We start from the raw sequence: 57,671 nt of genomic DNA on the forward strand, positions 1-57,671 counted from the left end.
CTTCCACGGTGCAGCTTGCCTGTAATCAAGCTGAAATATTTGTCGTTTATGCTCCGGCCTCGTATTCCAGCAGGTCTGTCCCACGATATTTATTTATAACGGAAGAAACAAAAAATGTCGAATTACGCCCCTGAATCCTCACGCCGCCGCCTGTTGCAACTGTTTGCCGGTGCCCCCATGCTGCCTTTGGCCGGCTTGACCGGCGTCAGCGCTTTTCTGTCCGGTTGTGGCGGCAGTTCGGATAACGACGTGCCACCGGTGACGCCGCCAGTCACGCCCACCGCGACGTTTACCACGGCGGAATTCACCGGCATGGCCGCGCCATTGGCGAGTTCGCCTGCCGCGCTGGCCACGACCACCGTCGGCTCCACGCTCAAGGTCAATTTCAGCGATGGCAGCAGCAACAGCTATAACCTGGCATACCAGCCTTTCTTCCTGACGGGCGACCGGGTGCCGGACGGCAAGGGCGGTACCGTGATCGCGGGCGGCTACTTCGACATCAAGAACCAGCCCATCATCGACAGTTCGGTGCCGGGCAAGGAACGTCAGTTCTTTTCGGATTCGCCGGACGGCAGCTCGATGCTGACGGTGGCCAACGCCAGCGTGAGCGGCGTCAAGGGCAAGCCGGTGTTTGCCGTGGTGCAATTTGAATACAATTCGCTGAACCAGGCCGGCGCTTCCACCTACGGCACGCTGCCGTCGCCGATCGCCGTGCTGAGCCTGGACCAGGACCAGACCACCGGCAAGCTGTCGCTGGTGAAATACCACAACGTCGATACCTCGCTGGTGAAGGGCCTGTGGATTACCTGCGGCGCCAGCCTGTCGCCGTGGAATACCCATCTGTCGAGCGAAGAGTACGAACCCGACGCCTTTGACCAGGGCCTGGGCGGCCAGACCTTGGCCGTGCTCAAGGAATTCAGCAAGAACGTCTTCGGCGATACGACGACCGCCAATCCGTACGACTACGGCCACCTGCCGGAAGTGTCGGTCAACCCGGACGGCACCGGCAGCATCAAGAAGCACTATTGCCTGGGCCGCTACTCGCGCGAACTGGTGCAGGTGATGCCGGACCAGCGCACCATCCTGGGCGGCGACGACTATACGAATGGCGGGCTGTTCATGTTCGTGGCCGACAAGGTCGCCGACCTGGCCGCAGGCGGCACCCTGTACGTTGCCAAGTACACGACCCAGCTGACCGAGACCACTACCGGCAAGCTGCAATGGGTCAAGCTGGGCCATGCGACGCACGCCGAGATCAAGGCGCTGGTCGACGGCGGCATCAAGGCCACCGACATCATGGATTCGACCCTGGCCGATCCGTCCGACGCCAGCTACACGAAGATCGTGCTGAACAAGAAAACCGCCTGGGTCAGGGTCAAGGCCGGCCAGGAAAAAGCCGCCGCCTTCCTGGAAACCCACCGCTACGCGGCCCTGAAGGGCGGCAGCATGGCGTTTACCAAGAACGAGGGCACGACGGTCAACGCCAAGGACAAGATCGCCTACTCGGCATATGCCAACATCCAGGATTCGATGGTTGAAGGCGGTTCGGGCTACGTGGCCGGCCACAACGTCAAGTTCAAGAAACTGGTGGCGGGCGCCGTCGTGTCGCACAAGCTGACGGGCGGACAGAAGGATGACACGGGCGCGGCCATCGACAGCGAATGGGTGCCAAGCGAGTCGACCCTGCTGATCGCAGGCGAAGATATCGCGGCCGATGGCCTGGGCAACACGGCCAACCCGGCCAAGATCGCCAGCCCCGACAACCTGAAGTTCTCGGAAAAACTGCGCACCCTGTTCATCGGCGAGGACAGCGGCAACCACCTGAACAACTTCCTGTGGGCGTATAACGTCGATACCAAGAAGCTGGAGCGCTTGCTGTCGTGCCCGGCCGGCGCGGAATCGACGGGCCTGCATGCGGTCGATGAAATCAATGGCTGGACCTATGTGATGAGCAACTTCCAGCATCCGGGCGACGAGTGGAGCCGCTTCCCCGCCTTGCCGTCCGCGCTGAAGGACCAGATCAACATCATCATCAACACCAACTACAACAGCAAGGCCAGCGGTGCTGTCGGCTACCTGACGGCGGAACTGGCGCAGGTGAAACTGTCGAAGTGATGCGCGTCAGCTGACGCCGCAGCGGGCACGCAGGGCAGGCAGGCGCAGGCCTTCCCTGCCGGTGCGTGCCCCTCGCCACCCGCTCCGTCCCTCGACCCGGGTGACGGGGCGTTTGGCGTGGCGGCGCCAGACGGACGGCTAACTTGCTGGCAGAAAACAGCAAAACGGGGGAAAATGGCGTTTCCCTCCCTTTAGCGTCCCCCATCATGTCCGATATTGCAGCTTCGCCGCCAGGCCTGCGCGCCGCCATCAATCCGAAACCGCTGGGCGTCGCCCTGTTGCTCATCCTGATCGGTGCGTGGTACCTGGCGCACACCGTCGGCATCAACCAGGCCGCGCTGTACGTGGTGGGCGCCTTGCTCGGCATCACCCTGTATCACGCGGCTTTCGGCTTCACGTCCGCCTGGCGCGTCTTCATCGCCGATGGCCGCGGCGACGGCTTGCGCGCGCAAATGCTGATGCTGGCCGTGGGCGTGGCGCTGTTTTTCCCCGCGCTGTCGGCCGGCACCCTGTTCGGCACGCCCGTCGCGGGCCTCGTTTCGCCCGCCGGCACGTCCGTCATCTTCGGCGCCTTCATCTTCGGCATCGGCATGCAGCTGGGCGGCGGTTGCGCGTCCGGCACCTTGTATACAGTCGGTGGGGGCAGCACGCGCATGCTCATCACCCTGGCCGCCTTCATCGTCGGCTCCGTGATCGGCACGGCGCACATGCCGTTCTGGACGGCGCTGCCGCAGCTCAAGCCGATTTCCCTCGTCACGACCCTGGGCCTGGCGCCCGCGCTGGCGTTGAACTGGATCGTTTTTGCCTTGATCGCCGCCATCACGGTCTTCGTTGAAAAGCGCCGCTATGGCAAGCTCGTCGCCACGCCCCTGCGCCCGGCGCAGGCGTCGCCCTGGCTGCATGGCCCGTGGCCGCTGGTGGCGGGCGCCGTTGCGCTCGTCGTGCTGAACTTCGCCACCCTGGCGCTGTCGGGCAAGCCGTGGGGCGTGACGTCCGCGTTTGCCCTGTGGGGTGCGAAAGCGGCGTCCGTGGTCGGCATCGACACGGCCAGCTGGGCTTACTGGTCCACCAAGGCGAATGCCGCCGCCCTGGCCGCGCCATTGACGCAAGATAAGACTTCCGTGATGGATATTGGCATCGTGCTGGGCGCCATGCTGGCGGCCGCGCTGGCCGGCCGCTACGCGCCCGTGTGGCGCATCCCGCGCCGCTCGCTGATCGCCGCCATCGTCGGCGGCTTGCTGCTCGGTTACGGCGCGCGCCTGGCCTACGGCTGCAATATCGGCGCGTATTTCAGCGGCATCGTCTCGGGCAGCTTGCACGGCTGGCTGTGGCTGGTGTGCGCCTTCCTGGGCAACGTCATCGGCACGCGCTTGCGTCCGTGGTTCGGCCTGGAAGTGGAAAAAGTCAAACCGACCGGCTGCTGACGTCTGCGTCAACAGGGGCTTTGCTGTATATTTCTGCCCCTGTTCACCTTTGCCGCCAGGGCAACATCCATGTCCCCAGTCATCCTGTTTGCCGTCGTCCTCGCGTATTTCCTGATCTTGCTGGGCGTGGCGTGGCGCACCTCGCGCCATGCCACCAACGACAGTTTTTTCATCGGTAACAAGGACAGCAACTGGATGCTGGTGGCCTTCGGCATGGTGGGCACGACCTTGACGGGCGTGACCTTCATCAGCGTGCCTGGCGCCGTGGGCAGCAACGGCTTCGGCTATATCCAGCTGATGCTCGGCTATGTGCTCGGTTACCTGGCCATCACCTTCATCTTGCTGCCGCTGTACTACCGGCTGCAGCTCACATCGATTTACCGCTACCTGGAATTGCGCCTGGGGCGGCGCTCCTACCAGAGCGGGGCGGCGTTCTTCATCGTCTCGCGCCTGCTGGGCGCCACGGCGCGGCTGTATTTGGTGGTCAATATCCTACAGGCAACTATTCTCGACAGTTTCGGCGTGCCGTTCTGGCTGACGTCGTGCGTCGTGCTGCTGCTGATCCTGCTCTATACGTATGAAGGGGGCGTCAAGACCATCGTCTGGACCGATACCCTGCAAACGGCGTGCATGCTGGCCGGTCTCGTCATCTGCAGCGTGTTTTTGCTGCGCGAGATGGATTTGTCGCTCGTCGACAGCATCGAGCGCATGCGCGCGCAAGGCCTCACGCGCATCTTCACCACCGACCCGGACAGCCCCGCCTACGTGTGGAAGCATATTCTTGCCGGCATGTTCATTACGATTGCCATGACGGGCATGGACCAGGAAATGATGCAAAAGAATATCTCCGTGCGCACCCTGCGCGACTCGCAAAAGAATATGCTCAGCCTGACCGTGGTGCTGACCGGCGTGCTGCTGCTGTTCCTCTTCCTCGGCGGCTTGCTGCACCTGTACGCGCCGCTGGCCGGCGTGACGGCCACGGGCGATAAATTGTTCCCCGCCGTGGTGCTCGGGCATTTCCCCGCCGTGGTGCAGCTGATTTTCTTCATCGCCCTCATTTCCGCCCTGTTTCCCAGCGTGGACGGGGCGCTCACGGCCTTGACGTCCACCTTCTGCATCGACATCCTGGGCTTGCAGCGGCGGCCGGATTTGAGCCCGGCCGTGCAGATGCGCTGGCGCCGCAAGGTGCACCTGGGCTTTGCGGCCCTGTTCTTGATCCTGATCATGGCCTTCAAGTGGCTCGATGATCCCAGCATGATAGGCGTGATCCTGAAGCTGGCCAGCTATACCTACGGTCCGCTGCTGGGCCTGTTCGCCTTCGGCCTGCTGAGCCGGCGCGGCGTGCGCGACCGCTGGGTGCCTTTGGTGGCCGTGGCCGGGCCGCTGCTGTGCGCGCTGATCGAGCAGGAGCAGGCGCTGCTGTTTGCGCATTACCGCCTGGGCCTGGAATTGCTGATACTGAACGGTTCCCTCGTGCTGGGCGGCCTGTTCCTCATTTCCACGCCGCCAGGGCAGGGCGCCCAGGGCGCGCAATACTTGTCAAAATAAGACGAATCCCAAGGCGATCGCGGCCATTTTCAGCTATATTGATTTCCTTTAGGTACATAACCTCACGGAGCATCAATGTCACTCAACCCCTTCCCGCCGCTGCGCCGCGGTTTTGGCGCATTCTGGCGCGCGCTGGACGCCACCCGCCGCGCGGTCATCAATCTGATTTTCCTGCTGATCGTCATCGCCATCCTGATCGCCATCTTTGGCGGCGGCGCCAAGCCCCTGGCGGAAAAGACCACGCTGGTGCTGGACTTGCAAGGCCCGCTGGTCGAGGAAACCCCGGGCGGCGTGCGCGAAGCGGTGCTGGCCAATGTCAGCGGCGAAGTCAAGAAGAACGTGCAGCTGCGCGACGTGCTGGCCGTGCTCGACACGGCGGCCAAGGACAAGAACATCGGTTCCATGGTCATCCTGCTCGACGAATTGCAGGGCGGCGGCCTCGCTTCGCTGCGCGAAGTGGCGGCCGGCGTGGAACGCTTCCGCGCCACGGGCAAGAAAGTGACGGCCTGGGGTTCCAGCTACAACCAGCGCCAGTACCTGGTGGCGGTCAAGGCCGACGAGGTCTTCCTGCACCCGATGGGCGGCGTCATGCTGGAAGGCTTTGGCCGCTACCGCAATTACTACCGCGACGCGCTCGACAAGGTCGGCGTGACGGTCAACCTGCTGAAAGTGGGCACGTACAAGAGTGCGGCCGAGCCTTTCATCGCCAACGGCCCGTCCGAAGCGGCGGCCGAAGCGGACCGCTACCTGAACAACGGCCTGTGGACCACCTACACGACGGACGTGGAAAAGGCGCGCAAGCTGCCGGCCGGCGCCATCATGCAATCGATCGATGCGCTGCCGGCGCTGATGACGGCGGCCGGCGGCGACCTGGGCAAGCTGTCGCTGGACGCCAAGCTGGTCGACGGCCTGAAAACGCGCGACGAACTGCGCCAGTTCATGATGGCGCGCGGCGCGAAGAACACGGAAGGCACGAATTTCCGCCAGGTGAACTACACCGACTACCTGGCGCGCCTGCGCCCCGTGCACATCGGCGACGCCGTCGGCGTGGTTATCGCCTCCGGTGAAATCGGCGACGGCATCGCGCCACCGGGCGCCATCGGCGGCCTGTCCACCTCGCGTCTGATCCGCCAGGCGCGCGAAGACAAGTCGATCAAGGCCGTCGTGCTGCGCGTCGATTCGCCGGGCGGCAGCGCCTTCAGCTCGGAATTGATCCGCCGCGAACTGGAACTGACGCGCGCCGCCGGCAAGCCGGTGGTCGTCTCGATGGGCAACGTGGCCGCTTCGGGCGGCTACTGGATCAGCACCTCGTCCGACGAAGTCATCGCTGACGCGGCCACCATCACCGGTTCCATCGGCGTGTTCGCGATTCTGCCGACAGCCGACAAGGTGGTGGAAAAGCTGGGCATCCACACGGCCGGCTCGCCGACCACCTGGCTGGCCGACGCGGGCAACCCTTTGCGTCCGCTCGACCCCCGCTTTGCGCAAGTGATCCAGGGTTCGATCAACCACGTGTATGGCGACTTCCTGAACCTGGCCGCCAAGGCGCGCAAGACGACGCCGGAAAAGATCAATGAAGTGGCGCAGGGCCGCGTCTGGACGGGCTTGCAGGCGAAAGAGCGCAACCTGGTCGACCGCATCGGCAGCTACGGCGATGCGCTGGCGTCGGCCGCCAAGCGCGCCAACCTGGGCGCCGACTACCGCGTCACGTACCTGGAGCAGGAAACGTCGAACGTGGACCGCCTGATCGGCATGTTCGGCTCCAAGGCCATGGCCTCGCTGGGGCTGGGCGAGCACGTGAAACTGGGCCTGGCCGGCACGGGCTTGCCGGCCGACGCGGCGCTGGGCATGGCGCAGGACCTGAGCTGGCTGTCGGGCATCACGCGCGAGCACAAACCGTTCATGGCCCTCACGCACTGCCTGTGCGAAGTGCCACTCGGCAGCAAGTAACACCTGACCAAATCTACTGCGCTCGATGATTTGCGGCCTGCGATGCTCACTGTGCTCAAGCACAGCTCCGCTTCTCGGTCACAACTCATCTTCGCTCGCTACGATTCTGTCAGGCGTTACACGGCAATATAGATGACATACCCAAGCCGGCTTCGCCCGGCTTGTTTCACATCAGGAGCAAGGCATGGCAAGCGACATGAACGAAAAAACCGGCACGGCCATCACCATCCGCCCCTGCGCCAAGGGCGACGAGCTGGCGCTGGCGCTGGTGGGGCAAGCGACTTTCCTGGAAGCGTTCGCCGGCATCCTCGATGGCGCCGACGTCATCGCCCATTGCCAGCGCCAGCACGACGCGCAGCTGTACCGCGATTGGCTGGCGCTGCCGGCCATGCGCCTGTGGCTGGCCGAGGCTACGCCTGGCGGCGCGCCCGTCGGCTACCTGGTCCTCAGTCCGGCCGGCCTGCCGGTGGCCGACCCGCGGCCGGACGACCTGGAAATCAAGCGCATCTACCTGCTGCACCGTTTCCAGGGGCAGCGCGTGGGCCAGCGCCTGATGCAGGCGGCCGTGGAACAGGCGCGCGCCGGCGGGGCGGGAAGGGTGCTGCTGGGCGTGTACGCGGAAAACCACGATGCGCTGGCGTTTTATGCGCGCTGCGGCTTTGCGCAGGTGGGCCGGCGCACCTTCCGCGTGGGCCGCACCGACTATCAGGATGTCATCCTCGGCATGACGCTGTAAGCGCCAACGGCCTGCGCGGCGCCAGGTCAAGCCGGCTGGCGGGAGATTTGTAGCGAGTTTGTATCTGCATGCGAGTCGCCCGCACGCCGCCGGCGCCGGGGCGCAACGCCCCGCAAGCCTGATTCTTCCACCGTTCCCCCACAGGGGCGGCGTGCCTGCCGGCCCGCCTGATCCTTCCATGCCTGCCAGGCTGTGTGTAATTGTTTCAAGTAGAAATGAAACAGTTACATGACTATGCTAGAGTCGTTTCACGCTAGGGAGCGATGTTTTTTCAGCTGACTTTCAGCTCTTGACTCCCCCGGCTTTGTACCGAAACAACCCCGAAAAACGGTCGTCCGGCCTGAGTGTGTTCCACCTCGGCCGGCGCCACAGACTCGCCGTGCCAGCGGCCTAGACAAGGATAAGCGATGGATTCGCAGACTACACCCAACACCCCGCGGCGCAGCCGCCGTTCGAAAATCGTCGGCACGGTCATCGCGCTGGCCGTGATGGCTGCGCTGGGGGGCGGTGCCTGGTACCTTACCCATTCGGGCGTCAGCGCGCAGCCCGGCGCCGGTGGCCCCGGAGGGCCGGGAGGCCCGGGCGGGCGCCGCGGCGGCCCCTCGACCACCGTGGGCGTGGCCACGGCCGTGAAATCCGACTTGCCCGTGGTGCTCGATGCGCTGGGCACGGTGACGGCCGCGTCCACCGTGACGGTGCGCCCGCAGGTGTCGGGCATTTTGAAGGAGCTGAAATTCAAGGAAGGCGGCATGGTCAAGGCGGGCCAGGTGGTGGCGCAGATCGACCCGGCCCAGTTCGAGATGGCGCTGATGCAGGCCACGGGCCAGCGCCAGCGCGATGAAGCGCAGCTGGAAAACGCGCGCCTGACCCTGAAACGCTATCAAACCCTGCTGGGCCAGGATTCCATCGCGCGCCAGGACGTCGACACGCAGGCCGCCCTGGTCAAACAATTGGAAGGTACCGTGATGACGGACCGCGCCGCCGAAGGCACGGCCAGGCTGAACCTGGGCTACACCAAGGTGGTGTCGCCGATCAGCGGCCGTGCGGGCCTGAAGGTAGTCGATATCGGCAACCTGGTGAGCACCAGCGACACGGGCGGCGTGGTGGTGGTGACGCAGCTGTCGCCCATCGACGTGGAATTTTCCGTGCCGCAGGATAAGGTGCAGACCATCCAGGAACGCCTGAATGGCGGCACGGCCCTGGCGGCGCTGGCGCTGGACCGCACGCGCACGCATACCCTGGACAAGGGCAGCCTGACGGCGCTGGACAACCAGGTCGACGTGCAGACGGGCACCGTGCGCGCCAAGGCCCGCTACACGAATGACAAGATGGCCCTGTTCCCCAGCCAGTTCGTCAACGTGCGCCTGGAACTGGGCAACATCACGGGCGCCGTGCTGGTGCCCGTCACGGCCTTGCGCCACAGCAATAACGGCGACTTCGTGTATGTGCTGAAAGCGGACAAGACCGTCACCGTGCGCATGGTCACGCGGGGCCAGGCGACCACCGACATGGTGGAAATCCGCGCCGGCCTGGAAGCGGGCGAGCAAGTCATCACGGAAGGCGCCGACCGCCTGAAGGAAGGCGCGAAAGTGACCCTGGCGGGCGACAAGCCTGCCATGGGCGGCGCCGGTGCGGCCGGGGCGAACGGCGAACGCCGCCACCGCCGCCAGCACGCTGACGGCGCGGCCAGCGCCTCGGCGTCCGCATCGGCATCCGCGCCAGCTGCAGTGCCAGCCACGGCGCCGGCGAAGGGCGCAGCGCAATGAGTCCATCGACTCCCTTCATCAAGCGCCCCGTCGCCACGGCGCTGCTGATGCTGGCCATCGTGCTGGCGGGGCTGGTCGGCTTCAAGTTCCTGCCGCTGGCCGCCTTGCCGCAGGTGGACTTCCCCACCATCCAGGTGCAGACCCTGTATCCGGGCGCCAGTCCCGAAGTCATGGGGCAGACCGTGACGGCGCCGCTGGAGCGCCAGTTCGGGCAGATGTCCGGCTTGCAGCGCATGAGTTCCACCAGCGCGGCCGGCGTCTCCATCATCACCCTGCAATTCACGCTGGGCCAGACGCTGGACGTGGCCGAGCAGGAAGTGCAGGCGGCCATCAACGCGGGCGGCTCGCTGCTGCCGACCGACTTGCCGGCGCCGCCCGTGTACGCGAAGATCAACCCGGCCGACGCGCCCGTGCTGACCCTGGCGATTACCTCCGACACGATGCCGCTGACGCAGGTGCAGAACATCGTCAACACGCGCCTGGCGCTGAAGATCAGCCAGGTCAACGGCGTGGGCCTCGTGTCGCTGTCGGGCGGCCAGCGTCCCGCCGTGCGCATCCAGGGCGACACCAAATTGCTGGCCTCGTACGGCCTGGGCCTCGACAGCCTGCGCACGGCCATCGCGGCGGCCAACGTCAACAGCGCCAAGGGCAGTTTCGACGGCCCCACGCGCTCGTTCACCATCAACGCGAACGATCAACTCGTCACGGCGGAAGACTACAAGCGCCTGATCATCACCTATAAGAACGGCGCGCCCGTGCGCCTGTCAAACGTGGCGAATGTCGTCGACAGCGCGGAAAACACGCGCCTGGGCGCCTGGTCCGGCAAACAGCCGGCCATCATCCTGAACGTGCAGCGCCAGCCGGGCGCCAACGTCATCAAGACGGTCGACGCCATCAAGGCCCTGCTGCCCGACCTGCAGGCCAGCCTGCCGGCGGCCATGAAGCTCGACGTGCTGAGCGACCGCACGACGGGTATCCGCGCCTCGGTCGAACACGTGGAAATGGAACTGCTGCTGTCCGTGCTGCTGGTGGTGCTGGTGATCTTCGCCTTCCTGCACAGCATGCGCGCCACCGTGATCGCCAGCCTGTCCGTGCCGATTTCGCTGATCGGCGCCTGCGGCGTCATGTATCTGCTCGGCTACAGTCTGAACAACCTGTCCCTGATGGCGCTGACGATTGCCACGGGCTTTGTCGTCGATGACGCCATCGTCATGATCGAAAACATCGCCCGCTACATCGAGGAGGGCGAAACGCCGATGGCCGCCGCCCTGAAGGGCGCGTCGCAGATCGGCTTTACCATCATCTCGCTGACTGTCTCCCTGATCGCCGTGCTCATTCCCCTGCTGTTCATGGGCGACGTGGTGGGCCGGCTGTTCCGCGAATTCGCCATGACCCTGGCCATCACCATCCTGATTTCCGCCGTGGTCTCGCTGACCCTGGTGCCGATGATGTCGGCGCGCTGGCTGAAGAGCCACGCCGATGAAAAAATCAGCGCCACAGGCCAGCGCATCCAGGCGTTCATCGACAAGGTGATCGTGCAGTACGACCATGCGCTCGTGTGGGTCTTGAAACGCCAGGGATTGACCTTGCTCGTCGCCCTGGCCACCTTGCTGCTGACCGTCATCCTGTACATCACGATTCCGAAAGGCCTGTTCCCCACGCAGGACACGGGCCAGCTGCAGGCGCGCATCGAAACCTCGCAAGCCGTCTCGTACGAGCGCATGGCCACCTTGCAGCAGGCTGCCGCCAGCGCGCTGCTGGAAGACCCCGCTGTCGATACCCTCAGTTCCCTGGTCGGCGTCGATGCGGCCAACAATACCATGCTGCATACGGGTAGCATGCTGATCAATCTCAAGCGTCCGCGCAGCGGCAGCCAGGACGAGATCATGGAGCGCCTGCGCGACCGCGTGGCCAAGGTGGCCGGCGTGACCCTGTATCTGCAGCCGACGCAGGATCTGACCATCGATGCGGAATCGGGGCCGACGCAGTACCGCGTCTCGCTCGAAGGGGCCGACACGGCCACCGTCACCGAGTGGGCCGGCAAGCTGGCGGCGCGCATGCGCGAAAAAACGCAGCTGCGCAACGTCGTCACGGATGCGGGCGCCACGGGCGCCGCCGTGACCGTCGCCATCGACCGCGACAGCGCCGCGCGCATGTCCGTCACCACGGCTACCGTCGACGACGCGCTGTACAACGCCTTCGGCCAGCGCATCATTTCGACGATTTTCACGGAAACCAACCAGTACCGCGTGATCCTCGAAGCGCAGCCGGGCATCGTCACGACGCCATCCGACCTGTCGGACCTGCAGGTGCGCACGGGTTCCGGCAAGTCGACGCCGCTGTCCGCGTTTGCCAGCGTCAGCGAAAAACAGGCGCCGCTGCAAATCACGCACGTGGCGCAATACCCGGCCACGACGCTGGGCTTTGATACGACGCAAGGCGTGGCCCTGGGCAGCGCCGTCGACGCCATCCGCCAGGCGGCGAAAGACATCGCCTTGCCGCCATCGGTGACCTTGACCTTCCTCGGCGCGGCCGGCGCGTATGAAAACTCGCTGTCGAACCAGCTGTGGCTCATTTTGGCCGCCGTCGTCTGCGTGTACATCGTGCTGGGCGTGCTGTACGAAAGCTATATCCACCCGCTGACGATTTTGTCGACCCTGCCGTCGGCCGGCGTGGGCGCCTTGCTGGCGCTGATGATTTCCGGGCAAGACCTGGGCGTGATCGGCATCATCGGCATCATCCTCCTGATCGGCATCGTCAAGAAGAACGCCATCATGATGATCGACTTCGCCATCGAGGCCGAGCGCGACGAAGGGAAAAGCCCGCAGGAAGCCATCCACCAGGCGGCGCTGCTGCGCTTCCGCCCCATCCTGATGACGACCCTGGCGGCCCTGTTCGCGGCCGTGCCGCTGATGCTGGGCTGGGGCGAGGGCGCCGAGTTGCGCCGTCCGCTGGGCCTGGCCATCTTCGGCGGCTTGATCGTCAGCCAGGTGCTGACCCTGTTTACCACGCCCGTCATCTACCTGGGCTTCGACCGCCTGGGCCAGCGCTTTGCGCGCAAGACGCCCGCGGTGAACCTGGACAAGCCGGCCGATAACGCGGGGAGCGCCGCGTGAACCTGTCCGAACCGTTCGTCAAGCGCCCCATCGCCACCGTGCTGCTGACCATCGGCATCGCGCTGGCGGGCATCGGCGCCTTCTTCGTGCTGCCCGTCTCGCCGCTGCCGCAGGTCGATTATCCGACCATTTCCGTCAGCGCCAGCCTGCCCGGCGCCAGCCCCGCGACCATGGCCACGTCGGTGGCCACGCCGCTGGAACGGCGCCTGGGCGTGATCTCGGGCGTCAACGAGATGACGTCGTCGTCGGGCACGGGCTCGGCGCGCATCAATCTGCAGTTCGACTTGAACCGCAAGATCGATTCGGCCGCGCGCGAAGTGCAGGCGGCCATTGCCGCCTCGCGCGTGGACTTGCCGGCCACCCTGCGCAGCAACCCGACCTACCGCAAGGCCAATCCGTCCGACGCGCCCGTGATCATCCTGGCGCTGACGTCGAAGACGCGCACGCCGGGCCAGATCTACGACGCCGTGTCGAACCTGGTGCAGCAAAAGGTGGCGCAAGTCAAAGGCGTGGGCGACGTGGAACTGGGCGGCGGCTCGCTGCCGGCCGTGCGCGTGGAATTGCTGCCGTACCAGCTCAATCACTATGCCGTGTCGATGGAAGACGTGCGCGCGGCCATCCAGGCCAGCAACGCCAACCGCCCGAAAGGGGCGATTTCCGGCGACGAGCGCAGTCTGCAGATCTATTCGGGCGCGGCGACGGCGTCGGGCGGGCGCAGCGCCGCCGATTACCGCAGCCTGGTGGTGGCCTGGCGCGACGGCGCCGCCATCCGCCTCGACGACGTGGCCGAAGTGGTCGACGGCGTGGAAAACAACAATACCCTGGGCCTGTTCAATGGCGACCCGGCCGTCATCGTGCTGATCACGCGCCAGCCCGGCGCCAACGTCATCGCCACGGTGGACGGCGTGCGCGCGCTGCTGCCGCAACTGCAGGCGCAGCTGCCCGGCGACATCAAGCTGCAGGTGGCGTCCGACAGCACCAATTCCATCCGCTCGTCCCTGCACGAGATCGAGTTCACGCTGATCCTGTCCATCGTGCTCGTCGTGCTGGTGGTCAGCGCCTTTTTGCGCAGCGTGCGCGCCACCATCATCCCCGCCGTGGCCACCATCGTCTCGCTGCTGGGCACTTTCGGCGTGATGTACATGCTGGGCTTTTCGCTAAATAACCTTTCCTTGATGGCGCTCACGGTGGCCACGGGCTTTGTCGTCGATGATGCCATTGTGGTGCTGGAAAACACGCAGCGCCACATCGAGGCGGGCATGGACCGCTTCAAGGCGGCCCTGCTGGGCGCGCGCGAAGTGGGCTTTACGGTACTGTCGATCAGCCTGTCGCTGGTGGCCGTCTTCATCCCGCTGCTGTTCATGGGCGGCCAGGTGGGGCGGCTGTTCCGCGAATTCGCCGTGACCCTGTCGGCCGCCGTGATGATTTCGCTCGTCATCTCGCTCACCACGACGCCGATGATGTGCGCCTGGCTGCTGAAAAGCGGCGAGCACCACAAGCCGCCAGGCGTCGTCGCGCGCTGGTTCGAACGGGGTTTCGAGCGCATGCTGAACGTGTATGAACACTGCCTGGACTGGGCATTGTCCAGCGCCGCTCTCGTGATGACGATCCTCGTGTTCGTCGTCGGCCTGAACGTGTACCTGTTCGCGGCCGCGCCCAAGGGCTTTTTCCCGCAGCAGGATACGGGCCAGATCAATGGCGGCATGCGCGCCGACCAGAGCATCTCGTTCCAGGCCATGCAGGCCAAATTGCGCCAGCTGGTCGACATCATCAAGGACGATCCGGCCGTCGCCACCGTCGTCGGGTTCACGGGCGGCGGCAGGGCGGGGGGCGGCTTCATGTTCATCGATTTGAAGCCGGCCTCGCAGCGCACGGACAAGGGGCAAGCCGTGATCGCCCGCCTGCGCCCGCAGCTGGCCAAGGTGACGGGCATTTCGCTGTTCCTCAACCCCGTGCAGGATTTGCGCATGGGCGGGCGTTCCAGCAATTCCACGTACCAGTACACCCTGATCAGCGACAACCAGGCGGACTTGAAGAAATGGGCGGCCAAGCTGGCCGACCAGATGAAGCTGCAGCCAGCCCTGATCGACGTGGACACGGACCAGGCGGAAAACGGCGTGGAAACCTTTGTTTCCATCGACAAGGACCGCGCCACGCAGCTGGGCGTGCAGGTGAAGGATATCGACAATGCGCTGTACAACAGCTTCGGCCAGCGCCAGGTGGCGACCATCTACGATGAGCTGAACCAGTATCACGTGATCATGGAAGTGGCGCCCCGCTACGCGCAAAGCCCGGAAGCGCTGCGCTCCGTGTACGTGCCCGCGTCGAATGCGGCCGCCGTCGCCGCCACCACCGGCACGACGGCCGCCAGCGCCGCTGCGGCCAGCACCAGCGTGGCGGCGACGACGTCCAATACGACGGCGGCGCGCGACCCGTCCAGCGGCTCGGCCTTGAGCACCACCCTGGCGAAGATGGTGCCGCTGTCGTCGTTCAGCAGCTTCGCGGAAAGCTCGACGGCCACGTCGATCAACCACCAGGGCGGGGAGCTGGCCACCACCGTGTCGTTCAACCTGGCCGACGGCTATCCGCTCAGCGACGGCCAGACTGCCGTGGCCCAGGCGGAGTCGGAAATCGGCATGCCGGTGAACGTGCGCGGCAGCTTCCAGGGTTCGGCGAAGAGCGCGCAAGACAGCAACAAGGAGCAGCCGCTGCTGATCCTGGCGGCCATCGTGGTGATCTACATCGTGCTGGGCATCCTGTACGAAAGCCTGATCCACCCCGTCACCGTGCTGTCGACCTTGCCGTCGGCGGGGGTGGGCGCCGTGCTGGCACTGCTGCTGTTCCGCATGGAGTTTTCCATCATCGCCCTGATCGGCGTGTTCCTGTTGATCGGTATCGTCAAGAAAAATGCTATATTGATCATCGACTTCGCGCTGGAGGCCGAGCGTTCGCGCGGGCTGACAGCTGTGGACGCGGTGCGCGAGGCTTGTTTGCTGCGTTTCCGCCCCATTCTGATGACCACCCTGGCGGCGGCGCTTGGCGCCTTGCCGCTGGCGATCGGTTTCGGCGAGGGGTCAGAGCTACGCCAGCCCTTGGGGGTCGCCATCATCGGCGGCCTGATTGCCAGCCAGTTACTCACATTGCTGACCACCCCGGTGGTCTACATCCTGCTCGACAAGCTGCGCACGCGCAGCGCCGACGAGCAGCAATTGAGCCGCATTCCTGGGCCAGATAACCCGAGCACACAATCATGAAGCAAGTAAAACCTATCGTATCGACCGTCCCTGCACGCCACCTGCTGGCACTGGGCGCGGCCACCGCCGTCCTCCTGCTGTCCGGCTGCGCCGTCAGCCCCGCGTATGAAACGCCGACGGCCGTCGCGCCGCAAACGTTCAAGGAGGCGGCCGGCTGGCAGCCTGCCGTGCCGGCCGACACCCTGGAGCGGGGACCGTGGTGGACCCTGTTCGGCGACGCCCAATTGAACCAGCTGGCCGAAGGCATCGACATCTCGAACCAGAACGTGGCCGCCGCCATCGCTTCCTACGAGCAGGCGCGCGCGCTGGTGCGCGAACAGCGCGCCTCGCTGTTCCCCAGCGTGAACCTGACGGGCAGCGGCGCCCGCTCGGGCGGCGGGGGCGAGCAGCAGACCAACAACAACTTCAAGGCCGCCATCGGCGCGTCGTGGGAACCGGACGTGTGGGGCAAGCTGCGCGCCGGCGTGACGGGGGCGGACGCCAGCGCCAGCGCCAGCGCGGCCGACCTGGCCGCCGCGCGCCTGTCGGCGCAGGGCGAACTGGCCACCAATTACTTTTCGCTGCGCCAGAGCGATGCGCAGATCGCGCTGCTGAATGCCACCATCGATGGCTACAAGCGCGTGCTCGACATCACCAGCAACCGCTTCAATTCGGGCATCGCCGCCAAGTCCGACCTGCTGCAGGCGCAGACGCAGCTGGCCAATGCGCAGATCGACCTGTCCAGCCAGACGCGTTCACGCGCGCAGCTGGAACATGCGATCGCGATACTTTTGGGCCGCGCGCCGTCCGACTTCAGCCTGGCCGTGGCGCCGTGGACCCTGACCGTGCCCGAGGTGCCGCTGGGTGTGCCGTCGACCCTGCTGCAGCGCCGTCCCGACATCGCCGCCGCCGAGCGCCGGGTGGCCGTGGCCAACGAGCAGATCGGCATCGCCCGTTCCGCGTATTACCCGAGCCTGAACCTGACGGGTTCCTACGGTTCCGGCGCCAGCAAGGTGGGCGACCTGTTCAATGCCTCATCGAGCCTGTGGTCGCTGGGTGTGTCGGCCGCGCAAACCCTGTTCAACGCGGGCGCCACCACGGCCAGCGTGGATGCGGCCAAGGCGGGACACGAGGCGGCCGTGGCGCGCTACCGCCAGACGGTATTGAGTGCCTTTGGCGCCGTGGAAGACCAGTTGTCGGCCACGCGCGCGCTGGCCGAACAGCTGGCCTTGCGCCAGCAGGCGTCGTCCGCTGCCGACCAGGTCGAGCAGCAGATGCTGAACCGCTACAACGCGGGCCAGGTCGGCTATACGGACGTGGTGACGGCGCAAGTGACGGCCCTGTCGGCGCGCCGTTCGCTGGTGCAGGCGCAGGCGGACCGCCAGACGACGGCCGTGGCCCTGATCCAGTCGCTGGGCGGCGGCTGGCACGTGCCGCAGGCGCAGTAAAGGGGACGGCTAGGGGGCAGCCTGGCGCAGGGAAAAGCCCTGCGCCAAATTCGTGTTTTGCCGCGCATCTTGAGTGCTAGAATGCAAGATTATCAATTCCCAGCCTGACGCTTTGGCCGTGGCTGCACTCTTGCAGAAGATGACACGCAGTAAACACAGCAATGCTTCCGTCCCTGAAGTGGCCACCATCGTTTTCCCCGTGGTGGCCATCGGCGCATCCGCCGGCGGACTCGATCCCATCGTTGCCTTCCTGGCGAACGTGCCGCAGGAGAGCGGGATTGCCTATGTGGTGATCCAGCATCTTGATCCCACGCAAAAGGCCATGCTGCCGGAACTGCTGCAGCGCGCCACCAGCATCCCCGTCACGGAAATCACGCACCAGGCGGAGTTGCGGCCCAACCATATCTATGTGATACCGTCGAATGCCGACCTGGGCTTGTCCAAGGGACGTTTCGTCCTCAGCGAACCGGTGCAGCTGCGCGGGCACCGCTTGCCCATCAATATCTTTTTCGAGAGCCTCGCAAGCGAGCTGGGCGAACTGGCCGTGGGCGTGATTTTTTCCGGCATGGGCAGCGACGGCACGCGCGGCTTGCAGGCGATCAAGCAGGCAGGGGGGCTGACCCTGGCCCAGCATCCGGACACGGCCAAGTTCGACATGATGCCGCAAAGCGCGATTGCCGCGGAAGTGGTGGACCTGGTCGACTTTCCCGACAAGATGCCGGACAAGATCATCACCTATCTGTTCCGCAGCAGTTTCCTCAGCCTGCCGGGCCATGAGCCGAACGGGCGCAATTCCTTGCAGGAAATTGTCGCCTTGCTGTCCGAACACACAGGCAACAGTTTTACGGATTACAAGATCAACACGGTGCTGCGGCGCATCGAGCGGCGCATGAGCTTGTATCAAATGACGTCGATGGAAGAATACGTGCCGTACTTGCGCGCCAATCCGGGCGAAATCGACTTGCTGTTCAAGGAATTGCTGATCGGCGTGACGAGTTTCTTCCGCGACCCGAAAGTGTGGGAATACCTGAAGATGGTCGCCTTGCCGCAATTGCTGGCGGCCCATCCGGACGGGCGCGCGTTCAAGGCCTGGGTGCCCGCCTGTTCCACGGGCGAGGAAGCGTATTCGCTGGCCATGGTATTCCATGAAGTGGTGGCCAGCATCAATCCGCCGTCGAAGTACAGCCTGCAGATCTTTGCCACCGACCTGTCGGCCGACGCCATCGACCGCGCGCGCCAGGGACGCTTTCCGCACAGCATCAGCAGCGACGTGTCGGCCGAACGCCTCGGGCGTTTCTTCTTGCGCGACAAGAATGATTATCACGTGAAAAAAGAGATACGCAACACGATCATCTTTGCCCAGCAAAACATCATTTCCGACCCGCCGTTCACCAAGCTCGACATCCTGTGCTGCCGCAATTTGTTGATTTATCTCAATGCCAAGCTGCAGCAGCGTTTGATACCCCTGTTTCATTACGCCTTGAACCGCGACGGGATTTTGCTGCTGGGCAGCGCCGACACGCCCGGCCATTTTTCCGACCTGTTTTCACCGCTGACCACGTCGACCCGGCTGTACCGCCGCCTCGACAACCTGGCGCGTCAGCGCCTGCCCACGTATTTTCCTACCAAGGTATCGTTGGCATCCCCCCCTACACCTAGCGACACGAGAGAAGTCAGCATGACTGGAAAGATTCAATCCCATGTCGAGCAATTATTGCTCCAGAAATATTCGCCGGCTGCCGCGCTGCTGAATCAGGATGGCGACATCCTGTACATCAACGGGCGCACGGGCGCCTTCCTCGAACCGGCAGCCGGCAAGGCCAACTGGAATATCCATGCGATGGCGCGCGAAGGCTTGCGCTACGAGCTGGCTGGCCTCATCAAGGAAGCCTTGCAGAGCGAGAGGGTGGTGCGCCTGAAGGGGCTGGTGGTCAAGGATCACCTGGGACAATCGCTGGGCGTCGACCTGAGCGCGGAAGCGCTGAGCCAGCCTGAATCCCTGCGCGGCATGGTGTTCGTCACGTTTGCCAGCGCGCCGCTGGTGGCCGAGGCGCGCCGCGGCCGCTCGCCGAACCCCAAGGTGTTGGAACTGGAACAGCAACTGGCGCAGGCGCGCAATGAAATCCAGGCCGTGCGCGACGAGATGCAGACGTCGCGCGAGGAACTCAAATCAGCCAACGAGGAACTGCAGTCGACCAATGAAGAGCTGCAATCGACGAACGAAGAGCTGACCACGTCGAAGGAAGAGATGCAGTCGCTCAACGAAGAGTTGTACACGGTCAATGCCGAGCTGCAATCGAAGGTCGATGATTTGTCGCTGGTCAATAGCGACATGAAGAATCTGCTCAATAGTACCGATATCGCCACCATTTTCCTCGACAGCGACCTGCGCATCCGCCGCTTCACGGCGCCGGCCACGCAAATCTACAAGCTGATCCAGACGGACTTGCGCCGTCCGCTCAGCGACATCGTCAACGACCTCGATTATCCGGGCCTGGAAGACGATGCGCTGGAAGTGATCCGCAGCCTGGTGTTTTGCGAGCGGCAAGTGGAAACCAAGACGGGGCGCTGGTACAACGTGCGCATCATGCCGTACCGCACGATCGAAAATGTGATCGATGGCGTGGTGGTGACCTTCATCAACATTACAGAGTCGAAACTGCTGGAAGCCCAGCTGCGCCAGATCCAGTCCGGCGCCGTGGCCGGTGGCAGTAGCGGCGAGCACGTGTCATGAGCGAACCATTCGACGGCAGCGCGCCGGCCCGCCTGAGAGAGCAGGCGGAACAATTGGCCGCAGAGCAGCGCCAGCCCGCGCCGCAGTCGAATGAAGACGTGATGCGTCAGTTGCATGAGTTGCAGGTCAGCCAGATCGAGCTGGAAATGCAGAGCGCGGCCCTGGCCGAGCTGGAACAGCTGAAAAATGAATTTGAAAGCAGCCGCGACCGTTATGCGCAGCTGTATGAACAGGCGCCCGTCAGTTACTTTTCGCTGGCGCGCGAAGGAGTGATCACGCGTGTCAACGTGGCAGCCTGCGGCTTGTTGCAACGTGACAAGAACCGGCTGCTGGGACGGCGTTTCGAGCAATTCGTCGCACCCCAGGCGCAGGGCGGTTTCCGGCGCTTCCTCGACGCCGTTTTCACCGGCGGCGCGCGCCAGGTGCTCGAAGCGCCGCTGTTCGAAGGCGAAGCGGGCGGCATGTGCGGCATGGTGCGCATCGAAGCCAATTACGATGCGGACAGCGCCACGGCGCGCATGCTGGTGACGGACCTGGGCGACGAGCACGCGCGCGAATCGGCCTTGCGGCGCGCCTTCGTGATACTCGACAGCATACGCGAAGGCGTGCTGGTGACGGACAGCGCCAACCGCATCATTTCCGTCAACCCCGCGTTCACCACCATCACCGGCTACCAGGCGGAGGAAGCCATCGGCCGCGATCCGTCCTTCCTCGGCGGCGGCACGCATCTGCCGCATTTTTATGAAGCCATGTGGCGCAGCCTGCACCAGGATGGCAGCTGGTATGGCGAACTGGTGAACCGGCGCAAGAATGGCGAGCGCTTCGTCGAATCGCTGTCGATCACGCCGATGCGCAGCCCGGATGGCGCGATCAGCCATTTTGTCGGCGTGTTTTCCGATATCACCGAGCGCAAGCTGGCCGAGGCGGACTTGCGCGAACTGCACCGCGAGCTGGACCAGCGGGTGGTCGACCGCACGGCCGAATTGCTGCGGGCCAACCAGCACCTGCAGCTGGAAGTACACCAGCGCGAGCGGGCGCAGGAAGCCTTGCGCGATGCCGAGCGCTTCTTTCACGCCACCATCGATTCCCTGACGGACCGGGTGCTGGTGCTGGACCGGGCAGGCCGCGTCGTACATGCCAACCAGGCTTGCCTGGCCTTCGTCGGGCAAACGCCGCAGCCGCTGCACTACCTGGAATTTTGCGACACGGACCCGCGCTGGCAGCGCAGCGCCGGGCGCGAGCTGGCCGCCGGCATCCGCTCCGTCATCGCCGGCAACGCGGACACGTTTGCGCTCGAGTATGAGTTTGCCACGCGCTCGGGTCCCCGCTGGTCGCAGGCCAGGATCAGCCGCTTCCTCGGCGAAGGGCCGCTGCGCGTGGTGGTGGCGCACACGGACATCACCGAACGCAAGCTGATGGATGGCGCCCTGCGCCAGTCGCATGCGCAGCTGCGCCAGCTGGCGCTGCACCTGGAAACGGCCAAGGAAGACGAGCGCAAGCGCATTTCGCGCGATATCCACGATGAACTGGGGCAAAACCTGCTGGCGCTGCGCATCGATATTTCCATGCTCAGCGCGCGCACGGAAGGCTCCCATCCGCGCCTGCACCGCCGGGTCGGCGCCGTGCTCAGCAACGTCGACACCACCATCAAGAGCGTGCGCGGCATCATGAACGAGCTGCGCCCGATGGCGCTGGACCTGGGCTTGCAAGCCGCCATCGAGTGGCAGGTGGGCGACTTCCGCAAGCGCAGCGGCGTCGCTTGCCAGCTGCTGATACGCGACGAGGCATTGTTTTCCGCCATCGGCAGCCAGGTCGAGATCGTGCTGTTCCGCATCGTGCAGGAAGCGCTCAGCAACGTCATGCGGCATGCCCAGGCCAGCCAGGTCGAGATCGAACTCAGTTCGGATGCCTGCGCCGTGTACGTGGCCATCAGCGACAACGGCATCGGCATCACGCCGCAGCAGCAGCGCAAGAAGCAGTGCTTTGGCCTGATCGGCATCGCCGAGCGCGTGACGGCGCTGGGCGGGCAGTTCGAGGTGGGTGTGCCGGCCTCGGGCGCCGGTTGCCGGCTGGCCCTGCAGATCCCCTTGCAGGGGACGGGACGGCCGGCCGCCTGATACAGAAATTGCAATGGGATAATTTTTGCCGACTCAGGCCGCCTGGACAGGCTATACTTTCGCCTGCTTTTTATGGAGGAGCAAATCTTGTTCAAGACAATCGTATTACCAGTCGCCTTGCTGGGCGCGTTCGCCGGCGCACACGCTGACGAAGGGCAGTGGCAACCACACCAATTGCCGCAGCTGAAAGCCGAACTGAAACGGGTCGGCATCGACATTCCTGCAGAAAAACTGGCCGACCTGAGCAAGCACCCGATGAGCGCCATCGTGTCGCTGGGCGGCTGCTCGGCCGCCTTCGTTTCCGACGCCGGCCTGGTGGTGACGAACCACCACTGCGCGTATGGCGCCGTGCAGCGCAATTCCACGCCGGAACACAATTACATCACCGACGGCTTCCTGGCCAAGACGCGCGCCGCAGAGCTGCCGGGCGGTCCGAACAGCCTCGTGTATGTGACGGACAAGGTGGAAAACGTCAGCGACCGCGTGCTGAAAGGCTTGACGGCCGACATGAGCGGCCGCGCGCGCCACGAAGCCGTGGAAAAGCGCATCAAGGACTTGATCGCCGAATGCGAAACGGACAAGATGTACCGCTGCTCCGTGCCCGCCTTCCACCGCGGCCTCGAGTACTACCGCATCCGCCAGATGATGATACGCGACGTGCGCCTCGTGTACGCGCCATCGGACAAGATCGGCAACTTCGGCGGCGATACCGACAACTACGAGTGGCCGCGCCACACGGGCGATTACTCGTTCCTGCGCGCCTACGTGGGCAAGGATGGCCGTCCGGCCGACCCGTCGCCCGACAACGTGCCGTACCAATCGAAGGATTTCCTGGTGGTGTCGGCCGAAGGCTTGAAAGCCGGTGACGGCATCTTGCTGGCGGGCTACCCCGGCCGCACCAGCCGCTACAAGCTGCCGGCGGAAATCCGTTTCGCGCGCGATACGGCCTTCCCCCTGAAAGTATCCGAACTGCAAGCGGACCTGGCCGTGATGGCCGACTCGACGAAGGGCGACGCTGCCGCTGCCGTGCGCTATGCGAGCGTGGTGAAAAGCATCAACAACGTGCTGAAGAAAACCCAGGGCTTGCTCGACGGTTTCGCCCGCAAGGACATCGCCGCCATCAAGGACGTGCAGGATGCCGAGTTCCGCGCCTGGTACGCGAAACAGCCGAACGTGTCGCCGACCCTGCTGGCCGAACTGGACGCGGCGATCGCCAGCGACATGGCCTTGAGCGAAGAAGAGTTCGCCTGGAGCGTGGCCACCAACAGCGACTTGCTGAAAAGCGCGCGCACCATCTACCGCCTGTCGCTGGAGCGCCAGAAAGCGGACGCCGAGCGCGAATCGGGCTTCCAGCAGCGCGACCTGGCCTTCATCAAGGCCCGCCTGGCCCGCCTGGAACAGTCGTATGTCAACAAGGTCGACCAGGCGCGTTTTGAAGCCGGTCTGAAGCGTTACGCGCAACTGGCGGCGAAGAGCCATCCGCAAGGCCTGGACGCGCTGCTGCCGGCGCCAGGCGCCGTGGCGGCCCTGTACCAGCAGACGCAACTGGCTGACACGGCCAAGCGCCTGGCCTGGCTGGAAAAGGACCAGGCCGCTGTTGCCCAGTCCGACGACGCCTTCATGGCGCTGGCCATCAAGCTGCAGCCCGTCGAAGCGGCGCTGGAAGAGCGCCGCAAGGAAATCGACGGCAACCTGGAACGCGTGATTCCGCAATACATGCAAGCCGTGATTGCCTGGAAGAAATCGCAAGGCAAGCCGGTCTATCCTGACGCCAACTCGACCCTGCGCGTCACGTATGGCACGGTATCGCCGTATTCGCCGCGCGACGGCATCACCAAGGGGCCGTTCACGACCGTGGAAGGCATCGTCGAGAAAGTCACGGGCAAGGCCCCGTTCGAAGCGCCGCAAGGCTTGATTGACGCCGTCAAGCAAAAACGCTACGGCCAGTTCCGCGACCCGGCACTGGGCACGGTGCCCGTCAACTTCCTCACCAGCGCGGACACCACGGGCGGCAATTCCGGTTCGGCCGTGATGAACAAGCGCGGCGAATTGATCGGCCTGAACTTCGATTCGACGTATGAATCGATCACCAAGGACTGGTACTTCGACACGGCCATCACGCGCGCCATCCACCTCGACATCCGCTACATGCTGTGGGTGATGAAGGAAGTGGACCACGCGGATAACTTGCTGCAGGAAATGACGATCAAGTATCCGAAGGCAGTGAAAGCTGCAAAGAAATAAGCTTCAGCTTGCGCTAGCGCAAAGCCGCATCCGCCGCAGGGCCGATGCGGCTTTTTTGCGGCCGCACCGTACGCGCGGCCGGCGCCTGCCGCATCGGCTGCGCCACGTATAATTCCGATCACTTTCCACTCTTATTTTTTCGACAGGCCCGCCATGCCCCCGACTCCCGCTTTACCACTTGATTGGCAGACATTTGAAACTGCCTACGACGTCGAAGAAACCTGCTTCAAGCTGGCCAGCGCGTCGCTGGCCTTGCTGGGCGCGTCCCCATTCAAGGACCAGGCATTTTCAGCCTTTGCCTTCAACGCCGTATCGTTCCCCTCCCTTTCGCTGAGCCTTGACACCGATCCCGCCAACCGGGAGCGCGATTACTATCCTCCGGACTGGTCGAACGAGTGCATCGAAGTCGACGTGCCGGAAATCGGCCAGCTGTGGGAGGAGGGCTATGCAAGGATCGAAGGCGCGCTGCTCGAGCTGATCGACGCTGCCGATGACGAACTGCTCGATGCCATCGAGGAAGGCTATCTGCACAGCCTGAGGAAAACCATGGTGCGGCTTGAAACGAGCCATGCGTTCGAGCAGATCAAGACCTGCCCGCGATTCTGGACCGTCGTCACGCAAATCGACGCCGATACGGAGGAAGAGGAGCGGCAGCTTGACCAGGTGCGCCAGGGCTTGCCGGCGTGAGCCTCCGCCGCCATTGCAGGCCGCGCGCTATAGCAGGGCTTGCCAGCGCCTGACTTCCGCGTCCGTCAGCATCGGCCCCCAGCCGCCACGGAGCGCCGCATCGTGCTGCACATAGTGCGCAAGCGGCGGCGCCGCCACGCCATGCCTGGCACAGATATCAAGCACGGCTTCCAGCTGGCGCCGGCTTGCCGCAAGGTCATCGCCATGCCAGGTACAGGCGCTCGTTTCCAGCACATGCCCGACAAGTTGCTCCAGCGCGCCGAGCAGGTGCCCGGGCAGCGCCATGCGCAGGTCGTCCGGCCAGGGATCGCCCATGCCCGTCATTGCCAGGCAGGCAAAGCCGCGCTCCCAGGCGGCAAAATCCCCGGGCGCGAGCTGCGCCACCTTCCACGCGTGGCCGGCGAACGCGGACAGCGCCGGGTGGTGCAGGGCATGCTGCCGGCAAAAGCGTTGCAGGCACGTGAGCGCAAGGCATTGCCTGGCAATCACGGAGAGCGTGTCTATCGATATGTCATGCATACATGAAGGGTGTTTCAAAATAATGGCCAGCCTCGGCTGAATGCGGCCGTGTCAACGTCCTGGCGCACGCTGGTTCAGCTTGAATCATTTCTCAAAGACAAGCCAGGACCAGCTCACCCCCGCTTGGCGATTCTGCGGCTGCACGGATGGCGCCTGCGTATGCAACATCACCTTGAGCTGATGTTGCATCGCGAGGTCTGCCGTTTCACTGGCGGGGACATCAAAGATGCGCCGCCCTTCAGGGGCCGGGCCATGTCGCAGGGACATGACGAGCATTGCGCCGGGCTTGAGCAAGGTGCTGATATTGCCCATTGCCGCCATCCTTTCTTCCGCTGCCAGATGCATCCAGACGGCCGCGACGACAATCAGGTCATACCTGCTCTGGCGCGCGCCGATCGCCGACAGCGCGGGCAGGCTATCGTCCACCCATTCAAGGTTGGCCACGGCCTGCGCCTTCATGCCCGCTTCGCGGAAGGCGGCAACGGGCTCAACGGCTGTCACCGTGTGCCCCAGGCTTGCCAGCCACGCCGCGTCGCCGCCAGTCCCGGCGCCGATATCGAGCACAGCGCCTGATCGCGTCGGCAAGAGATGACTGACGGGCCGATATTTATCCGGGAAATTGACGCTTGCGTAGCGGGCAATGAGCTGCCCGGCATTTTCCGCATAGCCCTCGGTGCCAGGGATGGTAGATGGATGCATGGGAGCGTGCATTTTCAGGCGGGACGACAGCCGTGGCGCAAAGTCGCACGTGGATGGGCGATTGACGACGCCATGTTCATTGAATGAAATTGCCTATTGTTTATTTATTAATAATGGGTGAATATTGCGTATATTATTGCGTATATAAGTTCAATTAAAGTATCCATGGAGAGTCATCTCATGACACAGTCCAGCAAGGTTTTTTCAGCCGTTGCGTTGAGATCATTGATACCCTCGTTCGCCTATCGCAGTAAATCCATACAGCAGGATACTGGCCTATTCCATGAGCCGAATGATTTTGTCATCCAGGTCGACGATGATGGACGATTCTGGGACAAGGAGGGGGCCGAGCGCGCACTTGACGTTATTCGGTATTCAGCGAAGAGCAAGAATACCATTGTAGTAGTTTTCGTCCATGGCTGGCATCACAATGCCGATCCCGATGATACCAATGCATTTGATTTTTCTCGTTCGCTTGCCAAGACCAGGGCTGTCCTGAATGATGCACCGCTTGGCGTCGCTGGACCCTATACGCGTTCGCGGATGAATCTGACCAGCAGCGGGGACGTGAATGTCATCGGCGTGTATGTCGGCTGGCGCGGTCGCTCGCTACCGATGCCGCTCAGTTTCTGCACTTTCTGGGGCCGTAAACGGGCGGCAGAACGGGTGGGGCAAGGCGACTTGCATCACTTTTTGCTCGCGCTCAATGGCCTTTATCGCGACCGCGGCGAAGCCCGGCGCGAGTCGGAAAATACGCCTTTCATGGGGTTGCTTGCGTTTGGGCACAGCTTTGGTGGGCAGGTCGTCTTCAAAGCTGTTGCTGAAACAATCGAAAAAGAACTGGCGGCTGACAAGGCCGGGCCATTGCAAGGTTTTGGCGATTTGACCGTGCTGGTCAATCCGGCACTTGAAGCGGCACAGTATGAAAATATCCACCAGATGGCATCGCGCCGCAGCTATGACAAAGCGCAGGCGCCAGTCATGTTGGTTATTTCATCCCAGGGCGATTGGGCTCGCAAGTGGGCGTTTCCTATCGGCCGCGCACTCGGCTCGACCATCAATGGCAAGCCTGACGATGACAGGTGGCCGTTGTGGGGCAAGGCGCTTGGCGAATATGGCCCGCAGCGAACCCACGTAATGAGCGTGAAGTTGGACGAGCCAGTTGTCGAGCAAAATTTCGATCCGGCCGAATATGAGCATAGTCCATGCAAGGTCGCGCAGCGCGACCTGTCTGCCGAAAAGAAATATGGAAATGTTGATTTCCGGCCGATAGAACCACACCGTCCCTACAATCCCTTCATTGTTGCCTACACGGATAACAATCTGGTGATTGGACATAGCGGTATTTTTGAAAATTCGCTGCGTAGCTTCATCAATGACTTTGTTGCCCTGACTCAAGGTAAGAGGATGATTGTAGGAGGGAAAACGCTGCAGTGTTAGCGTCGGCCTTTTGCCTGCGGCGTCGATGACAGCGACGCAGCTTGAAGAGGCGGGCCTTGAAATATTATTCTTGTCCGATTTTATTCTTTGCCTGCATGAATGCCTCCACGGGCAACTGAAAAAAGCGCGGCACCATGGCCGGCGACAGCTCGTCGCCGCCGTCCGCCATGGCCAGGCGGCCACTCAGCAGCAGCATCACGTAGCCGTGGCCCAGCGACCAGCCGGCGCTGGCGGCGGCCTTGTCCCAGCGCGCATCGAGGCCCGCTTCGCGCACGGCCGCGCCGGCCGTCTGCAGCACGTACTGGAAGCACGCCTGCGCCGCGTCCTGCAGGGCGGGGAACTGGCGCACGTCCTGGTGTTCGAACATCAGTCGGTAGTGGGCCGGCGCGGCCAGGGCGAATTCGATGTATTGCTGGCCCAGCAACTGAAAACGCTGTTCGGAAGGCAGGCTGCCCTGCGGCGGCAGTTCGGCTTCCCATTTGGCGATCAGGCTGGCGAAGCCGGCCGCCGCCACGTCGGCCAGCAAGGCTTCCTTGCTGGGGAAGTGGCGGTACACGGCGGCGATCGACACGCCCACCGTGCGCGCCAGTTCGCGCAGGGAAAGGGCGGCGTCGTGCTGTTGCGCCAGTTGCGCGATGGTGGCGGCGACCAGGGTGTCGCGCAGGTTGCCATGGTGATAATTGCTGTTCGTGCTCATGTTATGTTATCGCTGTTCACATTGTCGTGTATGATGGCCATGTTATCACTGAACACATGGAGAGCACATGCAAGAGATAAGCAACGTGGTACGCGCCGTGGCCTTGCCGCCAGGCGCCAGCATCGCCCCCTTGTATCCGGGCAGCAACCTGGCCGACGCGTATGCCGTCGAGTTGCCGACTGCGCAGGCGCGCCAGATGGACATGGAAAGCCTGGCGCGCGTGCTGCTGGGCAGTCAGCCGGGCTGGGCGCGCAAGCTGATGGTGGTGCGCGACGCCATCGTGGCGCGCTTCGGCATCCGGACGGCCAGGCAGATGGAAGCCAGGCCTGGCAAGCGCATCGGCATCTTCCGCATCTTTGCCGTCAGCGACGATGAAATCATCGTGGGCGAGGATGACAGCCACCTGGACTTCCGTTTGTCGGTGCTGCGCAACCGCGACGCGGGGCGGCATGGCAGCGTGACCATGTCCAGCGTCGTGCATTGCCATAATCGGGTGGGGCGCGCCTACATCCTGGTGATCCGGCCTTTCCACAAGCTGATCGTGCAGCGTTCGCTGGCGCGCGCCGTCAAGGGCGGCTTTGCCTGAGCGGGGAAGGCGGCTGGCGGTGCGGGCAATCTTGCTTATTCATGGCTGGTATTGCATACTGCACCACCAGCCTCATCACGATTCCCATGAACGATACGCTTCTCCTGCTGGGTTTTGCCACCACGCCGCTTGAACTGATTTCCTTTGTCCTGGCATTGACAACCGTTGCGCTGAACATCCGCCAGAATCACTGGGCGTGGCTGTTCGCCATCATTTCCTCGGCCGCCTACGGTTTCGTGTTTTTCGAATCGCGCCTGTATGGCGACATGGCCTTGCAACTGCTGTTCATCAGCGTCTCGTTCTGGGGCTGGTACCAGTGGCTGCATCCGGCCAGCGGCGGCAAGACCCTGCCCGTGACGCGCCTCGACGGCCGCGGCTGGCTGGCATGCGCCGTCGGCTGGCTGGTGGGCTTCCTGCTCATCGCCTGGCTGCTGACGACGACGGACACGGACGTGCCCCATGCGGACGGTTTCCTCACGGCAGGCAGCCTGGTGGGACAATTCCTGCTGTCGCGCAAGAAACTGGAAAACTGGATCGCCTGGATCATCGTCGACGTGCTGTACGTGTGGCTGTATGTGCACAAGGGCCTGACCCTGACGGCCGTGCTGTACGCGTTCTTCGTCGTGATGGCCGTCATCGGCTTGCTGGCGTGGAGGAAGTCGGCCCCGGCCGCGCCGAGCGCGATGGTCCTCAAGTGATGGAGCGTTGCGTGCGCGTGGCCATCCTGGGCGCGGAATCGTCGGGCAAGTCGACTCTGGCGGCGGCCCTGGCCGAGCGCCATGGCACGGTGTGGGTGCCCGAGTATTTACGCGAGTTTGTGGAAACGCAAGGCAGGGTGCCCGTCGCGGCGGATCAGTATGGTATTGCGCGTACGCAAGTCGAACGCGAAGCGGCCGCTGCCGCCCAAGCCCGCCACTTCCTGTTCTGCGACACGACGCCCTTGATGACGGTGGTGTACAGCCGCCATTATTTTCACGGTGCAGATGCGCAACTGGCGGCGCTGGCCGATGCCACGCAGTACGATCTGACCCTGGTCACGGCGCCCGACAGCCCCTGGGTGGCCGATGGCTTGCAGCGCGAGTCCGAAGCCGTGCGCCAATTGATCTACCGCTACCTGCTCGATGAGCTCGACGCGCGCGGCATCGTCTACCACGTGCTGCGCGACAGCCTGGAAGCGCGCCTGGAACAGGCGGCGCCTTTGCTGCAGCAGGCGCTCGCTGCGGCGCCTGCCATTTCCCTCAATTAAAAGTCAAACTGCGCCGAGACCTTGAAGGTGCGGCTGGCGCCCGGATACAGATAGCCATCCGATTCCGGCGTCACGTCGCGCCAGTAGAACTTGTCGGCCACGTTGTTGACGGCGGCGCGCAGCACGGCGCGCGTGCCGGCGATGCGCGTGGCGTACGCGGCGCCCAGGTTGAACACGTTGTACGACGGCACGAAGGTCGTGTTGCTGTACTCAAACGCTTTCTTGCCCGCATATTCCCAGCTGCCATTCACGCTCAAGCCCGCCACCTGTTGCACGGCGTAATCCGCATGCACGGCCGCCTTGAAGGCCGGCACGTTGGGCACGCGCTTGCCGTCGAGGTCGGCATTGCCCGTGCCTGACTGCTGGCTGTTCAGGGCCGTCACGGACGCGCCCAGGCTCAGGCTGGACGATGCCTTGCCCTGGGCCGACAATTCCAGCCCCCGGTGCTGGGCCTGGCCTTCGCGCACGAAGTTGTAGGCGCTCTTGCTGCTGTCGACGTACTGGTTGAATTCCAGGCCCTTGCGGATCTGGAACAGGCTGGCCGTCAGCATGAAGTCCGGCGTCACATCCATCTTCACACCCAGTTCGATCTGCTTCGAGCGGCTGGGCGACAATTCCACGTTCGCATTGAGCGCCTTGCGGTCGGCCGTGCCGCCATGTTCCATGCCCTGCGAATAGGCCGCATACACGGAGAGATTGTCGAGCGGGGTGTAGACGAGCGAGACGTTGGGCAGCAGGAAATCGTGCTTGGCGCGGATTTCCGTATCGGCCTTGAGTACATACTGGTAGCCGTCGACATTGATATGGCGCAAGCCGCCATGCAGTTTCCAGTCCGGCGCCAGGCTGACGATGTCCTGCACGAAGACGGAGTTTTCCGTGTCCTTGCGCACCAGGCGCACGGGGCCCGTGACGCCGGGCGAGGTGCCGACAATCTGCGGCTGGTAGATGTTGCTCACGCCCACCCAGTCGTACACGTACAGACCGGCGCGGTCCTTGCGGCGGAAGGTCGAGACGCCGGCCGTGAATTCATGGCGCAGGGAACCGGTGGTGAACTTGCCCTGGATCATGGCTTGCGCGCTCAGCGGTTTTTTCGTCTCGCCCAGGCTACGGTAGTCATACACGTCGAAGTCGCCATTGCCGCAGAAGCCGGGGTACAGGTCTTGCGCGCTGCAGCCGTACGGGAAGGCCGTGTAGTCGTCGCGCTTGAACGAGTGCTGGTTGGCCGACAGGGTGGCATGCCAGTCGTCATTGAACGCGTACTGGAAGCGCAGGCCGAGATTGCTGGTGACGGTTTCCACGGGACGCGTCCACGGCTGCAGGTTGAGCATGGCGTCGGCGCTGATGCCGGTTGGCAAGGTTTTATTGTTCAGCAGCTGGAAGCCGGGCGCCGTCGCCTGCGCCTTGTCCTGGTAGTCGGCATCGATTTGCAGCAGCGCTTGCGGGGAAATCTGCCAGTCGAAGGCGCCGGAAATGAACTTGCGGTTGCCGTCCGCGCCCTTGATGTAGGAGCGCAGGCGCTCGGCCGCCACGTTGACGCGGTAACCGAAGCGCGTGTCTTCCAGGCGGCCGCCCAGGTCGATGGCGCCGTACACGGTGCCGCGCTCGCGCGTTTCCACGGTGACCGTGCGCAGCGGGGCGGCGGTGGGACGCTTGACGATGAAGTCGATCACGCCGCCCGGCGCGGCCACGCCTGCCTGCAAGCCGGCCAGGCCCTTCAGCACTTCGATGCGTTCCTTGTTTTCCAGCGGGATTTGCGTGTCGCCAGGAATGGCCACGCCATCCTTGCGGTAGCTGGAATTGTTGTCGAGCTTGAAGCCGCGGATGGAAAACTGTTCCGCATAGCCGACGGCGTTGTAGGCGTCGTTGATGCTGGTGTCGAGCTTGACTGCATCGCTGAGATTGCGGATCTGCAAGTCCTGCATGTCTTTTTGCGAAATGACGGTGACGGATGCCGGCGTCTGCAGCAGCGGCGCGTCACTGAAGCCGCCCACGGAGGCGCGCTTGGCGGCCGGCGCCTTGCTGGCCGTGACGACGACTTCGGCCATGCTTTGCGCCTGCGGGTCGGCTGCGTCGGAAGCCAGGGCGGGCGCGGCAAACGCGTGCAGGATGGCCAGGGTCAGAACAGAAACGGATAAATTCGGTGTGGACATAGATTGCTCGTGGTTCAAGCCGTCTCTGGGAAAGAGCACGGCAGGCTGCTTGTTCGGCTGGCGCCAACGCAGGAGCTATCAAAGGAGGGAGGTACTTTGCGCTTTCCTTCGCTGGCATTATCCAGATCAGGTACGAAGGGTATCTCTCACCCGGATGACTGCTCCAGGACCCCTAGCGAAATGACAGCTTAGCATGAACCACGGCCAGCTGTCCCACCCGGCTGACCGTTTTACAACAGTGTGGTGCGAATCTACAGACTGAGTTCCAGCACCTTGCGGCTGACGGCGGGCGTCACTTCGCGCTGTTCGCCCAGGGCCGTCATGCCGTGCGCTTCCAGGGCGGACACGACGGCGTCCACGCTGGCGTGATTCAGGCCGTAGTCGGCCAGGCGCGTCTTGACGCCCATGTGGCGGAAGAAGAATTCCGTGCGCGCGATGGCGGCCTCGATGCGGCCGTCCTCGTCGCCGCCGTCCAGGCCCCACACGCGGGCCGCGTATTGCAGCAGCTTGGCGCGCTTGGCTTGCTTGCGCACGCGCAACATGCTGGGCAGGATGATGGCCAGGGTTTGCGCATGGTCGAGTTCGTACAAGGCCGTCAATTCGTGGCCGATGGCGTGCGTGGACCAGTCCTGCGGCACGCCCACTCCGATCAGGCCGTTCAAGGCCAGGGTGGCGCTCCACATCACGTTGGCGCGCACGTCGTAGTCGTCCGGGTGCGACAGGGCTTTTGGGCCTTCTTCGATCAGCGTCAATAAAATGCCTTCGGCGAAGCGGTCTTGCACGGACGCGTTCACAGGGTAGGTCAAATACTGTTCCATCACATGCGCAAACGCATCGACGACGCCATTGCCCACCTGGCGCAGCGGCAAGGTGAACGTCTTCGACGGGTCCAGCACGGAGAATTTAGGATAGACCTTGCGGCTCATGAACGAGCGCTTTTCCTGCGTGGCCTTGCGCGTGATCACGGCCGAGCCATTCATTTCGGAACCCGTGGCCGGCAAGGTCAACACGGTGCCGAAGGGCAGGGCGGCTTCGACGATCTTGCCGCCTTTGGCCAGGATGTCCCAGGCCACGCCTTCGTGCAGGGCGGCCGCGGCGATGAACTTGGTGCCATCGACCACGGAACCGCCGCCGACGGCCAGCAGGAAATCGATGCGCTCGCTTTTCACCATGGCCACGGCCTGCATCAGGGTTTCATAGCTGGGATTGGGTTCGATGCCGGCAAATTCCAGCACCGTATGGCCGGCCAGCGCCGCCTTGACTTCATCGTAGACGCCGTTTTGCTTGATGCTGCCGCCGCCATACGTCATGAGCACTCTGGCCTGGGGCGGGATCAGCGCCGTGATGGCGGCGATCTGGCCCTGGCCGAAAAGGATTTGCGTCGGATTGTAAAAGTCGAAATTGAACATGGGGCTCCTGCCGCTGAGGTTTAGGCTGTTGCTGAGCCATGATTATGGCCGAATGGGTGGAAACGTGCCGTGGACGCTTGAGCTTTTCGTCCGCGCGGTGGAGAATGCAGCCGATGTCACCACCACGCGAAAAGGAATGCGCATGACCACCGTCCCACTGGAAGAATCCGGCCTGCCGGCCACCGCGCTCGACATGCACCGCGCCATCGGCGCCACCATCGCCGCACTGCAGGCGCTGGACTTGAACAGCCAGCGCTTCGAGGCGTGCACGGACCCGGAACTGCGCCGCGTGCTCGCGCATGCGGGCGACACCAGCCGCAAGGAAGCGGCCATGCTGCTCGAATGGATGCGCCGCCGCGACGCGCGCCTGGACACGGCCATGAAGGAAGCGCTGTTCAAGGCGGGGCCGATTGTTGCCCAGTATCACTATGACGAGAAAATATTGTAACTATTGGTTTGTTGCTGTGGCGTACCATGCGCCACTTTCGCATCGCTTCGCGTAGACTGTGCCCCTAATTAAATTTAACGTCGGATAGCAGCGGCTGTCCGGTGTATTTCAGGGGGCTTCAAGAAATGAGATCATTACCATACCGAGAAGGCAGCTGGTTTGCCGTGCCCTTGCCGGGCGGCGGCTATGCCGTCGGCGTGGTGGCGCGCAGGGCGCCTGCCGGGCGCATCATGCTGGCGTATATGTTCGGGCCGAAGCGCGACAGCTTGCCCACGCTGGAAGAGCTGGAAGGCTTGCGCCCGGAACAGGCCGTGCGCCGCCTGCGCACGGGCGACATGGCCCTGCTCAACGAGCGCTGGCCCCTGCTGGGCGACAGCCGCCACTGGGAGCGCGATGCCTGGCCCATGCCGGCCTTTATCCGCCGCAATGAATCCTTGCAGCGCGCCTGGCGCGCCAGCTATGCGGATGCCGACCCTGCCAAGCTGAACCGCGAGGAATCGATTCCCTTCGATACGCCGGGCATGGAAAGCGATTCCCTGTACGGCTATGGGGCGACGGAATTGTTGATGAATAAATTGCTGGCGCAGGAACAGGCGTCCGCCTGAGCGGCAGGGAACGGCACAACTGTACCGTTCCCGTCCGTTTACGCCGCTGGCAAGCTGATCTGAAACGCGAGGCCGCCGCCTTCGCGGTTGCGCACTTGCAATTCGGCGCCATGGCGCAGCAGCACGCGGTCGACGATGGCCAGACCTAAGCCTGCGCCATTGGCCTGACCACGCGCCGTGTCGAGGCGGGTGAACGGCTTCATCAGCTGCTCGATCTTTTCCGCCGGCACGCCCGTGCCGTGGTCCTGCACCTCAATGATCACTTTTTTCGCGCCGTGGCTGGTGCGCACCTGGCAGGCGATGTCGATTTCCGTCACGTCGCTGTCCGGCGTCTTGCCATAGCGGCGCGCATTTTCGATCAGGTTGTTCAGCACGCGGCGCAGGTCCGTGGGGTTCCCCATCGCATGCGCGCCGTCGGCGATGCTGGCGTTGATCTTCACGTCCGGCAGGCGCATCGCTTCGCGCGTCATGTCGTTGAGCAAACCACTGAGGTCGACGTCGGTAAAGCTCGACGCCTCCGTCGGCCTGGCATAGTCGAGGAACTGGCCGATGATGGCGTCCATTTGCCCGATATCGGACTGGATGCCTTCGCGCGCCTCGTCCGACAGGTTCGCCATTTCCACTTCCAGCTGCATGCGCGCCAGCGGCGTGCGCAAGTCGTGCGAAATGCCGGCCAGGATCACGGCGCGGTCCGATTCCACCTGTTTCAGGTCGTCGACCATCTGGTTGAAGCTGCGGTTCGCCTCGATGATTTCGATCGGCCCCTTTTCCGGCAGCGGCGCCGGCTGCTTGCCCTTGGCGATGTCGCGCGCGGCCGCCGTCAAGCGCGACAGCGGCAGATTGATCAGGCTGGAAATGATGGCCGCGCCCAGCAGGGACAGCAGGGACACGAGGCTGGCCCAGCCCAGCCACTGGAAGCCCGTCAGGCCGCGCAGGCGCTCGCGGTCCAGCATCAGCCAGTATTCGTCGTCGTCGATCTTGAAGCTGACCCAGAAGCCGGCCACGCCGTTGACGCGCGCGGAAAAGCGCGTGTCCTTGCCCAGCTTGGCCTTCACCAGCGCCTCGATGTCGGGCATCAGGTAATTGTCGGGCGGCGGCTCGATGCGGTCGTCCTCTTCCAGCGAGAAGATGCGGATGCCTTCATTGCTGACGAGGTCGAACAGCAGCTCGCGCCGCAACTCGGGCGCCGAGTGCGTCAAGGCCGCATGCGTGATGGTGACGACGGAAATGATCTGGGCGGAAATCTGCTGCGCCTGCGGCTCGCGCTGGATGAAGGAAATCATGCTGAACCACGCGATCATGCTGACCGTGGTCAAGGTGCCGAGCAGCAAAAAGGTGCGCCAGAACAAGCCGCTTTTCAGCCGCGCCAGGCTGATATCGGGAAAAAGCTTCATCATGCCTCGCCAGCGATCAGCGCGGCTGTCCGTCCGGGATGAAGACGTAGCCGAGGCCCCATACGGTCTGGATGAACAGCGGGCTCGACGGATCTGGCTCGATCAGCTTGCGCAGGCGCGAGATTTGCACGTCCAGGCTGCGGTCGAACACTTCGTATTCGCGGCCGCGGGCCAGTTCCATCAGTTTTTCGCGCGACAGGGGCTGGCGCGCATGGCGGGCAAACACTTTCAGCACGGAAAACTCGCCCGTGGTCAGGGGCACCGTTTCGCCATTCTTTTTCAGGGTACGCGTGCCCAGGTCCAGCACGAAGTCGCCGAATTCGAAGGTTTGCGGCGTTTCCGACGGCGCGCCCGGGATTTCATCGGGACCCTTGCGGCGCAGCACGGCGCCGATGCGGGCCACCAGCTCGCGCGGATTGAACGGTTTCGGCAGGTAATCGTCGGCACCCATTTCCAGGCCCACGATGCGGTCCACGTCTTCGCCCTTGGCCGTCAGCATGATGATCGGCGTCTGGTCGCCCGCGCCGCGCAGGCGGCGGCAGATCGACAGGCCGTCTTCGCCCGGCAGCATCAGGTCGAGCACCAGCAGGTCGTAGCGTTCGCGCAGCCACAGCTTGTTCATGGCCGTCGCGCTCTCTGCCGTGAAGACATTGAAACCCTGTTCGGTCAGGTAGCGGCGCAGCAGGTCGCGCAGGCGCACATCGTCATCGACCACCATGATTTTTGCCTGGTGGCCGTGGATCGATTGCGTTGGTGTGTTGCTGCCGGAAGTGGAGGTTGTGGTCATTTAGGGTGTCGTGTTATCTTATATTAGTTGCTATAGTAACGCCTCGCGCGGCGTCGGCAAGGGGCTGTGGCGACCCATTACAAAGTGTTACAAACTTTACCCAATTACTCTTACTGCACCGTGTAAAGCATCATACACTGGGGCCACAGTGGAAATCAGCTTTAAGTTTATACGGCATCGCGGAAGAGGAACTCAATGAATATCTTTACTAAAAAAATTCACGCCGCTCCCAGCGCAGCTATTGCCGCACGTACAACTGTGCTGTCCGCATTTGCCGTTTGCTCCGTGTTTGCCGCCAGCCTGGCGTCAGCGCAAAACCAGCCGCCGCCACGCCGTGACGACCAGCAGCAAATGCAGGCCCAGCGGTATGAACAGGTACAGCGCACCAGCAGCAATGATACGCGAGTGCGCGAACAGCGTGACGCACGCAGTTTCGACACGCGCGCCGAAGAGCAGCGCCGCGCCAACGAAGGCGCCGACGCTTCGCGCCGCACGGGCCGCATGACGCCCGACGAGCGGCGCGACCTGCGCCGCCAGATCAACGAAGTGGGCCAGGATATCTATTCCAACCCGCCGCGCCGCTAGGCAGCCATCCCCCCTCCGACAGGGCCATCTCGCAAGACATGGCCCTGTTTGCATCTGGCCGCATGCATTGTTGCTGAGTCAGGCACACGGCCCCGCCCCGTGATATTGTTCTAGTGCACGGAGGCAATTCTTTGAAATGGCTGCTGGGGGAGGCAAGGCGTGAGCGACGACGACACACCCGTTCCGGATGCGGTCCCCGCAGGCGGCTTGCCGCACGGCCTGGTCCAGCGCGACGAGGGCGTGTTCCTGGACCTGTCGCTGGCGCCGGCGCAGCTGCGCGCCGCCGTCGACCAGCTGTTCCAGTCGGGGCAGTTGCTGGCGGGCCTAGATTACGGTTTGTTCCTGCTGACCCTGTTCCATGCGCCCGCACCCCGCGCCGCGCCCAAGGGTGACGCCTTGCTGCGCATCGCCGTGCGCGTGGCGCCATTCCCGCCCCAGCGCCGCGCGCTGTATAAACAGATCAAGATCCGTGGCGACAACGCCGAGTTTTACTTTGAAACCTTGCCTGCCGACGCGGATGGCCAGGCGCCGGCGCGCCGCGAGTTTGACGAGCTGGTGGCTGACTTGTGGTGCAAGGGCGTGCACTACGGCATCGATAGCGTGGCCGTGCGCGCCATGCTCGCCAGCGGCAAGGCCGAGCGCATCACGGTGGCGCGGGTGCTGCCGCCGCAGCCGGGGCGCGACGCCCAGCTGGTCGAAGTGTCGCAAGGCATCCACCGCGACGACGCGCCGCGCGAACGCTCCGATGGCCGCCTGGATTTGCTCAGCTTCAAGAACCGCTTCCCGCAAGTGAAAAAGCACGCGCGCCTGCTGCGCCTGCTGCCGGGCACGCCCGGCTTGCCTGGCTATGACCTGGCCGGCAAGGCGCTGCCGCCGTCCGCGCCGCTGGAACTGGACCTGGCTGCGGTGGCGGGGCCAGGCACGTCGGTCGAGTATTTCAGCGATGGCGCTTTCGTCGTCGCCACCATGGATGGCTATGTGAATGTCGATGAGCACGGCAAGATGTCGATCGAAAACAAGATCGTCAGCCGCGAAGGCGTCAGCAGCCGCACCACTGGCAATCTGAAGCTGCGCGCCGCCTACGAGGAGTACGGCGAAGTGCAGGAGCAGCGCCAGCTCGACGGCAGCGACATCACCATCCATGGCGACGTGTATGGCCATCTGCACTCGCATGGCGGGTTGATATGGCTCAAGCGCAACCTGGTGGGCGGCACGGCCTTCAACGAGCACGGCGACGTGCGCGTCGAGGGCGTCGCTTCCGGTTCCGTGCTGCAGGCGCTGAGCGGCGAAGTGCACGTGAAGCGGGCCGAAAGCTGCGTCATCGCCGGCACGCGCGTGGTGATCGACAGCGCCAGCAATTGCGAGATCATCGCCGACGAGGTCGTCATCGAACTGGCCGAAGGCTGCGCCGTGGCGGCGCGCACCATCCGCATCGGCAGCGCCGGTCCCCGCAGGCAGGTGGAAATGCTGCTGTTCCCCCTCGTGCCCGACTTGAGCGCGCTGGAGCAAAAGATCGGGGAAAGCCTGGCGAAGGCGGCGCAATTCCTGCAGGTGCAGCACAAGCGCCAGCAGGAAATAGATGCCATCGCGCAATTGCCCGAGGTGCGCAACTACCTGACCCTGGCGGGCCAGCTGCGGCGCGGCGAATTGCAGCTGCAGCCAATGCAACAGGTGCAGTACGACAAGCTGGCCGCGCGCATCGCTCCCGTGCTGAAAGAGGTGGCGCGGCTGCGCGTGGAAGTGAAACAGTCGGAAATCCTGCACGCGCAGATGCTGGCGCTGGTGGAACAATTGCGCCAGGAGCGGCAGGCGATGGCGGGCCAGTCGCGCTGCTCCCTGGGCCTCGTCGATGGCGAGACGACGGTGCGCGCCCTCGTCGTGCCGCCCGGACCGGCCAAGGTCTACGACCGGCCGCCGAAGGAAATCAAGGCCTTGCTGCGCAGCGCCACGCCGGCCACGCAGCCCGTGTTTGCGGACAGCACGGGCAGCCTGGACTGGACCTACCAGCCGCCACTCTGATCAGTCGATAACCTTGCCGCGAGATTGTTTGAGGACGCTGTGCGTGCTCTTGCTGTCGAGACGGCGCCGCTGCGAGCTGCGCGTGGGCTTGGTGGCGCGGCGCACGGCGGGCAGGAAAGTCACGCTGTCGATGATTTCCTGCAAGCGCCGCAACGCCTCTTCCTTGTTCTGCTCCTGGCTGCGCGACTGCTGCGCCTTGAGCACCAGTACGCCATCCTTGCTGATGCGGCTGTCGCGCAGGGCCAGCAGCCGTTCCTTGTACGCTTCCGGCAGCGACGAGGCGGCGATGGGGAAGCGCAGATGGATGGCGCTGGACACCTTGTTGACGTTCTGCCCGCCCGGACCCTGGGCGCGGATGGCGGAAAATTCAACTTCAGCGGGGTTGACGAGGTGTTGCATGGCCTGCCTGTGGGGGGATGATGTGGGTATTGTAAGGGAAGATGGCTGCGCCGGCGCAAGGCGGGGCGCCGAGGTCAGGCTGGCCTTCCGGGAAAGTTGAGTTTTCTCAACGCCGCCTGCGGCGATGCTGGTTAGCATGGGGCCAACGTTGCGCCACTGCGCATCCTGGCAGCGCTTACCGGATGAAAGGAACACCATGCAGCCCACGACCACGCCTGGCGCCGCAACCGCGCAATACCTGACGCAGTACTTGAGCTTCCGGCTGGGCGGCCTGGAATACGGCCTCGATTACCGTTGCGTGCGGGAATTGCGCCCCCTGAAGGAACTCGACCGTTTTTCCTCGGAAGGGGAAGTGCTGCACAGCGTGGCCGTCTCGCGCGGCGTGATCATTCCCATCGTCGACATGCGCGCCGCGTTCGGCAGCGCCCACGGCGCGCCCGACCCGGCCACCGACGTGATCATCCTGCAGCTGAGCAATGGCGTGATGGGCATGGTGGTCGATGGCGTCACCGATATCGTCAGCCTGGCGCCCGCCGACATCGCCGCCGTGCCCGGCCTGGGCGAGACGGAAGCCGATTATCTGCTGGGCCTGGGCACGGTGGCGGGACGCCGATTGATCCTCGTCGACATCGACCGCCTGATGGCGATCCGCAGCCCCAGCCCCATGCAGGCGGCATAAAAAAAGACGACCCGGAAGTCGTCTTTTGTCGCTACTTGCTTAACCGAGCTTTTCGAGTTGATCTTGCAAGTCCAGCCATTCCGCTTCCAGTTGCGCCAGGTCCTTGGTGAAGAAGGTCTGGTCGGCCAGCAATTGCTTCAGCTTGGCCTTGTTGGCCGCGTCATAGATGGTCGGCTCGCCCAGCTTGGCGTCGGTTTCCGCCTTTTGCGCATTGCGCTTGGCGATCTGCTCTTCCTGGCGCTTGATCTTGTTTTCGATCGGCTTGCGCAGGGCGGCCGTTTTCTGGCGCTCTTCCGCTTCCTTGCGCTTGTCGCGCACGGGCGCGGCAGGGGCGGCGGCTACCGGCGAAGGTACGGAAGACGTCACGGGGAAGTCCGTCTTGTTGGCTTTGCCGGCGGCCGGCAGCACGTCCGTGCCTTTGCCCAGCTTGGTCTTGAACAGCCAATCCTTGTAGTCGTCCAGGTCGCCGTCGAACGGTTGCAGCTTGCCGTCGGCAACGATGATGAATTCGTCGGTGGTGGCGCGCAGCAAGTGGCGATCATGGGACACGACGACCAGGGTGCCTTCGAACTGGGCCAGCGCTTCCGTCAGCGCTTCGCGCGTTTCCAGATCCAGATGGTTGGTCGGTTCATCGAGCAGCAGCAGGTTCGGACGCTGCCAGACGATCAGGGCCAGCGCCAGACGGGCTTTTTCGCCGCCCGAGAACGGTGCGATCGACGCGGTGACCATGTTGCCGGGGAAGTTGAAGCCGCCGAGGAAGTTGCGCAGTTCCTGCTCGCGCACGGTCGGGGCGATCTTCGCCAGATGCCACAGCGGCGATTCGTCGTGGCGCAGCATTTCCACCTGGTGTTGGGCGAAGTAGCCGATGTTGAGGCCCTTGCCCATGGTGGCGTCGCCCGTCAGCGGCATCAGTTCGCCGGCGATGGTCTTGATCAGGGTCGATTTGCCGGCGCCATTCTGGCCCAGCAAGCCGATGCGCTGGCCGATCTGCAGCGAAAACTTGATGCCGTTGACGATGGTTTTATGCGTGATTTCGCCCGTCGCTTCGTTCTCGATCTTGTAGCCCGCATCGACGTCTTCCATCACCAGCAGCGGGTTCGGAGCCGACAGCGGCTCGCGGAATTCGAACGAGAATTCGGCGGCGGCGCGCAGTGGCGCCAGTTCTTCCATCTTCGCCAGCGCCTTCATGCGGCTTTGCGCCTGGCGGGCCTTCGAGGCTTGCGCCTTGAAGCGGTTCACGAACGATTCCAGATGGGCGCGCTTGCGCTGCTGCTTTTCCAGCGCGCCGGCGGCCAGGATCATCTGCGCCGCGCGTTGGCGTTCGAAGCTCGAATAGTTGCCCGAGTAGCGTTTCAGCTTGCGCTCGTCGATATGCACGACCACGTTGACGACTTCATCGAGGAAGTCGCGGTCATGGGAAATGATCAGCAAGGTGCCGGCGTAGCGCTTGAGCCAGTCTTCCAGCCAGATGATGGCGTCCAGATCCAAGTGGTTGGTCGGTTCATCGAGCAGCAGCAGGTCGGACGGGCACATCAGCGCTTGCGCCAGGTTCAGACGCATGCGCCAGCCGCCGGAGAAACTGGCCACAGGTTGCTGCATCTGGTCCAGCGTGAAGCCCAGGCCCAGCAGCAATTGCTCGCCGCGCGATTGCACGGTGTAGGCGTCGGCATCGGCCATGGCGCTGTAGATTTCGCCGATGGCGATACCGTTTTCCGACGTGGCAGGCTCCGATTCCAGGCGCGCCAGTTCCGCTTCCAGTTTGCGCAGGGTGACGTCGCCATCGATCGCATAGTCGAGCGCGGCACGGTCCAGCGGCGGCGTTTCCTGCGCCACGTAAGCCACGCGCCACTTGGCCGGGAAATCGATCTCGCCCTGGTCAGGGTGCAATTCGCCACGCATCATGGCGAACAGGCTCGATTTGCCCGCGCCATTGGCGCCGATCAGGCCGATCTTGTCGCCCGGATTGAGGGTGACATCGACTTGTTCGAGCAACGGTTTGATGCCGCGCATCAGGCTTACTTGTAGGAAACGTATCATTTTTTTCTTTGTGTTGTAAATTAAGGCGCTGCGCGCTGACGCCAGCGCTTATACCAGCTTGAGCTGCTCGGCCGTCAGCAGGAAGACCATGTCGTCGCCGGCGCTCGTCGTCAGCCAGGTCAGGCCCAGCTCGCCGAAGGCCGCTTCCGCGTATGCGCGTTCGTTGCCGATTTCAATCATCAGGATGCCGTCATCCGTCAGGCGCTCGGCCGCGCCGGCGATGATCTTGCGCACCAGGTCCATGCCGTCGCTGCCGCCGTCGAGGGCGATTTGCGGTTCGGCCAGGTATTCCTGGGGCAGGGCGCCCATCGACGCGGAATTCACGTACGGCGGGTTGCTGATGATCAAATCATATTTCTTGGTCGGCACGTTCGTGTACAGGTCCGATTCGATCAGGGTGACGCGGTCTTGCAGCTTGTACGTGTCGACGTTGCGTTTGGCCACGGCCAGCGCATCGGCGGAAATGTCCACGGCGTCGACCTGGGCGTTCGGGAAGGCGTCGGCCATCATGATAGCCAGGCAGCCCGAACCGGTGCACAGTTCCAGGATGTTTTCCACGGCTTCCGGTTCCGCCACCCACGGCGAGAAGTATTCAGGGATCAGCTCGGCGATGAAGGAGCGGGGCACGATCACGCGCTCGTCGACGTAGAAGTTATACGTGCCCAGCCAGCCTTCCTTGGTGATGTAGGCGGCCGGCACGCGGTCGATGCTGCGGCGGTCGATGACGCTCATCACGCTGGCCACTTCCGACGGCAGCAGCTTGGCGTCGAGGAACGGTTCGAGCTTGTCGAGTGGCAACTTCAACGTGTGCAGGATCAGATAGGCCGCTTCGTCGAACGCTTCGGCGCTGCCGTGGCCGAAAAACAGCTTGGCGGTATTAAAACGGGTAACGGCGTAGCGCAGCAGGTCGCGTGGCGTGGAAAACGGGTTCGGGGTCATGGCATTCTCGAAAAGACGGTGTTCTGGCCCGCCGTGACGGGCCTCGGTATTCTGGTTCAGACGGGCAGCAAATGCTCCAGGGTGCGCCGGTAAATATTCTTCAGGGGATCGATGTGGCGCAGTTCGATGTGCTCGTCGATCTTGTGAATACTGGCATTGGGCGGCCCGAATTCTATCACTTGAGGGCAGATTTGCGCGATAAACCGGCCATCCGAGGTGCCGCCCGTGGTCGACAGCTCCGTCGTGAGGCCCGTTTCTTCCAGGATGGCGGCCGACAGCGCATCGCTCAAGGTGCCGCGCGGCGTGAGGAAGGGCAGGCCGCTCAGGGTCCACTGCAAATCGTATTGCAAGTCATGCCGGTCGAGGATGGCGTGCACCCGTTCCTGCAATCCCTCGGCCGTGCTGGCCGTGGAAAAGCGGAAATTGAAGTCGATCACCATGTCGCCCGGAATCACGTTATTCGCGCCCGTGCCCGCGTTGATATTCGACATTTGCCACGAGGTGGGCAAGTAATACTCGTTGCCCGCATCCCATTTTTCCTCGACCAGGTCGGCCAGCGCCTGCGCCGCTTCGTGGATGGGATTCATTGCCAGGTGCGGGTAGGCGATATGGCCCTGCACGCCCTTGATCGTCAAACGGCCCGACAGCGAACCGCGGCGGCCATTTTTGATCATGTCGCCCAGCTGCGCGCTCGACGTCGGCTCGCCCACCAGGCAATAGTCGATCTGTTCGCCCCGCGCCTTCAGTTGCTCGCACACGATGACGGTGCCGTCCGTGGCCGGGCCTTCCTCGTCGCTGGTGATCAAAAAGGCGATCGAACCCGTGTGCTCCGGCGTGGCGGCGATAAATTCCTCGCAGGCAATTACCATGGCGGCGATCGAGGTCTTCATGTCGGCCGCGCCACGGCCGTACAGCTTGCCGTCGCGGTGCGTGGGAATGAAGGGCAGCGAACGCCATTGCTCGACGGGGCCGGTCGGCACCACGTCCGTATGGCCGGCAAAGACGAACACGGGCGACGTCGTGCCGCGGCGCGCCCACAGATTGGTGACGTCGTTCGACTGTATCGTTTCGCAGACAAAGCCCAGCGGTGTGAGGATATCGATCAGGTGCTGCTGGCAGCCCTTGTCGTCGGGCGTGACCGAAGACAGGGCGATCAGTTTTTCGGTCAGGGCGAGGGTTTTGGAGGTGGTCATGGGTAAGGTCGTGCCGGCAACATCGTTCCGGTGGTCAACTAAGTATGGTTACAGCGAGAAAAGGGTCTGGTACTGCGCATCCGAAAACGCCACGCTGAACTGGCCATCCTTGTCCAGCACGGGGCGCTTGATGATGGACGGGTTTTCCAGCATCAGCTCCAGGGCGCTGGCCGCGTCGGTGATCGATGCTTTGCGCTCGTCGGACAGGGCGCGCCACGTCGTGCCTTTCTTGTTGACCAGCACGTCCCATGGCAATTGCGCCAGCCACGCCTCGACGGTGGCGCGTTCCAGGCCCTGCTTCTTGAAGTCGTGGAAGGTGAAATCGAGTTGCTGCGCGGCCAGCCAGGTGCGGGCCTTTTTGACGGTATCGCAGTTGGGGATACCGTAGAGTGTAATGGTCGTCATGGGTAGGGCTAAGGGGGTATGAATGCGGTTCGCTTGATCGCGGCGCTTGCGCTGGCGCGATATGCGATGTTAGCCGACATTATACAGTCGATGCGCAGTCGATGCGGCAGTGCAACAAGGTTGCATGTTCATGGCAGGTTCAGGGCCAGGCGCTGCGGATGCCCAGCAGCGTGGCGGCCTGGCCGAAGTCCGGATGGGCCGAGAGCGGCGTGGCGGACGCCAGCGAACTACCCAGTTAGCACGTGTCGTATCAGTTCGCCCGTGGCATGGCCGGAGATCCGGTACAGCGTGGCGGGATCGCAATGCGCCGTCTGCAGCGCTGCGGGCAGTTGCGGCAGACGGGGCAGGCGCAAGATTGCCACGGTCGTGCTGTTATTCGTCTGCGTAGGCGCGGGCGGCCGCCAGCACGGCATCGAGCTTGCCTTTGGCCAGGGCCTCCAGCGGCGACTTGCCGCCCAGAGACAGGCGCGGGACAGTAAAAAAATCCCATTTGGCGGCGCCGGGCAAGTCGCCGAGGATTTTGCTGATTTTTTCCAGGATGTGGCGGTCGTGGCGGGGATCGGCGAAAAATGCTGGATAGACATATTCTCCGGAGGCGCCGCGCAAGGCAAACAGGCGTCTGGCTTTCAGTGCCGCACTGAGCGCTTGCGGCGTGACTTCCAGCCGGGTGCGCAGTTCCGGGCCGGATAGCAAGCTGTGCGACGCCAAGTCTTTTTCACGCTGCTGCCGTTCCTGCTCTTCCAGGCCGCGCATGAATTGCCGGGTGCTGACGTGGCCGGCATGTGCGTCGATGCCGGAAACCCGGTTCAACTCCCGCTCGGCCACGATATCGAGGTCGCGCCGCATTTGCGCGAGCAGCGCGGGCCGGTCGTCGCGCGGTACGGCGTCCAGCAGCGATGCATACGCTTCCTGGAACGTATCTTGTGCAATATTAAAGCGCAAGCCGGTGGCGCTGGATGCGAGTGTGTCCGCCAGCTTGCTGGCCAGCGAGGGCGTGGCAGGCGCATGCCTGGTGTCGGCGGCGGCCTCATCGATCGTGCCGGTGTCGCCCTTGCCGGCAGGGGCGCGAGTATCCGAGGTGTTCGATGTATTCGACATGGCCCTATCCTTGAAACGCATGTTTCAGCATAGGACAGGAAGTCAAACAAAGCAAACAAAGCAAGGAAATTAAATATCTACACTTTGATGTATCACAAACCTTGAGTGTGGCTGGCTTACACGGGCCGTGGCGCCGCCTTGCCCGATTCGGCCGGGCCGAAATGCAGGCCCAGCCGCAGGGCCAGGGCGCGCAGGGCGCCGCTTTCCTGCAGGTGCAGGGCCAGCGCAATGTGGCCGTCGGGGCGCACCAGGTAGGCCGCGTCGCGGCCCAGGCCGGCCAGCTTGGCGGCGACATTGAAGGTGTAGCAATGCACGGGCAGTTTCAGCACGCGCGCCTCGTCCAGCAGTTCGGGCGCCGCTTCGCCATAGATGTGCAATTGCCAATCCATGCTGCGCAGGGCCGTGAAATTGTCTTGCGTGCCGTCCGAGAACCACGGCAGGCGGTCGCCGCCGCGCAAGTATTCCGCGTGGCCCGCGGACAGGGCGCTGTCTTCATAGCTGATCTGGATTTGCGACACGGTCCGGAACAGCAAGCGGCGCGCCCGCCCGAAGCCGGACAGGAAGGGCAGCGCGTGCGGCACCAGCCAGCGGCGCAGGAATTGCCCGGCGATGCCTTGCGCGACGATGGCCTGGAAGGCGCGGTCGGTGGTGGCGACGAGCTTGCGGGCAAACACGATGCGTTCGCTTTCATAGGTGTCGAGCAGGGCGTCGTTGCTTTGTCCCCGCAGCTTTTGCGCCAGTTTCCAAGCCAGGTTGACGGCGTCGCCCAGGCCCGTGTTCATGCCCTGGCCGCCCACGGGGCTGTGCAGATGGGCCGCGTCGCCGAGGATGAAGCAGCGCCGCTCGCGAAACTGCGCCGCCACCCGGTGATGCACTTTATAGGTGGAAAACCAGTTCACGTGCTCGACCTGGATATTCAGCAAGCTTTCCACCTGTTCCCGCACGTCGTCGAAGACGGGCGCGCCATCGGGGCGGTCGGGCAGGATGCCGATCAGGCGCTGCATGCCGCTGGTGCGCACGGGCAACATCAGCGCAAACGCATTCGCGCCCAGGTGGGCGTGCAAATCCGTATTCTTGCCGGCCACTTGCGCATCGGCCACGTAGTACAGGTGGTCGTAGGTGCCGCCGGAGAACGCGAAGCCGGCGATCTCGCGCACCTTGCTGCGGGCGCCGTCGCAGCCGCAAATATAGTTAAACGTACAATATTGGCGTTCGCCATTGTTGAGCAGGATGGCTTGCACTTCGCTATCGTCCTGCGTCCACAGGTCCAGCGCGACGTTCCATTCCACATGCACGCCGGCCGCTGCCAGCTTGCTGATAAGAAAGCGTTCATGCTCGTCCTGGGGCAGGCTCAGCACGAAAGGATAGGGGCTCAGGCCTTCGCCGATCTCGCCCAGCGCCAGTTTCACCAGCTCCTCGCCGCCTTCGTGAATGTGCATGGCATTGATCTTGATGCCCAGGCTGACCAGCTCGTCGGCAAAGCCCAGCTGCTGGTAAAACTCCAGGGTGCGTGCATGCACGGCCATGGCCCGCGACGCCTGGCCCGGTCCGCTGTTTTTATCGATGATGCGGCAATCGACGCCATGGCGCGCCAGACGCAAGGCAAGCATGAGGCCGGTAGGACCGGCGCCGACGATCAATACGGGAGGAGTATTCATGCCATCCAGTATAGGACAGGATGGGTGATGGCTGCGCGACGATTGAAGTTGCTAGTCGGAAATGAAAATGTCCCGCCGGGGCGGGACATTCAGGGTGTTACGTGCGCCTTACGGCGCAGTAATTAAATACCGCGCAGCAGTTCGTTGATGCCGGTCTTGGCGCGGGTCTTCGCATCCACGCGCTTGACGATCACGGCGCAGTACAGCGAGTACTTGCCGTCTTCCGAAGGCAGGTTGCCCGAGACCACGACGGAGCCGGCTGGCACGCGGCCGTAGGTGACTTCGCCCGTGGCGCGGTCGTAGATCTTGGTCGACTGGCCGATGTACACGCCCATCGAGATGACGGAATTTTCTTCGACGATCACGCCTTCGACGATTTCCGAACGGGCGCCGATGAAGCAGTTGTCTTCGATGATGGTCGGGTTCGCTTGCATGGGCTCCAGCACGCCGCCGATGCCGACGCCGCCGGACAGGTGGACGTTCTTGCCGATTTGCGCGCAGGAGCCGACGGTGGCCCAGGTGTCGACCATGGCGCCTTCATCGACGTAGGCGCCGATGTTGACGTAGGACGGCATCAGCACGACGTTCTTGGCGATGAAGCTGCCGCGGCGGGCGACGGCTGGCGGCACCACGCGGAAACCGCCCTTGACGAAGTCTTCCTTGGTGTAGTTGGCGAACTTGGTCGGGACCTTGTCGTAGAACTGCATCGTGCCGTCCGATGGCAGCACGACGTTGTCTTCCAGGCGGAACGACAGCAGCACGGCTTTCTTGACCCACTGGTTGACGACCCAGTCGCCCGAGGTTTTTTCCGCCACGCGGATGCTGCCGTTGTCCAGGCCATTGATGACGTGGGAGACGGCGTCGCGCAGTTCGGCCGTGCCGTTGCCCGGATTGATCTCGGCGCGGTTTTCCCAGGCCTGGTCGATGATGTTTTGCAGTTGTTGGCTCATGATGATGTCTTATTAGTGAGTTAATGCGGATGCGGAAAGCTGCTGGCAGAATTTTACTATGCGTAAGGCCGCTTCCAGCCCTTCGGCCGTTTCGGCCACGAGGGCCATGCGGATGCGGTTGCGGCCCGGATTGATGCCGTGCGCGTCGCGCGCCAGGTAGCTGCCAGGCAATACCGTCACATTATATTCGGCGTACAGGCGTTGCGCGAATTCGGTGTCGGACAGGCCCGTGCGGCTGACGTCGGCCCACAGGTAGAAGCCGGCGTCCGGTAATTGCACGTCCATCACCGATTGCAGCAGCGGCGTGATGGCGTCGAACTTGGCGCGGTACTTGGCGCGATTTTCCTCGACATGGGTTTCGTCGTTCCAGGCCGCGACGGAGGCCGCCTGCACGGCAGGGCTCATGGCGCCGCCGTGGTAGGTTCGGTAGAGCAGGAATTTTTTCAATACTTCGGCATCGCCGGCAACAAAGCCCGAGCGCATGCCCGGCACGTTCGAACGTTTCGACAGGCTGGAAAACACCACCAGGCGCGCATACGGGCGCTCGATGGTGGACAGGCCCAGCATGTGCGCCGCCTGCAGCGCGCCCAGCGGCGGCGTGTCGCCGTGGTAGATCTCGGAATAGCACTCGTCGGCGGCGATGACGAAATCGTAGCGTTCGGACAGGGCGAACAGATGTTCCCAGTCCGTCAGGCTCAAGACGGCGCCCGTCGGGTTGCCTGGCGAGCACAAAAACAGCAGTTTGACCTTTTCCCACACGCTGGACGGTACGCTGTCGTAGTCGCAGCCGAAATTGCGCGCCGGGTCGGAATTGACGAAATACGGTTCGGCGCCGGCCAGGTAGGCGGCGCCTTCATAGATCTGGTAAAACGGATTCGGGCTGATCACGAGCGAACCGGCGGCCGGATCGATCACCGTTTGTGCCAGCGCAAACAACGCTTCGCGCGAACCGTTCACGGGCAGGATTTGCGTGGCAGGATTGAGCTTGGGGATGCCGTAGCGGCGCTCGAGCCAGCCGGCGATGGCTGTACGCAAGGCTTCCGAACCGATGGTGGTCGGATAGCTGGCCAGGCCATGGATATTGTCGACCAATGCCTGCTCGATGAAAGCCGGCGTCGGGTGCTTGGGTTCGCCCATGCCCAGGCTGATGGGCGCATACTCGGGATTGACCGTCACGCCGGCAAACAGCTGGCGCAGCTTTTCAAAGGGATATGGTTGCAGTTTAGCAAGAAGTGGATTCACGGAACGGACCAGGGCAAGAGTGGAAAGACGATGTTGCTCAGCGATTGCTAGGCGATTGCTTGGCGCGGCAGACTTGATGCCGGTCAAATAATGAGCCGCGTCTTTCATTATAGCCGTCCTCGCGGGGCCGCTGTGCAAGCGGCATCGGCGTGAGGGCTGCCCGGCTTGCCACGGCATGCCGCAGCGGGGAGTGCCATGCCATGGCGCGGCAAGGTAAAATACGCTATGTCTACCTCACTTCCCACCCTGCTTGCCATTGAAACCTCGTCCGAACTCGCCTCCTGCGCCTTGTTGCGCGGCGATGTCGTCCTGTCCCGCGCGTCGTCGGGCGTGCGCACCCATTCCCAGTCCATCTTGCCGATGGTGCAGGAATTGCTCGCTGAAGCGGGCGTGACCCTGGCCGACGTCGACGCCATCGCCTACGGCTCCGGCCCCGGTTCGTTTACGGGCGTGCGCACGGCTTGCGGCATCGCGCAAGGTCTGGCCTATGGCGCCAAGCTGCCCGTCGTGCCCGTCGTCACCCTCGACGCCATGGCGCTCGCGTGCCACCAGCAGCATGGCGCGCAACGCATCGTGACCGTGCTCGACGCCCGCATGGGCGAAGTGTACTGGGCGCAATATGATTACCAGGATGGCTTGCAGATTGTTGCGCCACCGGCCCTGAGCGCACCGGCCGGCGTGGCGCCGCAAGGCGATGTCGCCGCTTGCGGCAACGGTTTCAGTGCATACGCCGAAGCGCTGGCCCCGCTGCCATGCGCCGCGACCGCCGACGCCGCCATCATGCCGCACGCCGTGCAAGTGGCGCAGCTGGCGCGCATCGCCTTTGCGGCCGGCCAGTTCGTGACGGCGGCCGAGGCGCAGCCTTTGTATTTGCGCAACAAGATCGCCTTTACCAGCGCGGAACGGCAAGAGATGCAACAGGCCAAGGCCGCTGCGGAGTCCGCGCAATGAGTGTGGCGGACCAGGACCGCGCTGCCGGCTGGGACTTGTTGCGCCTCGACTATCAGCCGATGGCCGAAGCGGACTTGACCGAGGTGCTGGCGCTGGAGCAGCGCGTGTATCCGCATCCCTGGACGCACGGCAACTTTGTCGATTCGCTCAAAAGCGGATATCCGGCCTGGGTGCTGCGCGACGTGGATGGCACCTTGCTCGGCTACTTCCTGTTGATGCTGGTCGTCGACGAGGCGCACTTGCTCAACGTGGCCGTCGAAGGCGCGATCCAGGGTCAGGGACTGGGCCGCTTCCTGCTCAACCAGTCCTGCGCCTGCGCGCGCCAGCTGGGCATGGAATCGATGCTGCTGGAAGTGCGCCCGTCGAACGTGCGCGCGCTCGATATTTACCAGCGCTATGGATTTGAACAGATCGGCCGGCGCAAGGGATACTATCCGGCCAGTAACTCGCAACGTGAGGACGCCATCGTGATGCGTTATACCTTATGAGCCGCAGCGCCGTTTTCCTCGATGAAATGGGCGTCGGCCCCCTGTGGCGCCTGCGCCAGGGTGGCGCAGCCGAGGCCGCTGAAGCGGCTGACGTTGCCGAGATCGTGGAAGCAGCAGCGGCACCGGTGGCCGCCGTGGTTGAAGCTGTTGCGCCGCCCGTACCCGCAGCTGAGGTTGTTGCTGAGGTGAAAGCCGTTGACGTTGCTGCGCCTGTCGCTCCCGCTCCCGCCGCTCCCGCCGCATCTGACGATACGGCCTGGTTCGACGATGCGCCGCCACCGCCGCCCGCCAGACAGCTGAGCGATACGGATATCGCCGCCCTCGACTGGGATGGCTTGACGGCGGCCGTCGCCAAGTGCGCGCGCTGCGACCTGTGCAAGACGCGCAAGGGCGTCGTCATGGGCCGCGGCGACCGCCAGGGCGATTGGCTGATGCTGGCCAGCAGCCCGTCGCGCCTGGAAGAGCGGGAAGGGCGTGCCTTGCCGGGCGAGCAGGGCAAATTGCTCGACAATATGCTGAAAGCCATCGCCGTCGATGCGGATCGCGATGTGTACATCACGCACTTGCTGAAATGCCGTCCGCTCGACGAGGCGGGCCAGGAACGCTTGCCGACAGAAGCCGAGTCGGCCGTCTGCCGCCCGTATTTCGAGCGCGAACTGGCCCTGCTGCAGCCGCGCACCATTTTGACGCTCGGCTCGATGGCCGCCGCCGGCATCAATCCCGGCGAAAAACCCGTGCGCGGCACCGTGCGCCAACTGGGCAAGGCTGCCGTCGTGGCCACCTTCCACCCGGAAATGTTGCTGCAGGACGAGACGGGCAAGGCCAAGGCGCGCGCCTGGGCCGATCTGTGCCTGGCGAAAAGCACGCACGGTGATTCGCGCGGTGAGTGATGCCGCCGCTGGCGCATTCCAGGCTCGCTTCGAGCGCCGCTGGGGGCATCTGACGCACCCCCGCGTGCGTGCGCTGGCCTGGCTGCTCGACTCGCCCGACTTGCTGGACCCGGCCAGCTCCCACTGGGGCGGGCGCATCGCCAGCCTCGCGCCCGTCACGCCTTCTGTTGCCGCTTGGCTGGGCGCGCTGCAAGACGATCCGTCGCCGCTCGATGCGGCGCTGGGGCCGAAATTCTATTCCCGCCTGGGCCTGTACGCTGAAAAGCTGCTGGCCTTTTATTTTGAACAGCACGGACTGCTGCAAGCGCATGGCTTGCAAGTGCAGGTCAACCGCAACGACACGGTGGGCGAGTTCGATTTCCTGCTGCGCGATGGGGCGCAGGGTGACGCGTTGCTGCACTGGGAATTCGCCACCAAGTTCTACCTGCTGGAAGGCGCGCCCGATCCCGGCGTCTTCAATCACTTGATCGGCCCCAACCTGGCCGATACCCTGGGATTGAAGATGCGCAAGATCCTCGACAAGCAACTGGCCTTGTCCCGCCATCCGGCCGCGCAAACCCTGCTGGCGCAGCCCGTGCGGGCGGCGCAGGCGCTGGTCAAGGGCTGGCTGTTTTATGCACCGGACGCCACGCCCGCCCTGGACGGTATTTCCGAAGACCATGGACACGGCTTCTGGTGCGCGCCCACACAATTGCCGGAGCAGCGCTATGTCGTGCTGCCGCGATTGCAATGGCTGGCGCCGTTCAAGGGCCGCGACGTGGAAGTGCTGCACGTGGAGGCCTTGCGCGCGCGCTTGTTTGATCTGGCGCAACCGGTGATGGTGGCCACGGTGGATAATGTCGAAGGCTGGGAAGTGGAGCGCACGCGTGGTTTTGTCGTGCCGCCTGACTGGACGGAGCAGGCTGCCGCGCGGCGGCTGGCCGGCATGCTGCCAGCGTAACGCTGAGGGCTGATCCGCTGGGTCAGCCCCCGAAATTAATGCTTTTGCTCGCCGATCAGCGATAAATTGTCGTGCTCGGCCTGGTTCAGCTTGTGCTTGCGCATGATCATGTACATGGTGCCGGCGACGAACAGGCCGAACAGGGTGATGATGATGTTCAGCGGCAGGTGCAAGCGGATCATGATCGAATACACGGCCAGCATGGTCAGAATCGACAGGTTTTCATTGAAGTTCTGCACGGCGATGGAGTGGCCTGCGCTCATCAGCACGTGGCCGCGATGTTGCAGCAGAGCATTCATGGGCACGACGAAAAAGCCGGACAGGGCGCCGATCAGTATCAGCAGCGGGTAGGCGATCCATACGGAATGTACTTGCGTCATCATCATGACGATCACGCCCATGGCGATGCCCAGTGGAATGACGGTCAGCGATTTGCGCAGTGGAATGAAGCGGGCCGACAGCACGGCGCCGGCGGCCACGCCGATGGCGACCACGCCCACCAGGCTGGTCGCCTTGTCGAAGGGCATGTTCAAGGATTGCTTGGCCCATTCCAGCACGATCAGCTGCAAGGTGGCGCCGGCGCCCCAGAACAGGGTCGTCACGGCCAGGGTGATCTGGCCCAGCTTGTCTTTCCACAGGATGGAATAGCAATTGGCAAAATCGGTAATCAGTTTGATAGGATTGCGTTCCTGGTGCGGATATACGCAGCCCGTGTCGGGAATCTTCAGGTTGGCCAGGGTCGCCAGCACATAAATGCCGACCACCACGCACAGGGCCGCTTCCGTCTTGTTGGTGATGCCCGTGTCGATCAGGGGGAAGTCGAAGGACAGCAGCATGTCGGACACGTGGCCGCTGACGAGCGCGCCGCCCATGACGGTGCCGAGGATGATGGAAGTGACGGTCAAGCCTTCGATCCAGCCATTCGCCGCCACGAGCTTTTCCGGCGGCAGCAGTTCCGTCAGGATGCCGTATTTGGCGGGCGAGTACACGGCCGCGCCAAAACCGACGACGGCGTAGGCCAGCAGCGGGTGTACGTGGAAGAAGACGAGGGCGCAGCCGAAGATCTTGACCATGTTGGCGATGAACATGACCTTGCCTTTTGGCAATGCATCTGCGAAGGCGCCGACAAAAGCGGCCAACAGCACGTAAAACAGCACGAACGACAGTTTGAGCAGCGGCGTGATCCACGCCGGGGATTTCATGGACACCAATAAATCGACGGCGACAAAAAAGAGGGCGTTATCTGCCAGCGAGGAAAAGAACTGCGCCGCCATGATGGTATAAAAACCACGATTCATTCTGGATTGCCTGAAATCATATCTGGCTTGCTTTATACCACGAAAAAACGGCAAACCCCAAGTTTGGAAGGGGCCGCTTTGCATACTCTTGCCTAAGCGAACCTTAATTTTTCTGCCGTAGAAAAATACACATACATGTGAGCATTTTATAAATGATGTCCTCTGCATACGACCTTGGGCGTCTGCCGTGTCCGCGTACTGTGCATCCGGTAAAATACGGCTTTCCCACCCGCCGTGAACGATGCATATGCCCAGGCCCCTTCTCGCCACCATCCATCTCGATGCCATGCAACACAATCTGGCGCGCGCCCGTGCCGGCGCCCGCGGCGCCAAGGTGTGGGCCGTCGTCAAGGCAAATGCCTATGGCCACGGCCTGGAACGGGCCATGCGGGGCTTTGCCGGGGCCGATGGCCTGGCGCTGGTCGAGGTCGACTACGCCGTGCGTCTGCGCGAACTGGGCTGGACCAAGCCCATCTTGCTGCTGGAAGGTTTTTTTGACGCCAGCGATTTGCCCGTCATGGCGCAATATGGCTTGAACGGCAGCGTGCATTGCGAGGAACAGATCGCCCTGCTGGCAGCGGCGCGCCTGCCGCGCGCCATCGATGTGCACCTGAAAATGAATACGGGCATGAACCGCCTGGGCTTTACGCCGGACGCCGTGGCGGGGGCGTATGCGCGCCTGCGCGCCATGCCGCATATCGGCACGATCACCCTGATGACGCATTTCGCCAACGCGGACGAGGCGGCGCCCACGCGCTTGCCCCTGGAGCAGCAGATGCTGCGTTTCGAAGCGGGCGCGGCCAGCATCGGTGTACCCTTGCCGCGCAGCCTGTGTAATTCGGCCGGCGTGCTGCTGCACCACCTGGACAGCGACTGGGTGCGCCCCGGCATCATGCTGTACGGCGGCACGCCCAGCGGCGCTCCCGGCGGCACGTCGGCGCAGGCGTTCGGCTTGCTGCCCACCATGACCTTGCGCAGCAGCATTATCGGCATCCAGGATATCGCCGCCGGTGAAGTGGTGGGTTACGGCAGCCGCTACGAAGCGGCCGGCAATATCAAGGTGGGCGTGGTGGCGTGCGGCTATGCGGACGGCTACCCGCGCCATGCGCCCGAAGGCACGCCCGTGCTCGTCGACGGCGTGCGCACGGGACTCATCGGCAGGGTGTCGATGGACATGCTGATGGTCGACCTGACGCACGTGCCCGGTGCAAAAGTCGGCAGTGCTGTCACCTTGTGGGGCCAGGGCATGCCGATCGACGAGGTGGCCCTGGCCGCCGGCACCATCGGCTACGAGCTGATGTGCGCACTGGCGCCCCGCGTGCCCGTGGTCGAAGCGACACAGTGACGGCGGCCCGCCGTTTGTATATACTGTATATATAGACAGCAGTTTCACCTTACCCGGGCAAAGTACACCATGGCAAAAGTCAAGACCATCTACACCTGCAGCGATTGCGGCGCCATCAGCAACAAATGGATGGGGCAGTGCACCTCGTGCAACCAGTGGAACACCATGGTGGAAACCCTGCCCGAGACGGGCGGCAACAACCGCTATTCGAACCCGCAGCACATGTCGCTGGCGCAGACGGCGCCCGTGCTGTCGCTCGACGATATCGACGCCATCGACGTGCCCCGCTTCGGCACGGGCATCGAGGAATTCGACCGCGTGCTGGGCGGCGGCATGGTGGCGGGCGGCGTCGTGCTGATCGGCGGCGACCCCGGCATCGGCAAGTCGACCCTGCTGCTGCAGGCGCTGGCCAATATGTCGCACCACAAGCGCGTGCTGTACGTCAGCGGCGAGGAATCGGGCGCGCAGATCGCCCTGCGCGCCAAGCGCCTCGTCATCGACGCCAAGGAACTCAAACTGCAGGCCGAGATCCAACTGGAAAAGATTCTTGCCACCCTGGCCGATTTAAAACCGGAAGTGGTGGTGATCGACTCCATCCAGACCGTGTATTCGGACGCGCTCAGCTCGGCGCCCGGTTCCGTGGCGCAAGTGCGCGAATGCGCGGCCCAGCTCACGCGCGCGGCCAAGCAGACGGGCGTGACCATCATTCTGGTCGGCCACGTGACGAAAGAGGGCGCGCTGGCCGGTCCCCGCGTGCTCGAACACATCGTCGACACGGTGCTGTACTTCGAGGGCGACGCCCATTCCAGCTTCCGCCTCGTGCGCGCCATCAAGAACCGTTTCGGCGCCGTCAATGAATTGGGCGTGTTCGCCATGACGGAAAAGGGCTTGAAAGGAGTGTCGAACCCGTCCGCGCTGTTTTTGTCGCAGCACGACAACCAGGTGCCGGGCTCGTGCGTGATGGTGACGCAGGAAGGTACGCGCCCGCTGCTGGTGGAAATCCAGGCCCTGGTCGATACGAGCCATTTGCCGAATGCGCGCCGCTTGTCCGTCGGCCTGGAGCAGAACCGCCTGGCCATGCTGCTGGCCGTGGCGCACCGCCACGCGGGCATCGCCGCCTTCGACCAGGATGTGTTCATCAACGCCGTCGGCGGCGTGAAGATCACGGAACCGGCGGCCGACCTGGCCGTGTTGCTGGCAATTAACTCATCGATGCGCAACAAGCCGCTGCCGCGAGGGCTGGTGGTGTTTGGCGAAGTGGGCCTGGCCGGCGAGATCCGTCCCGCGCCACGGGGCCAGGAGCGCTTGCGCGAAGCGGCCAAGCTGGGCTTTACCCTGGCCGTGGTGCCCAAGTCGAACTTGCCCAAGCAAGTCATCGAGGGCCTCAAGGTCATCGGCGTCGAGCGCATCGATGAAGCGTTCAACAAGCTGCGCGACCACGAGTAAAAGTTGGTATG

Annotated in this window: 45 protein-coding genes and 1 riboswitch; of the genes, 28 read left to right on the forward strand and 17 right to left on the reverse strand. The window is 63.7% G+C overall.

Features of this window, described 5'->3' with window-relative positions:
- Nucleotides 1–114: 114 nt before the first annotated feature.
- From OX459_RS06480 to OX459_RS06540, 13 genes are all read left to right on the forward strand, one after another.
- Entirely contained in the window at nt 115–2,115 is a 2,001-nt protein-coding gene (locus OX459_RS06480) for an alkaline phosphatase PhoX (protein ID WP_289904250.1), read from the forward strand.
- Between the two features lie 206 nt (nt 2,116–2,321).
- A complete protein-coding gene (locus tag OX459_RS06485; protein ID WP_289904251.1) occupies nt 2,322–3,539 on the forward strand; it encodes a YeeE/YedE family protein in 1,218 nt (405 codons plus the stop codon).
- A gap of 69 nt (nt 3,540–3,608) precedes the next feature.
- Complete coding sequence (locus tag OX459_RS06490; protein WP_289904252.1) at nt 3,609–5,087, forward strand: sodium:solute symporter; 1,479 nt, start codon at nt 3,609–3,611, stop codon at nt 5,085–5,087.
- Nucleotides 5,088–5,162: 75 nt separating this feature from the next.
- Nucleotides 5,163–7,037: a signal peptide peptidase SppA gene (gene sppA, locus OX459_RS06495; protein WP_289904253.1), complete on the forward strand. Its 1,875-nt coding sequence runs from the start codon at nt 5,163–5,165 to the stop codon at nt 7,035–7,037.
- 196 nt (nt 7,038–7,233) lie between these two features.
- Complete coding sequence (locus OX459_RS06500; RefSeq protein WP_289904254.1) at nt 7,234–7,773, forward strand: GNAT family N-acetyltransferase; 540 nt, start codon at nt 7,234–7,236, stop codon at nt 7,771–7,773.
- A gap of 407 nt (nt 7,774–8,180) precedes the next feature.
- Entirely contained in the window at nt 8,181–9,539 is a 1,359-nt protein-coding gene (locus OX459_RS06505) for an efflux RND transporter periplasmic adaptor subunit (protein ID WP_289898433.1), read from the forward strand.
- Complete coding sequence (locus tag OX459_RS06510; RefSeq protein ID WP_289904255.1) at nt 9,536–12,655, forward strand: efflux RND transporter permease subunit; 3,120 nt, start codon at nt 9,536–9,538, stop codon at nt 12,653–12,655. The genes OX459_RS06505 and OX459_RS06510 overlap by 4 nt, the downstream gene beginning before the upstream one ends.
- Nucleotides 12,652–15,909 (forward strand): efflux RND transporter permease subunit, encoded by a 3,258-nt coding sequence (locus tag OX459_RS06515; RefSeq protein WP_289904256.1) that lies wholly within the window; start codon nt 12,652–12,654, stop codon nt 15,907–15,909. The genes OX459_RS06510 and OX459_RS06515 overlap by 4 nt, the downstream gene beginning before the upstream one ends.
- Nucleotides 15,906–17,336 (forward strand): efflux transporter outer membrane subunit, encoded by a 1,431-nt coding sequence (locus tag OX459_RS06520; protein WP_289904257.1) that lies wholly within the window; start codon nt 15,906–15,908, stop codon nt 17,334–17,336. The genes OX459_RS06515 and OX459_RS06520 overlap by 4 nt, the downstream gene beginning before the upstream one ends.
- A gap of 139 nt (nt 17,337–17,475) precedes the next feature.
- Nucleotides 17,476–20,070 (forward strand): chemotaxis protein CheB, encoded by a 2,595-nt coding sequence (locus OX459_RS06525; RefSeq protein ID WP_289904258.1) that lies wholly within the window; start codon nt 17,476–17,478, stop codon nt 20,068–20,070.
- A complete protein-coding gene (locus tag OX459_RS06530; protein WP_289904259.1) occupies nt 20,067–22,187 on the forward strand; it encodes a PAS domain S-box protein in 2,121 nt (706 codons plus the stop codon). Before OX459_RS06525 ends, OX459_RS06530 begins: the two co-directional genes overlap by 4 nt.
- Before the next feature lie 87 nt (nt 22,188–22,274).
- Complete coding sequence (locus tag OX459_RS06535) at nt 22,275–24,431, forward strand: S46 family peptidase (RefSeq protein ID WP_354669650.1); 2,157 nt, start codon at nt 22,275–22,277, stop codon at nt 24,429–24,431.
- A gap of 153 nt (nt 24,432–24,584) precedes the next feature.
- Nucleotides 24,585–25,118, forward strand: coding sequence for a hypothetical protein (locus tag OX459_RS06540; protein WP_289904261.1), 534 nt, complete (start codon nt 24,585–24,587; stop codon nt 25,116–25,118).
- A gap of 27 nt (nt 25,119–25,145) precedes the next feature.
- Here OX459_RS06540 and OX459_RS06545 read toward each other — a convergent pair whose 3' ends face one another.
- Complete coding sequence (locus tag OX459_RS06545; RefSeq protein WP_289904262.1) at nt 25,146–25,637, reverse strand: hypothetical protein; 492 nt, start codon at nt 25,635–25,637, stop codon at nt 25,146–25,148.
- Nucleotides 25,638–25,721: 84 nt separating this feature from the next.
- Nucleotides 25,722–26,336 (reverse strand): class I SAM-dependent methyltransferase, encoded by a 615-nt coding sequence (locus OX459_RS06550; protein ID WP_289904263.1) that lies wholly within the window; start codon nt 26,334–26,336, stop codon nt 25,722–25,724.
- A gap of 180 nt (nt 26,337–26,516) precedes the next feature.
- On the opposite strand from OX459_RS06550, the gene OX459_RS06555 reads away from it, so the two are divergent.
- Nucleotides 26,517–27,776, forward strand: coding sequence for a hypothetical protein (locus OX459_RS06555; protein ID WP_289904264.1), 1,260 nt, complete (start codon nt 26,517–26,519; stop codon nt 27,774–27,776).
- A gap of 64 nt (nt 27,777–27,840) precedes the next feature.
- Here OX459_RS06555 and OX459_RS06560 read toward each other — a convergent pair whose 3' ends face one another.
- Complete coding sequence (locus OX459_RS06560; RefSeq protein ID WP_289904265.1) at nt 27,841–28,473, reverse strand: TetR/AcrR family transcriptional regulator; 633 nt, start codon at nt 28,471–28,473, stop codon at nt 27,841–27,843.
- A gap of 67 nt (nt 28,474–28,540) precedes the next feature.
- Here OX459_RS06560 and OX459_RS06565 point away from each other — a divergent pair, with 67 nt between their 5' ends.
- The 3 genes from OX459_RS06565 (at nt 28,541) to OX459_RS06575 (ending at nt 30,305) form a co-directional block, all read left to right on the forward strand.
- Nucleotides 28,541–29,059, forward strand: a complete 519-nt coding sequence (locus OX459_RS06565; protein WP_289904266.1) for a DUF2867 domain-containing protein — start codon at nt 28,541–28,543, stop codon at nt 29,057–29,059.
- Nucleotides 29,060–29,145: 86 nt separating this feature from the next.
- On the forward strand, nt 29,146–29,757 hold the full coding sequence (pnuC, locus tag OX459_RS06570) for a nicotinamide riboside transporter PnuC (RefSeq protein WP_099667198.1): 612 nt from the start codon (nt 29,146–29,148) through the stop codon (nt 29,755–29,757).
- Nucleotides 29,757–30,305, forward strand: a complete 549-nt coding sequence (locus OX459_RS06575; RefSeq protein ID WP_289904825.1) for an ATP-binding protein — start codon at nt 29,757–29,759, stop codon at nt 30,303–30,305. Before pnuC ends, OX459_RS06575 begins: the two co-directional genes overlap by 1 nt.
- Here OX459_RS06575 and OX459_RS06580 read toward each other — a convergent pair.
- Both OX459_RS06580 and OX459_RS06585 read right to left on the reverse strand, forming a co-directional pair.
- The gene (locus tag OX459_RS06580; RefSeq protein ID WP_289904267.1) at nt 30,302–32,455 is read right to left on the reverse strand and encodes a TonB-dependent siderophore receptor; all 2,154 of its coding nucleotides are present in this window, start codon (nt 32,453–32,455) and stop codon (nt 30,302–30,304) included. The genes OX459_RS06575 and OX459_RS06580 overlap by 4 nt on opposite strands.
- A gap of 86 nt (nt 32,456–32,541) precedes the next feature.
- Nucleotides 32,542–32,639: riboswitch (TPP riboswitch) on the reverse strand.
- A gap of 67 nt (nt 32,640–32,706) precedes the next feature.
- Entirely contained in the window at nt 32,707–33,864 is a 1,158-nt protein-coding gene (locus tag OX459_RS06585; RefSeq protein ID WP_099667201.1) for an iron-containing alcohol dehydrogenase, read from the reverse strand.
- Nucleotides 33,865–34,006: 142 nt separating this feature from the next.
- Between OX459_RS06585 and OX459_RS06590 the strand changes: the two genes are divergently transcribed.
- Nucleotides 34,007–34,312 carry a hypothetical protein gene (locus OX459_RS06590; RefSeq protein WP_034750230.1) on the forward strand — a complete coding sequence of 102 codons (306 nt, stop codon included), beginning with the start codon at nt 34,007–34,009 and terminating at the stop codon, nt 34,310–34,312.
- A gap of 125 nt (nt 34,313–34,437) precedes the next feature.
- Nucleotides 34,438–34,917 carry an Imm26 family immunity protein gene (locus OX459_RS06595; protein WP_099667202.1) on the forward strand — a complete coding sequence of 160 codons (480 nt, stop codon included), beginning with the start codon at nt 34,438–34,440 and terminating at the stop codon, nt 34,915–34,917.
- Nucleotides 34,918–34,955: 38 nt separating this feature from the next.
- On the opposite strand, the gene OX459_RS06600 is transcribed toward OX459_RS06595, so the two are convergent.
- Both OX459_RS06600 and ompR read right to left on the reverse strand, forming a co-directional pair.
- Complete coding sequence (locus tag OX459_RS06600) at nt 34,956–36,314, reverse strand: sensor histidine kinase (protein WP_077406916.1); 1,359 nt, start codon at nt 36,312–36,314, stop codon at nt 34,956–34,958.
- A gap of 13 nt (nt 36,315–36,327) precedes the next feature.
- Nucleotides 36,328–37,029, reverse strand: a complete 702-nt coding sequence (gene ompR, locus OX459_RS06605) for a two-component system response regulator OmpR (RefSeq protein WP_223278807.1) — start codon at nt 37,027–37,029, stop codon at nt 36,328–36,330.
- A gap of 264 nt (nt 37,030–37,293) precedes the next feature.
- Between ompR and OX459_RS06610 the strand changes: the two genes are divergently transcribed.
- Complete coding sequence (locus tag OX459_RS06610) at nt 37,294–37,683, forward strand: hypothetical protein (RefSeq protein WP_289904268.1); 390 nt, start codon at nt 37,294–37,296, stop codon at nt 37,681–37,683.
- Nucleotides 37,684–37,842: 159 nt separating this feature from the next.
- Nucleotides 37,843–39,702 carry a flagellar assembly protein A gene (locus OX459_RS06615; protein WP_289904269.1) on the forward strand — a complete coding sequence of 620 codons (1,860 nt, stop codon included), beginning with the start codon at nt 37,843–37,845 and terminating at the stop codon, nt 39,700–39,702.
- On the opposite strand, the gene arfB is transcribed toward OX459_RS06615, so the two are convergent.
- The gene (gene arfB / locus OX459_RS06620; RefSeq protein ID WP_034779396.1) at nt 39,703–40,101 is read right to left on the reverse strand and encodes an alternative ribosome rescue aminoacyl-tRNA hydrolase ArfB; all 399 of its coding nucleotides are present in this window, start codon (nt 40,099–40,101) and stop codon (nt 39,703–39,705) included.
- A gap of 196 nt (nt 40,102–40,297) precedes the next feature.
- Here arfB and OX459_RS06625 point away from each other — a divergent pair, with 196 nt between their 5' ends.
- Complete coding sequence (locus OX459_RS06625) at nt 40,298–40,780, forward strand: chemotaxis protein CheW (RefSeq protein WP_077406904.1); 483 nt, start codon at nt 40,298–40,300, stop codon at nt 40,778–40,780.
- Between the two features lie 39 nt (nt 40,781–40,819).
- Here the strand turns inward: OX459_RS06625 and OX459_RS06630 are convergent, their stop codons facing one another.
- The 8 genes from OX459_RS06630 to dapC form a co-directional block, all read right to left on the reverse strand.
- Nucleotides 40,820–42,817 (reverse strand): ATP-binding cassette domain-containing protein, encoded by a 1,998-nt coding sequence (locus OX459_RS06630; RefSeq protein WP_289897235.1) that lies wholly within the window; start codon nt 42,815–42,817, stop codon nt 40,820–40,822.
- A 48-nt stretch (nt 42,818–42,865) separates the two neighbouring features.
- On the reverse strand, nt 42,866–43,756 hold the full coding sequence (gene prmB, locus OX459_RS06635) for a 50S ribosomal protein L3 N(5)-glutamine methyltransferase (RefSeq protein ID WP_251351629.1): 891 nt from the start codon (nt 43,754–43,756) through the stop codon (nt 42,866–42,868).
- A gap of 56 nt (nt 43,757–43,812) precedes the next feature.
- Complete coding sequence (gene dapE / locus OX459_RS06640) at nt 43,813–44,949, reverse strand: succinyl-diaminopimelate desuccinylase (protein WP_289904271.1); 1,137 nt, start codon at nt 44,947–44,949, stop codon at nt 43,813–43,815.
- A 48-nt stretch (nt 44,950–44,997) separates the two neighbouring features.
- The gene (locus OX459_RS06645) at nt 44,998–45,354 is read right to left on the reverse strand and encodes an ArsC family reductase (RefSeq protein WP_099667207.1); all 357 of its coding nucleotides are present in this window, start codon (nt 45,352–45,354) and stop codon (nt 44,998–45,000) included.
- 372 nt (nt 45,355–45,726) lie between these two features.
- Nucleotides 45,727–46,452: a hypothetical protein gene (locus tag OX459_RS06650; RefSeq protein WP_289904274.1), complete on the reverse strand. Its 726-nt coding sequence runs from the start codon at nt 46,450–46,452 to the stop codon at nt 45,727–45,729.
- A gap of 116 nt (nt 46,453–46,568) precedes the next feature.
- A complete protein-coding gene (locus OX459_RS06655) occupies nt 46,569–48,110 on the reverse strand; it encodes an FAD-dependent oxidoreductase (protein ID WP_289904276.1) in 1,542 nt (513 codons plus the stop codon).
- A gap of 122 nt (nt 48,111–48,232) precedes the next feature.
- A complete protein-coding gene (gene dapD / locus OX459_RS06660) occupies nt 48,233–49,060 on the reverse strand; it encodes a 2,3,4,5-tetrahydropyridine-2,6-dicarboxylate N-succinyltransferase (RefSeq protein ID WP_034779378.1) in 828 nt (275 codons plus the stop codon).
- 12 nt (nt 49,061–49,072) lie between these two features.
- Nucleotides 49,073–50,302: a succinyldiaminopimelate transaminase gene (gene dapC, locus OX459_RS06665; RefSeq protein WP_251351625.1), complete on the reverse strand. Its 1,230-nt coding sequence runs from the start codon at nt 50,300–50,302 to the stop codon at nt 49,073–49,075.
- A gap of 225 nt (nt 50,303–50,527) precedes the next feature.
- Between dapC and tsaB the strand changes: the two genes are divergently transcribed.
- The 4 genes from tsaB to OX459_RS06685 are packed head-to-tail and all read left to right on the forward strand — an operon-like array spanning nt 50,528 to nt 53,571.
- The gene (tsaB, locus tag OX459_RS06670; RefSeq protein ID WP_289904277.1) at nt 50,528–51,253 is read left to right on the forward strand and encodes a tRNA (adenosine(37)-N6)-threonylcarbamoyltransferase complex dimerization subunit type 1 TsaB; all 726 of its coding nucleotides are present in this window, start codon (nt 50,528–50,530) and stop codon (nt 51,251–51,253) included.
- Nucleotides 51,250–51,741, forward strand: coding sequence for a ribosomal protein S18-alanine N-acetyltransferase (rimI, locus tag OX459_RS06675; protein WP_099667211.1), 492 nt, complete (start codon nt 51,250–51,252; stop codon nt 51,739–51,741). The genes tsaB and rimI overlap by 4 nt, the downstream gene beginning before the upstream one ends.
- Nucleotides 51,738–52,631 carry a uracil-DNA glycosylase gene (locus OX459_RS06680; protein WP_289904278.1) on the forward strand — a complete coding sequence of 298 codons (894 nt, stop codon included), beginning with the start codon at nt 51,738–51,740 and terminating at the stop codon, nt 52,629–52,631. The genes rimI and OX459_RS06680 overlap by 4 nt, the downstream gene beginning before the upstream one ends.
- Entirely contained in the window at nt 52,615–53,571 is a 957-nt protein-coding gene (locus OX459_RS06685; RefSeq protein WP_289904826.1) for a DUF1853 family protein, read from the forward strand. The genes OX459_RS06680 and OX459_RS06685 overlap by 17 nt, the downstream gene beginning before the upstream one ends.
- A 35-nt stretch (nt 53,572–53,606) precedes the next feature.
- On the opposite strand, the gene lplT is transcribed toward OX459_RS06685, so the two are convergent.
- Nucleotides 53,607–54,869: a lysophospholipid transporter LplT gene (gene lplT / locus OX459_RS06690; protein WP_034779369.1), complete on the reverse strand. Its 1,263-nt coding sequence runs from the start codon at nt 54,867–54,869 to the stop codon at nt 53,607–53,609.
- 247 nt (nt 54,870–55,116) lie between these two features.
- Here lplT and alr point away from each other — a divergent pair, with 247 nt between their 5' ends.
- Nucleotides 55,117–56,214 (forward strand): alanine racemase, encoded by a 1,098-nt coding sequence (gene alr, locus OX459_RS06695; protein ID WP_289904279.1) that lies wholly within the window; start codon nt 55,117–55,119, stop codon nt 56,212–56,214.
- A 69-nt stretch (nt 56,215–56,283) separates the two neighbouring features.
- Nucleotides 56,284–57,660: a DNA repair protein RadA gene (gene radA / locus OX459_RS06700; RefSeq protein ID WP_099667214.1), complete on the forward strand. Its 1,377-nt coding sequence runs from the start codon at nt 56,284–56,286 to the stop codon at nt 57,658–57,660.
- Nucleotides 57,661–57,671 lie beyond the last annotated feature (11 nt).

Source organism: Janthinobacterium sp. SUN026, from assembly GCF_030397625.1.
GTDB lineage: Bacteria > Pseudomonadota > Gammaproteobacteria > Burkholderiales > Burkholderiaceae_D > Janthinobacterium > Janthinobacterium kumbetense.

Excerpts from the sequence above, each read along its gene's own strand:
- OX459_RS06480 (WP_289904250.1), top strand. The coding sequence starts at position 115 with ATGTCGAATTACGCCCCTGAATCCTCACGCCGCCGCCTGTTGCAACTG.
- OX459_RS06485 (WP_289904251.1), top strand. The coding sequence starts at position 2,322 with ATGTCCGATATTGCAGCTTCGCCGCCAGGCCTGCGCGCCGCCATCAAT.
- OX459_RS06490 (WP_289904252.1), top strand. The coding sequence starts at position 3,609 with ATGTCCCCAGTCATCCTGTTTGCCGTCGTCCTCGCGTATTTCCTGATC.
- sppA (WP_289904253.1), top strand. The coding sequence starts at position 5,163 with ATGTCACTCAACCCCTTCCCGCCGCTGCGCCGCGGTTTTGGCGCATTC.
- OX459_RS06500 (WP_289904254.1), top strand. The coding sequence starts at position 7,234 with ATGAACGAAAAAACCGGCACGGCCATCACCATCCGCCCCTGCGCCAAG.
- OX459_RS06505 (WP_289898433.1), top strand. The coding sequence starts at position 8,181 with ATGGATTCGCAGACTACACCCAACACCCCGCGGCGCAGCCGCCGTTCG.
- OX459_RS06510 (WP_289904255.1), top strand. The coding sequence starts at position 9,536 with ATGAGTCCATCGACTCCCTTCATCAAGCGCCCCGTCGCCACGGCGCTG.
- OX459_RS06520 (WP_289904257.1), top strand. The coding sequence starts at position 15,906 with ATGAAGCAAGTAAAACCTATCGTATCGACCGTCCCTGCACGCCACCTG.
- OX459_RS06525 (WP_289904258.1), top strand. The coding sequence starts at position 17,476 with ATGACACGCAGTAAACACAGCAATGCTTCCGTCCCTGAAGTGGCCACC.
- OX459_RS06530 (WP_289904259.1), top strand. The coding sequence starts at position 20,067 with ATGAGCGAACCATTCGACGGCAGCGCGCCGGCCCGCCTGAGAGAGCAG.
- OX459_RS06540 (WP_289904261.1), top strand. The coding sequence starts at position 24,585 with ATGCCCCCGACTCCCGCTTTACCACTTGATTGGCAGACATTTGAAACT.
- OX459_RS06545 (WP_289904262.1), bottom strand. The coding sequence starts at position 25,637 with ATGCATGACATATCGATAGACACGCTCTCCGTGATTGCCAGGCAATGC.
- OX459_RS06550 (WP_289904263.1), bottom strand. The coding sequence starts at position 26,336 with ATGCATCCATCTACCATCCCTGGCACCGAGGGCTATGCGGAAAATGCC.
- OX459_RS06555 (WP_289904264.1), top strand. The coding sequence starts at position 26,517 with ATGACACAGTCCAGCAAGGTTTTTTCAGCCGTTGCGTTGAGATCATTG.
- OX459_RS06560 (WP_289904265.1), bottom strand. The coding sequence starts at position 28,473 with ATGAGCACGAACAGCAATTATCACCATGGCAACCTGCGCGACACCCTG.
- OX459_RS06565 (WP_289904266.1), top strand. The coding sequence starts at position 28,541 with ATGCAAGAGATAAGCAACGTGGTACGCGCCGTGGCCTTGCCGCCAGGC.
- pnuC (WP_099667198.1), top strand. The coding sequence starts at position 29,146 with ATGAACGATACGCTTCTCCTGCTGGGTTTTGCCACCACGCCGCTTGAA.
- OX459_RS06575 (WP_289904825.1), top strand. The coding sequence starts at position 29,757 with ATGGAGCGTTGCGTGCGCGTGGCCATCCTGGGCGCGGAATCGTCGGGC.
- OX459_RS06580 (WP_289904267.1), bottom strand. The coding sequence starts at position 32,455 with ATGTCCACACCGAATTTATCCGTTTCTGTTCTGACCCTGGCCATCCTG.
- OX459_RS06585 (WP_099667201.1), bottom strand. The coding sequence starts at position 33,864 with ATGTTCAATTTCGACTTTTACAATCCGACGCAAATCCTTTTCGGCCAG.
- OX459_RS06590 (WP_034750230.1), top strand. The coding sequence starts at position 34,007 with ATGACCACCGTCCCACTGGAAGAATCCGGCCTGCCGGCCACCGCGCTC.
- OX459_RS06595 (WP_099667202.1), top strand. The coding sequence starts at position 34,438 with ATGAGATCATTACCATACCGAGAAGGCAGCTGGTTTGCCGTGCCCTTG.
- OX459_RS06600 (WP_077406916.1), bottom strand. The coding sequence starts at position 36,314 with ATGATGAAGCTTTTTCCCGATATCAGCCTGGCGCGGCTGAAAAGCGGC.
- ompR (WP_223278807.1), bottom strand. The coding sequence starts at position 37,029 with ATGGTGGTCGATGACGATGTGCGCCTGCGCGACCTGCTGCGCCGCTAC.
- OX459_RS06610 (WP_289904268.1), top strand. The coding sequence starts at position 37,294 with ATGAATATCTTTACTAAAAAAATTCACGCCGCTCCCAGCGCAGCTATT.
- arfB (WP_034779396.1), bottom strand. The coding sequence starts at position 40,101 with ATGCAACACCTCGTCAACCCCGCTGAAGTTGAATTTTCCGCCATCCGC.
- OX459_RS06625 (WP_077406904.1), top strand. The coding sequence starts at position 40,298 with ATGCAGCCCACGACCACGCCTGGCGCCGCAACCGCGCAATACCTGACG.
- OX459_RS06630 (WP_289897235.1), bottom strand. The coding sequence starts at position 42,817 with ATGATACGTTTCCTACAAGTAAGCCTGATGCGCGGCATCAAACCGTTG.
- prmB (WP_251351629.1), bottom strand. The coding sequence starts at position 43,756 with ATGACCCCGAACCCGTTTTCCACGCCACGCGACCTGCTGCGCTACGCC.
- dapE (WP_289904271.1), bottom strand. The coding sequence starts at position 44,949 with ATGACCACCTCCAAAACCCTCGCCCTGACCGAAAAACTGATCGCCCTG.
- OX459_RS06645 (WP_099667207.1), bottom strand. The coding sequence starts at position 45,354 with ATGACGACCATTACACTCTACGGTATCCCCAACTGCGATACCGTCAAA.
- OX459_RS06650 (WP_289904274.1), bottom strand. The coding sequence starts at position 46,452 with ATGTCGAATACATCGAACACCTCGGATACTCGCGCCCCTGCCGGCAAG.
- OX459_RS06655 (WP_289904276.1), bottom strand. The coding sequence starts at position 48,110 with ATGAATACTCCTCCCGTATTGATCGTCGGCGCCGGTCCTACCGGCCTC.
- dapD (WP_034779378.1), bottom strand. The coding sequence starts at position 49,060 with ATGAGCCAACAACTGCAAAACATCATCGACCAGGCCTGGGAAAACCGC.
- tsaB (WP_289904277.1), top strand. The coding sequence starts at position 50,528 with ATGTCTACCTCACTTCCCACCCTGCTTGCCATTGAAACCTCGTCCGAA.
- rimI (WP_099667211.1), top strand. The coding sequence starts at position 51,250 with ATGAGTGTGGCGGACCAGGACCGCGCTGCCGGCTGGGACTTGTTGCGC.
- OX459_RS06680 (WP_289904278.1), top strand. The coding sequence starts at position 51,738 with ATGAGCCGCAGCGCCGTTTTCCTCGATGAAATGGGCGTCGGCCCCCTG.
- lplT (WP_034779369.1), bottom strand. The coding sequence starts at position 54,869 with ATGAATCGTGGTTTTTATACCATCATGGCGGCGCAGTTCTTTTCCTCG.
- alr (WP_289904279.1), top strand. The coding sequence starts at position 55,117 with ATGCCCAGGCCCCTTCTCGCCACCATCCATCTCGATGCCATGCAACAC.
- radA (WP_099667214.1), top strand. The coding sequence starts at position 56,284 with ATGGCAAAAGTCAAGACCATCTACACCTGCAGCGATTGCGGCGCCATC.